Consider the following 55,782-nt stretch of genomic DNA (forward strand, 5'->3'; position numbering starts at 1 on the left):
CTCGTCTTCGGTGAGCGCGCCGGCCTCGACGAGCCGCACGGCCGAGCCGAGCTGAGCCTGCAGTTCGACCGCGGCCAGCAGGTCACCCTGGTCGACCACCCCCGTGTGGTCTCGGCACGCGCCGAACACCATGAGCGGCCGGAGGTCGTGCGGCAGTGGACCCATACCCGGCTCCTTCGGGTCGTTTCTCCGAAGTCGTCGCAGGTCAGCGGGTCGTTACGGCCGGAGCCGCAGGTGGTGGCCGACATCGCCGACGAGGTCGACCGTCACCCGGCGTTCGGTGAATCGCCACCCGTCCGCGGTGCGTGTGAACCGGTCCGCGTACCGGCCCGCCGCGATCGTCTGCAGCGGCAGCCCCGGCGCCGCCTGGAGCACCGTGAAGCAAGCGCGCCCGGACGCCGTGTCGCCGGACACCTCCAGCGCGATGTTCGTCGTCACGTGCTTGGTCCGCGGCGTCCCGTCCTCGTACACGATCACCGTGTCGCGCAGCATCCGCGCGACTTCGGCACCGCGGAAGGTCCCGCCGCCGCCCACGAACGTCCCGGCGGCGAACAGCGCGCCGACGCCGTCGAAGTCACCCGCGTCGACCAGCTCCGCGTACGTCACGACCAGGTTCTCGAGCGCGCGGTAGTCGTCCACGGAAAACGATCGTACAGAGAAAGTATGGAACCCTTCCGTACCGTGGCGGCGACGGCGGCAGGGGGCCGCCGACGGGGGTGAATCCATGACGCTCGATCGCCGGAACCTGCTCAAGCTCGGCGCGGCCGTGGCGGTCGCGAGCACCGCGCTCGTCACCGGCACGGCCGAAGCCGCCACGACGACCCTGCCGCCCGTGCCGGGCATGCTGGGTGATCGGAAAGCCAACGAACTCTGGTACCAGCTCGACGAAATCGCGCTGTACCACCCGGCCCAGGAGGTCCGGGACGCCTACGCGATCCTCTTCCCGTTCATCCAGCAGAACGCCCCGGAGGGCCTGCCCGCGAAGTGGCGGGCGCTGAGCCTCGAACCGGGCTACCCGCACAACTACGCCGAGTTCGTCAAGCCCCTCGAGCAGCCGCTCACCACGCTTTCGCGGCTCCAGCTCGGCAACTTCGACCGCTTCTACCGCGGCGACGAAGAGGGCCTCATAAAAGCCTTCGCGGCCTTCGGGCAGGGAATCCTGTTCGACCCGCGGCGGGCCGATGTCGAGTCCGAAGTGCACACCATGGACGGGGATCCGCCGTCGGGGTACCACTTCTGGCACGCCATCCAGCGCGCGCAGATGGTGCTGAACATCGACCGCCGCCGCTGGGCGCGGATCACGCCGATGCTCGGGTTCGCCTGGGCGCTGCAGTCGATCGCGAAGCCCGACCACCGGCACGTCAACCCGGGCCTGCCGCGGGACCAGGTCCGCGCGCAGGCCCGGTACTGGCTGCCGCGCTCGACCGCGGAACTGGACCGCGACTTCCGTTCGACGCCCTACCCGGACAGCACCCGCTGATACGCCGCCCGCAGCACGGGGCCCGGCGCGATCCCGAGCCGTTCGTCGAGGATCCGCCGGCCCCGGTGGTAGACCGCCACGGCGTCCGCCGACCGCCCGCTCGCGCAGAGCGCGGCCATGAGCAGCGCCCGTGCGCGCTCCCGCAGCGGGTGGTCGAGCACGAGGCCGGTGGCGTCCGGCACCGCCCGCAGGTGGTCGCCGGCCGCCACCTCGGCTTCGATCCGGCTCTCCAGGACGGCCAGCCGGAGCTCCTCGAACCGCGCCGACTCCCCCGCGCGAAGCGGTTCGGCGATGCCGGCCAGCACCGGACCACGCCACAGGTCGAGCGCGGAGCGGAACAACGCCGCCGCACGCGCGGCCTCGCCGGCACGCAGTTCGCCGTGCCCCGCGGCCGCCAGCCGCTCGAACTGCTCCGCGTCGACGGTGCCGCCGTCCGGGGCCAGCAGGTACCCGCCACCCGATCGGACGAGCCGCGCGGGCTGCCCGAGTCCCTTGCGCAGGCGGGAAACGTACGTGCACAGCTGCGCGTCGACCGTCGAAGGCCGCACGCCGTCCCACAGCAGCGAAATGAGCCGCTCATCGGCAACCACCCGGTCGCGCGCCAGCAGCAGCGCCGCCAGCAGCGTCCGCGGTTTCCGGCCGCCGAGCACGGCCGGGCGGCCGTCCGCGCGGATCACCGCCAGCGGACCGAGAATCCGGAACTCCATGCCCCACCCCGTTCCCAAGGTACCCGGACCGACACCGCCGGCACAGGAACGTCTCAGACTGCCCACAGGTTTAGCGCGGACCATGGAGAGCAGAGGGAACGAGGAGGCCGCGATGATCACGACACGACCGGAGTACCCGCGCTGGCACACCGCGAGCGCCCAGGGGCCGCGCTCGCTCAACGCGGATGCCGTTGGCGCCTACGCCGCGGCCGGTGGTCCCGGCATCGTGTTCGCCCTCGCCGACGGCGTCGGGGACGATCCCGCCGCCGCGCGGGCCGCCCGCACCGCCGCCGCGGCCGCCGCCCGCACGCCGGTCCACAAAGGACCGACCGAAGCCGTTCTCGCCGCGCAGCGCGCGGTTCGCGAACAGACCCTCGGGGATGCCGTGCTCGTCGTCGCCATGCCGGCCGAGCACGGCGGGTACCGCATCGCCTGGGTCGGCGACGCCCGCGCGTACGCCTGGGACGGCACCACGCTCGGCCGCCTGACCACCGACCACACCCTCGCCGAGTACTTCCGCGCCCGCCACCAGCCGGTGACCCCGCGGATGGAGCACGTCGTCACCACGAGCGTCCGCACGGCCGAGCCCGAGGAGATCGGCACGGCGGAAACGCCGAGCGCGGGGCTGCTGCTGACCAGCGACGGTGTCCACAAGCCACTGACCGGCAGCGGGATCCGCGCGGTGCTGGCCCGGCCGGGCGCCGGCGCGGCCGAGCTCGTCGAGGCCGCGCTCGCCCGCGGCGGTTCGGACAACGCGACCGCCCTCTACGTCGAACCCCTGGAGGCCGGCAGCACGACGGTGCGATTTCCCGTCGCCGCCTAGCGCTCCCGCCTGAGCTGCCGGTATTCGCGCAGCACCAGGACGATGATCACGACGTCGAGCGCGGCGAAGAACGGCAGCGCGATCGAGTGGGTGTGGATCGCCCGGATGATCTCGTAGACGACGAACGCCGCGAGGACGACCGCCGCGACCGGGTACGCCCGGACGATCTTGCGCGCCAGCGCCCAGACCAGGCCGAGCTTGATCAGGCCGTGGGCGAGCAGGTACGCGACGGCGAACGTCTTCGTGTCGCCGTGGAGGAAGTTCTCCGTCGCCGACTCCAGGTGGCGCGCGAGGGTGCCGGACGGGTCGCCCAGCAGGTCGCGGGTGATGACCGCGTGGGTGAACCCGCTGACGGTCGACGCGGGGATGAACGCGAGGATCAGCGCCCCGACGACCTGCAACGCGCCGTCGAGGCCCTTGATCGCGATCGCGATCCGGAAGAACCTCTCGGTCGCGTTCGTCTTCGCTTCGGCCATGGGTGCCTCCTCTCACCCTCACTCTGCCTCAGCTGCGGTGCGTCCGCACCCGGGAACAACACAGGCGCAAACGGGGCATATACCGGTCAATCCTCGGAAACGGCATGGAATGCATTGCCGGCGCATCAAGATCATCCCTGTGCTGTGATTTCCGTTCGCCGGTGAAGAAGAGGAGCGCGGAGGGCCGCCGGGAGGCGCTCGCGTTGTTCGAGCGCTTTCACGACGCTCGCGCGCGGCGGCACTTCGACCGCCTGGCCACGATGCTCACGAGCTGATCCGGCTCAGGCACCTTGCGCACCGTTCGTGCCGGGCTGTCCGGCCCGACGGGTCGGTGCCGTAGAACGGGAAGCACGCCGCGCCGCAGACGGCCAGGAAGATCGGCCCGCACCGGAGGGGGTGCGGGCCGACCTGGTGGGCGACGGCCAGTGCGCGCCGCCGTGCGCCCGCTTCGGGGAGCCAGCCGTGGTCCGGGAGGGTGGCCCGGACCCGGGCGTCCAGCTCGTCGGCGCGGGCGACGAGGTCCGCGCCCAGCTCGGCGAGCCGTTCGCCGAGGTCGCGGAGGATGTCCGGCCGCGGTGTCTCGTCGTCCAGGGTGCGCGCCAGCCACGAGACGTCGGGGCCGAGCGAACCGTGCAGGTCGCGGACGCGCTCGACCAGCCGCTGGTCCCGGTCGGCGCCGGTCAGCACCGAGCCAGCCACGCTTTCCGGCATTCGGCACAGGTCGGGTCGAACCAGTGCCCGCCGAGCTGCGGAACGTCGCGCACCGCGACGGTCACCTCTTCCCCGCACAAGGCCTCGAACCGTTCTTCCGGACGCGGCGGGAAAGCCCCGTCGAGCGCATGACGCTTTCCTTCCGCCTGTTGCCACCTCAACATGACGTCCATTCAATCTGTCCGATCCGGTTGACACCAAGACATCGAGAGGGTGATGGACGGGGTTCGTATCATCGGCGCATGAAAGCGACTTCTTCCACCCCACGCGCTCGCGCGTTGGCCGCCGGGCTGCGCGAAGTACGCGAAGCGCACGGAGTGGGGTTGCGCCAGCTGGCGCGCATACTCGGCTTCGCGCCGCAAGTGCTGTCGTTGTGGGAGAAGGGGTTGAGGTTGCCCTCGGTGGCGGACGTGGCGCTCATCCTCGGCTTCTTCAAAGTCCGCGGCGAAAAGCAGAAATATCTGCTAGAATTGGCCAGGACGGCGAAAGAGCGGGATTGGGTCACGCCGGGCACGCCCGAAATCAGCCCGGAGCTTTCCGGATTGGTCGAGTGCGAACGGTCCGCCACGAAAATCACCGCGTGGGCCTGCACGCTCATTCCCGGAATTCTGCAGACACCCGACTACGCGCGAGCGATTCTTGACAATTCCGACCTCACGCGAAGCCAGGCCGATGCCCACCTGGTCATGCGACTCGAACGGCAGAAGATGCTCACCCGGGCCGAACCGGTCCAGTACCGGGCGATCATCGGCGAGCGCGCCTTGCGCGAGCCGGTCGCCGGCGAGGACATCCTGTCCGACCAGATGGACCACCTGCTCGCGATTGCCGAGCGACCCCACGTTTCGCTGCGGGTGCTGCCCACCGAGGCCGGCTACCACCCCGGCATGCTCGGCTCCTTCTTCCTCTACGAATACGAGGACTCACCCCCGATCGCGCTGCTCGAACACGCCTACTCGAGTGCTTTCCTGCACGCGGACGAGCACATCCGCTCGTACCTGAGGCTTGCTAAAGTGTTGGCGGAGAGAGCTTTGAGCGAATCTGCCTCGCGTGCGCTGATCGCGGAGGCAGCGAGATAGCCGAGGAGCCGAATGCAAGCCTGGCGCAAGTCCAGCCACAGCGGCGGCAATTCCGAGTGCGTCGAGGTGGCGATCGAACGCACCGTCGGGGTGCGGGACAGCAAGGCGCCGGCCGCCGGTCAGCTCACCGTGTCGCGTCGGGCCTGGTCAGCGGCCCTTCGCCGGCTCCGCTGAGGTCTCCGCCTCCACCACGTCCTGCGCGAACGCGACCGCCGCCTTGGCCGCGTCGTCGCCGAAGATCGGGCCGTTCGCGTACAGGCCGTCGATGATCAGCAGCACCCGGGCGGCCAGCCGCTCGGGGTCGGCCGCCGACGTCTCCGCCGCCAGGTCGCGCAGCTGCGCCCGCGCCCGCACCAGGTACTCCACCGCCACGCGGTGGGCCGGGTGCCGCCGCTCGGGGAACTCCGCCAGGGTGGCGCGCAGCGCGCACCCGCGCGAGCCGGGCTCGGTCGCCCGCACCCCGGCCGCGCGCACCAGCTCGACCAGCTGCCGCTCGGGGATGTCCGCGGCCGCCTTCGCGCCGTCCAGGAGCGCGTCCCAGCGGGTGGCGCAGCGCCTCAGGTACGCCACCACCAGGTCGTCCTTGCTCGCGAAGCACATGTAGAGCAGGTTCTTGCCGCAGCCGCACTCGTCGATGATCCGCTGCAGCCCCACGGCGTGCACCCCGTGCCGGTCGAACAGCCGCGTGGCGGTTCCGAGGATGCGTTCACGGGCGTCCGGCGTCGGCATGCGGGGGATCGTACGGCCTCCCCGGGCGCCGGGGAGGCCGTCACGCGATCACATCGACGGCGGTGCCGACTTCGTCCCCCAGCTCGTGGGGGTGTCACTCAGCCGGAACTGGATCTTGCCCGCGCGGAGCAGGTCCGCGTGGGAGATCCAGCTGCGGTCGTAGCCGCGGTGTCCGACCTGGACGTCCTTTGTGTACTGCAGCTTCGCCGCGCTCGCGCCGGGGGCTTCGATCTCGATCTTGCGCCCGCCTTCCGGGTGGATCTCGACCTTCTCGAACATCGGCGTGCTGAGCAGGTACGTCCCGGAGCCGGGCTGGGCTTCGAAGACGCCGGCCATGCCGAAGACGAGCCACGACGAGATGGTGCCGAGGTCGTCGTTGCCGGGCATGCCGTAGGGCGTGTCGGTGAAGAGCGTCCGCGCCGCGCGCAGCACGGCCGAGGTCTTCCACGGCGCGCCGGTCCAGCTGTACATCCAGGGCGCGTGCAGGTCGGGCTCGTTGTTCGGGTTGAAGGCGAAGTTGTTGTGGTAGTCGTACGCGCCGTGGACCCAGGAGTCCGCGGCGGCCTTCGCCGGGTCGCTCAGCAGCAGCGGCAGGTCGAAGAACGTGTCGAGCCGCTTCTCCGCCTGGCCCGCGCCGCCCATCAGGCCGAACAGCTTCGCGGTGTCCTGCTGGGCGAGCCACTGGTACTGCCACGGCGTGCCCTCGTGGAAGCCGGTGGACTGCGCCGGGTCGGGGTTGCCGACGCCGGTGCCGTCCGCGGCCTTCGTGCGCGGGAAGCCGGTGAAGCCGTGGGATTCGACGCTGCCGTCCCACAGCTTGGTGAAGTTCCCACAGCGGGCCTGGAGCGTCTTGGCCTTGTCCCGGTACCCGAGCCCTTGCGCCATGGTGGACAGCGCGCAGTCGGCGAGGGCGTACTCGAGAGTCGCCGAACCGGCCTGGCGGGTGTCGCCGTAGGTGTAGCCGGGCAGGTCCTGGTAGCCGATCCAGCCGTTCTTCACGTAGGTCGGGTTGCCGTCGCGACCGCGGAAGATCGACTGGTCCGCCGGCACCTCGTTGGCGTTGCGCCACAGCGCGTCGAACAGCTGGCGCGCGGTCTTGTCGTCGAGGAGGCCACGGCGGTAGTTGTCGACGACCCAGGGCGTGACGGGGTCGCCGCTCATCACGTTCGTCTCGCCGCCGGCGAGCGCCCAGCGGGGTACCCAGCCGCCGTCCTGGTAGATCTCGAGGACGGACTTGGTCATGTCCGCGGCCTTGTCCGGGTGCAGGAGCGCGACCAGCTGGTTCTGCGAGCGGTAGGTGTCCCACAGCGAGAACATCTGGTAGTAGGTGTCCCGGCTGCGGTGCACGGCGTCGTCGAAGCCGCGGTAGGAACCGTCCACATCGGACCCGACGGACGGGTGCAGCAGCGACCGGTACAGCGCGCTGTAGTAGGTCCGCTGGTCGGCGGTCGTCCCGCCGGCGACGCGCATGCGGTTCAGCTCGTCCGCCCAGGTGTCGTGGGCCTGCTTCTCGGCCTTGTCGAACGACCGGGGCTGTTCGGTGGTGCGGTTCAGCCTCGCGCCGTCGACGGAGGTGTAAGAGAGGCCGACGGACGCACCGACCTGGCTCTTGTCGGAGCCGAAGGTGAGCCAGGCGCCGGTGCGCTGGGAGCCGAGAGTGGCGTCGCGCTGGTTCGGCGTCAGCTTGTTGTCGGTCCAGGTGCCGAAGCTGGTGAACGCGCGGTCGAACTTGGCGCTGAAGAAGACCTTGTAGCGTTCTTTCTGGGTCTCCCAGCAGAAGTTGCCGCCCTGCAGCCAGCCTTCGACGGTGTCGTCGCCGACGACGTGGACGTCGCCGGCGTAGGTGTAGCCGTTGCTCTCGCCGACCTCGATGAGGACGTTCTCGCTGATGGCGCCGGCGGGGAAGGTGTAGCGGTGCTGGCCGGTGCGCTGGGTGGCGGTCAGCTCGGCTTCGATGCCGTTGCCGAGCTTGACGCCGTAGTACCCGGGCCGGCGGGTCTCGTCGGCGTGGCTGAACTTCGCCCCGTACCGGGCGGGGTCCGAGCTGGTGACGGCGCCCGTGGTGGGCATGAACCGGAAGTTGCCCATGGTCTGGCAGCCGACGCCGGAGAGGTGGGTGTGGCTGAAGCCGAGGGTGGTGTCCTGCGCGTAGTCGTAGGACGCGTACTTCTTGAGCTGGGTGTCCGGGCTGAGCTGCACCATGCCGAAGGGGGTGGTGGCGCCCGGGAAGGTGGTGCCGTCCCCGTTGTTGCCGATCGAGGTGTCGACGAGGGTGGTGGGGTCGTCGGCGAACCTGGTCTTCGCTTCGGCGGGCGTCGCGAGGGCCACGGTGGTGGCTCCCGCGAGCAGGGTGGCAAGGACGCGCGTCCGCGCTCTCATCCGTTTCCTCCTGACAACGTTGTCACTGATCCGGGGTGATCTTTTCCGTTGTCCGGTGGACAAAGCAAGCCCGGAAAGCCTTGAACCTGACGCGACGTCAGGTTTTACGGTCGAGGCGTGAGCGAACGCAGGTGGAGCATCGGGGAGCTGGCCCGGGCCAGTGGCGTCACGGTGCGCACCCTGCACCACTACGACCGGATCGGCCTGGTCTCGCCGGCCGAGCGGACTCCGGCCGGGCACCGGCGGTACGTCGAGGCCGACGTGCGCCGGCTCTACCGGGTGCGGACCTTGTGCGGGATGGGGCTTTCCCTGGACGAGGTGGCCGTCGTGCTGCGGAACGCGGCCGACGACCTCGGCTCGTTGCGGGGCCTGCTGACCGCCCAGCTCGCCGACCTGGAGGCCCGGGCCGCGCGCGTCGAGGAGTCGGCCCAGCGGCTCCGGGGCCTGCTCGCCCGGCTGGCCGAAGCGGCCATGCCGGCACCGGAGCAGTTCCTCGCCGCCCTGGAGCCGATGTCCGTCGAGGCCGGCCGGTACCTGTCCGCCGCCCAGCTCGAGACGATCACCGGACGAGCCGCGCGGCTGGGCGGCGGCGCGATCGAGACCCTGAAGACCGAGTGGCTCGAGCTCTTCACCCGGCTTCGGCGGCACCTGCTCGACGGGACCCCGGTCGACGCTCCGGCCGTGCAGGAGCTGGTCGCGCGCTGGCGCGCGACGGCGGCCGCGTTCCACCCCGGCGACCGCCGGTTCGAGGCGGCGACCACGGCGCTGTGGGAGGACAACCGGGCCGGGCTGGGCCGGGACCTCGACGAGCGGCTCGGCTGGGCCGGTCCGGGCGGCGCCGCCGAGGTCGTCGACTACCTGCGCAAGGCCCGTGCCGCAGGCGAAGACCCTGCCGAAGACGCTCCCGAAGAAAAGGACGAGTGAATGGACGCCGACATCACCGGGTGGCTCCGGGAGAACGTGGTCCGCCTGCGGACGCTCGAGCCGGACTCCGGCTACGACGAGCTCGAGCCGCTGCGCGACATCGTCGGCGACGCTCGCGTCGTGGCCGTCGGCGAGAGCACGCACCGGGTGCACGAGTTCTACCAGCTGCGCCACCTCGTGACCCGGTTCCTCGTCGACGAGCTGGGGTTCACCGGGTTCGCGATGGAGTCCGGCTTCCCGGAGGGCTGGGCGGTCCACGACTGGGTGCTCGGCGGCGACGGCGACCTGGACGAGCTCCTGCGCACCGGGATCACCTACCACATGGGCAAGTGCGCGGAGATGCGTGACCAACTGGTCTGGCTGCGCGAGCACAACCGCACGCACGACCGCAAGATCCGCTTCTACGGCATGGACGTGCCCGACTCCAGCGCGTCCGCTCGGCCCGGGGTCACGGCCGCCTTGGCCTTCCTGGACGAGGCGGACCCGGCCTACGCCGCGGCGGCCCGCAAGACCCTGCTGCCGCTGTTCGGCTACCTGCCATCCGATCGGAGCGGGCTCGCCTGGGCCGCCCCCGCGATCCACGCCTACCTGGCGCTCGACACCGCCCACCGCCACGAGCTGACCGCCCGGATCGGCGAGCTGACCGAACGCCTGCGCGCCCTGCGCGTCCCCTACTCCACTGTGGACGCGACCGGGGCCGACATCGCGCTGCAGTGCGCGGTCAACGCGAGGTACGCCGACGCCTTCCTGGCCAACATGGCCGCCGCGCCGGGACGCACCTACCGGGGCGCCAACGTCCGGGACGCGGCGATGGCCGACAACGTCGAGTGGATCCTCGGCCGGGAGGACCGCATCGTCGTCGGGGCCGCCAACGGGCACGTGCAGCGCTCGCCGTACCGCGTGCCGCCGATCATCAACGAGGAGCAGGTCATGCTCGGCCAGCACCTGGCCCGCTCGCTCGGCGACCGGATGGTGGTCATCGCGACCACGTACGACGGCGGTCGCGTGTTCGGCCACCGAGCGTTGCCCGACGGGCCGGCCGGCCACACCGAAGTGTTTTACGAGGACGTCGCGCCCTTCACCGAACCGGGCAGCCTCGATGTCCTGCTCGCCGGCGCCGGTGCCCCGCTCGGCCTGCTCGACCTGCGCGACGTCCCGAGCGACGGCAAGGTGGCCCGCCGCTTCGCCGAGATCGACGGCCTCCGGCAAGGACCGTACAAGCAGCTGGTGGACCCGCTCGCCGCGTTCGACGCCGTCGTGCACATCGACAAGATCACGCCTTGGCACACCTTCATCGACGCGCCGGACCCTGGCGAGGGCCGGTGATCGCGGGTGCGTGGAACCGGTTCGCCGGGGTCAGCTCTGGTGCGTGACGTGACCGCCGAGGATCGTCGCCGTCACCGGGAGGGCCCGGAGGTCCGCGGCCGACAACGTCGACGGGTCGGCCGCCGTCACCATCAAGTCCGCCACGTCACCCACGGAAACCCCGCGACGGCCGCCCGAAGACGCCGCCAGTGCGTCGGGGAACGGGATGGACTCCTCCGGGTGCCACGCCGGGCGGTCGTCGTCCGTGCGGAACACCGCCGACGCGATGCCGTCCCACGGGTCCAGCGGTGCCACCGGTGCGTCCGACCCGAATTCCAGGCGGGCACCCGATTCCAGCAGCGAGCGGTACGGGAACGCGCGGGACGTCCGGCCGTGCCAATGGCGGTCGGCGACGTCGCGGTCGTCCGGCTGGTGCGCCGGCTGGACCGCCGCGATCACGCCCAGCTCGGCGAACCGCTGGACGTCGGAAGCCGAGAGCAGCTGCGCGTGCTCGATCCGGCCGGGACAGCCGACCTCTTCGAACGCGTCCAGCGCGATCGTGTTCGCGTGGTCGCCGATCGCGTGGACCGCCGGGAGCAGGCCGTGCGAGAAAGCCCGCTCCATCAAGGGAACCAGCTCGGCCGGCGGGAGTTCGAGGAGCCCCGGCGAATCCCCGCCGGGATAGGGGTCGTGGCAATAAGCCGAGCGCGTGTTGAGTGAGCCGTCCACGAAGAGCTTGAACGGGCCCACCGTCAGCAGCCCGTCCGAATCCGGGAGGACATCACCCGTGCGGTGGCCGCGCTCGATCGTCTGGTCCAGCAGGAACCTGGCGATCACGCACGAGATCCGGGCCGCCGGGGCACCTCGGCGCGTCCAGTCCGCGACCGTGTCCGCGTATTCGTAGTCGACGATCTGCGTCACTCCGCGGGCTGCCGCCGCGGCCACCGCCTCCGCCACCCACTGATCCTGGACGTCGATCGCGGCCGTCGGGAGCTGGGCCGTCGCGCTCATGCAGTCGTTCTCCAGCAGCACGCCCGTCGGGTGGTCGCGGCCGATCAGCTTCAGCGCCGCCGGGCTCAGCCACAGCGTGTGCAGGTCCGCGCTGAACAACGCCACCGCCCGCCCCGGCAGCGCCCGCTGCAGCAGGTCCTTGTGCGGCCGGTCCGGCCAGAGCGCGTCGCGGAACCCGGCGCCCACGACCAGTTCCGTCTGCCGCGCCGGTGTCGCCAGCAGGTGCGCCAGCAGCAGCTCGATCGCCTCACCCGCCGACCGCGCCGCGTCGAGGGGGATCCGGCGGCGGGACGTCGCCCACTGCACCAGGTGGACGTGCGCGTCGACCAGTCCCGGCAGCAGCGTGCCACCGTGCCCGTCGACGACCCGCGCCGCGAACCCGGCCGACCCCGGCTCGGTGATCGCCGTGACGCGGCCGTCGTTGACCCGGACGTCCGCGAGCTCCCCGCCGAGCCCCGGCCGCACGCGGCGCAGCAGTAGATCATCCATGCGGACAACCTTGCCAGCCGGACCCGTCCGGGTGAAGCACGGAGTGAGATGGGAATGAGATGGGTACTAGCTACCGTTGTAAGAGATGGCAGCCGTCGCCCGCCGAAGGGTCAGGGCCGGTCCATGGGCGCCGCCCTCATAAGCCGCGCAGGGTTCGACTCCCTCGGTTGCCACGCGATGCTCGGGGCGAGGCCTGTTCGCGGAAAGCGCGAACCGGGCCTCGCCTCGCGGTGTCTCCCGGGGGTCGAACCCCCGGACCCCCGCCAGGGGGCAAGCCCCCTGGACCCCCGGCCGTGGTTGCGTCTCGCTGTCAGCCCACCGGGATGTCGCGCCTTCGCAACGCTGCCAGGCCTCCCGCGCCGGCCGCGAGGGCGATTGCCACCAGCCAGAGCACCGGTGTCACCGAGAACGTGCCGCCCGGCAGCCTCGGCAGGTGCTGGAACGGGGAGATCCCCAGCACCACGTCGTTCCACCGCAACGCCGTTCCCACCAGCGACAGCAGCAGGAACGCGCCCAGCAGCCCCCACGCCGCCGCCGCGAAGCGCGGGACGAAACCGATCAGCAACGCCGCCAGCCCGGCCAGTACCCACACCGCCGGCAGCTGGGTCAGCGCCGCCGGGACCAGCGAAGCGCCGTACGCCGACCCCATCGCCAAACCCGTGACAGCCAGCAGGAACGCCGAGCCCAGCACCGCGAACGTCAGGTGCGCCAGGGCCCAGCCGGTGCGGCCGACCGCTGTCGCCAGCAGTGGTTCCGCCCGGCCCGCCGCCTCTTCCGCGCGCAGCTTCAGCGTCGCCTGCACCGCGTAGCCTGCCGCCGCCAGGCCGAACAGCGTCATCGTCCCCGCCAGGTACGCGTCCGTCACCGCGCCTCCGCCGCCGACGCGCGAGAACACGTCCGCGACGGCCTTGTTGTCGCGCATCATCTCCGCGACGTTCTTCCCGACCCCGCCCATCAGCAGCCCGATCAGTGCCAGGCAGACGGTCCAGACCAGCAGCGTCCCCCGCTGCAGCCGCCAGGCCAGCGCCAGCGGGGACCGCAGAGACGCCTTCGCCGTCGCCCGCCCCAGCCGGGCCGGGAGGAGCGCCGCGCCGAGGTCCCGTCGCGCGGACAGCGCGACCGCCAGGACCACCAGCGCGCCGGTCGCGAGAACGCCCAGGGCGAGCACCCACCACTGCTCCCCCGCGAACGGCCGCAGCCGGTGCGCCCAGCCGATCGGCGACAACCACGCGACCCAGCCCGCCGAGCCGCTGCTGTCGCCCGCCGCCCGCAGCAGGAACGCCAGGACCAGCACGCCGATCCCGATCCCCCGCGCGCCGCTCGCACCCCACGTCAGCTGCGCGGCGACCGCGCCGACGCCGGCGAACACCCAGCCCGCCAAGGAAAACCCGAGACCCAGCGCCAGCGCACCGGCGAAGGGGGCACCCTGCGCGGCGAGGCCGAACCCGACCAGGAGCCCGTACGCCAGGCACGCGCCACAGGCGGCGATCACCGCCGCCGCCAGACCCGCGTGCCGCCCGACGACGGTCGCGCCGGTCAGCTCCCGGCGGCCCGCCTCCTCCTCGGCCCGGGTGTGCCGGACGACCGTCAGCAGCGCGATCAGCCCGACGACGACCGGGACGAACCCGCACTGCCACGCCAGGAGATTCCCCACCGACGAGCCGTACAGCGGCCCGTTGCGGACGACGAAGGTCGCGCTGGAGGCGTTGAGGTCGTAGAAGTGCTGCCGCGACGCCGCATCCGGGTAGGCCGCCTTGATCGACGACAGGTAGCCCATCGGCGCGACCGCCAGGCAGACGATCCACAGCGGCATCAGCCACCGGTCCCGGCGCAGCACCAGCCGCAGCAGCGACCAGGTCCCCGTCATCGCGCTGCTCCGACCGGCTCGTCGTGGCGGTAGTGACGCAGGAACAGCTCCTCGAGCGTCGGCGGACGGCTCACCAGGTTCCGCAGCCCGGCCTCGGCGAGGTGGCGCATCACGTCGTCCAGCGAAGCCTGGTCGACCGACAGGTGGACGTGCGAGCCGTACGTGCTCAGGTCGTGGACGCCCGGCAGTGCGCCCAGGTCCGCGGGGACGTGCGCGAGCGAGGCGTCGATCGTGATCCGGCCCAGGTGCCGCAGCTCGTCCAGGGTGCCCGACTCGACGGTGCGCCCGGCCCGGATGATCGTGACGCGGTCGCACAGCGCCTCGACCTCGGACAGGATGTGCGAGGACAGCAGCACGGTCCGGTCACCGCGCTCCCGCTCCTCCTCGACGACCTGCCGGAACACCTCCTCCATGAGCGGGTCGAGCCCGGACGTCGGCTCGTCGAGCACCAGCAGCTCCACATCGGACGCCAGCGCCGCGACGAGCGCGACCTTCTGCCGGTTGCCCTTCGAGTACGTCCGGCCCTTCTTGCGCGGGTCGAGGTCGAAGCGCTCGATGAGTTCCGCGCGCCGCTCGCCGTCCAGCCCGCCGCGCAGCCGGCCGAGCAGGTCGATGACCTCGCCGCCGGTCAGGTTGGGCCAGAGCGTGACGTCGCCCGGCACGTACGCGAGCCGCCGGTGCAGCTCGGTCGCGTCGGTCCAGGGGTTCCCGCCGAGCAGGGTGGCGCGGCCGCCGTCGGCCCGCATCAGCCCCAGCAGGACGCGGATCGTGGTGGTCTTGCCGGCGCCGTTCGGCCCGAGGAAGCCGTGCACCTCGCCGGTGTGGACGGTCAGGTCGAGCCCGTCGAGGGCTTTCGCCGCGCCGAACGCCTTGGTGAGGCCGTCGGCGGTGATCGCTTCGGCCATCGTCATTCCTTCCGTTGGTAGGCGGCCAGCGCTTCGCGGGCCTTTTCGAGGACTTCGGTGGTGGCGAGCGGGTTCAGGAACAGGTGCCCGGCGGCCGCGGACATGCGCAGCATCGCCTCGTTCGTGCCCGGCTCCTCGCCGAGCGCGCGGGCGACGTGGTCCTGCAGGATCATCAGCCCGCCGGTCATCGCGGCGAGGGCGGCGGCGACGCCCCGCGGGTCGGGCATGTCCATGCCCTGCTCGCGGAAGTAGCGCTCGGTTTCGTCGACGATCCCGGTGAACTGCGCGTCGGCGGCGGCGGAGCCGTCGACCATGGCGCGGCCCAGGTACCGGCGGTAGAGCAGCTGGCGGGCGTCGAACGTCGGGAGGAACCCCGGGTTCGCGGCACCCTTCGCCAGCACCTCCTCCTTGAACTTCAGCAGCTCGTCGAAGACGTGGGTGTCGCACGCCTCGCGCAGGCCGTCCTTGGAGCCGAAGTGGTGGCGGATCAGGCCGCCGGACACCCCGGCGGCCTCGGCGATGTCGAGGATCGAGGTCTTCTCCATGCCGCGCTCGGTGAACAGCTTGATCGCCGCGTCGCGGATCCGGGCCCTCGCCGTGAAGTCTTCCGTGCTCATCAGCAGTCCTATACGTACGTGTAGTCGACTACACGTGAATATAGCCCGCTGCACACAGGTATAGCAAGGCATCCCTTTCACCGGAAACTGGCGCTTCGGGTTGACTCCCAACCGGGCAGTCGATTAGGCCATTCGGCTCGCAACCAATTGCGGTCAATGGGCTAAGTGTCTGATTGCTGACGAAGATCTCACGTTGTGTACTTCACGGACGCATCTCTTCATGAAGGGTCGTTCTCAGTGACAACGCACAGATCGCGCTGGAGACGGCGGGCCGGGATCACCGTCCTCGCCACCGCACTCGGCGCCTCCGTCCTCGGCATCGCCGTCCCCGTGGCGTCCGCCCAGCAGGCCCCGCCGACCTCGGGCGCGGCCGACGGCAAGACCCTCGACGAGCACGACCGCGCGCTCGTCGCCGAAGCCGAGAAGGCCGGAAAGCCCGACGTCACGCTGCTGATCGCGGCGGAGAAGGGCCAGACCGGCGCCGCCGTGAACGAGCTCAAGGCGCTCGGCGGTGTCGTCCAGTCCACCGACACCAAGCTCGACTACGTCAAGGTCAGCGTCCCGACGGACAAGGCCGAGAAGGCCGCGAAGCTCAAGTCGGTCAACGCCGTCGACGTCGACGGCCTCGTCTACCGCGACGACCCGAAGCCCGACGGCGCGCAGGTCCCCTCGCCGCAGCCGGCACCGGGCAAGAACACCCCGCGCGTGAACCCGTACCTGCCGACCGGCGACACCTACGCGGCGCAGTTCGGCCAGGTCCTGCCCAACTGGGACGGCAAGGACACCACGGTCGCGGTGCTCGACTCCGGCGTCGACCTCGACTCCCCCGCGCTGGCGACCACCAGCCACGGCGAACGCAAGATCGTCGACTGGTACAACGCCAACGCCACCAACTCCGGTGACGGCACCTGGGTCAAGCAGTCCACGCAGACCTACACCGGCGCCTTCACCGCGAACGGCAAGAACTGGACGGCCCCGGCCACCGGCGGCCCGTACACCTTCGGCGTCTTCAGCGAGACCGCCGGCGACCTGGGCGGCGCGGACAGCGAGACCGGCGGTGACGTCAACCGCGACGGCGACCGCGCCGACTCGTGGGGCGTGCTCCTCGACCCGGCGACCAAGGAGGTCCGGGTCGACCTCAACGGCAACGGCGACTTCACCGACGAGAAGCCGATGACCGACTACGCCAAGAAGTACGACTACGGCTTCTTCGGCACGGACAACCCGGCGACCGACGTCGCCGAGCGGATGGCCTTCGTGGTCCAGACCGACAAGCCGGGCTTCGTCGGCATCGGCATCTCCGGCGCCGAGCACGGCTCGCACGTCGCGGGCATCGCCGCCGGCAACGACCTCTTCGGCGGCAAGATGGACGGCGCGGCCCCGGGCGCGAAGCTCCTGGCGGTCAAGGTCTGCCTCACCGGCACCGCCTGCACGTCGTCGGGCCTGATCGACGGTGTCGTCTACGCGGCCAGCCACGGCGCCGACGTCATCAACATCTCGATCGGTGGCCTGCCCGCCCTCAACGACGGCAACAACGCCCGTGCGGAGCTCTACAACCGCACGATCGCCGAGTACAACGTCCAGATCTTCATCTCGGCCGGCAACAGCGGCGCCGGGGCGAACACCGTCGGCGACCCGTCGGTGGCCACGGACGCGATCTCGGTCGGCTCGTACATCACCAAGGAGACCTGGCTGTCGAACTACGGCTCGGTCACCAAGAACGCCGAGTCGCTGCACCCGTTCTCCTCGCGCGGCCCGCGTGAGGACGGCGGCTTCAAGCCGGACATCATCGCGCCCGGCGCGGCGATCGCGACCATCCCGCGCTGGGAAGCAGGGGGCCCGGTGGCCGGCACGTACGGCCTGCCCGCGGGCTACGCGATGCTGCAGGGCACGTCGATGGCGTCGCCGCAGGCGACCGGCGCGGCGGCTCTGCTGGTGAGCGCGTACAAGGCGACGCACAAGGGCCAGCGGCCGCCGGTGGCGCAGCTGCGCTCGGCCATCAAGTCGACCGCGCGGTTCGTGCCGGGCATCGACGCCTACGCCCAGGGCGCGGGCCTGTTCAACGTGCCGGCCGCGTTCGTCGCGCTGTCGCTGAACCCGAAGCCGGACGCCGTTTCGACGTCGGTCGAGGTGCACACCGCGCTCTCGGGCCTCCTGGCCACCCCGAACACGGGCGTGGGCATCCACGACCGCGAAGGCGTGACCACGGGCAAGGCGTACACCCGCACGTACACGATCACCCGCACCACGGGGTCGGCGCAGCCGGTACCGTACTTCGCGCGGTGGACGGGCAACGACGGGACGTTCTCGTCGAAGTCCACAGTGGTCCTGCCGCTGAACACGCCGGTGAAGTTCGACGTCAAGGTCGAGCCGAAGAAGGCGGGCGCCCACTCGGCGGTGCTGAACCTGGACAACCCGCTGACCATCGGCGTCGACGTGCAGACCCTCAACACGGTCTTCGCGCCGCAGGAGTTCACCGCCGACAAGGGCTACCAGGTCGACGTCTCCGGCAAGATCGCCCGCAACCAGGCGACCAGCTACTTCGTGCGGGTGCCCCAGGGCGCCAGCGCGCTGAAGGTGGACCTGGACGCGGGGGCCGGCGCCCCGGGCAAGGGCCAGGTGCGGTTCCTGCGCTACGACCCGACCGGTGTCCCGGCCGAGGCGAGCACGTCGACGACGTTCTGCTACCTGCCCGACGCCGGCGCCGGCTGCCCCGGTGGCACGCCGACCAGCCGGACGATCGCCAACCCCCAGCCGGGTGTGTGGGAGATCGTCGTGGAAGCGCGCCGGACGTCCGATGTGGACAATGCGGCGTACAAGCTGTCGGCTTCGGTGCTGGGCACGGCCATCGCGCCGAACCCGGACACGATCGCCTCGGCCACGCTGGGCACGCCGATCGCGCGTTCGTACACCGTGACGAACACGCTGGGCGCCTTCACCGGCAAGCTGAACGGCGCCACGCTGGGCAGCGCCAAGGTCGCGCGGCAGTCGATCGCCGACGGGGCGCAGCAGCAGTACCAGATCCAGGTGACGCCGGGCTCGACGTCGCTGACGGCCACGATCGGCCGGACGTCCGACGTCGGCGCCGACCTGGACCTGGTGCTGTACAACTGCTCGACCGGGTCCTGCGTGCAGGCGGCGGTCAGCGCGGACGGTGACTCCGAGGAGTCGGTCACCGTGGCCAACCCGGCCGCGGGTGTCTGGGTCGCGCTGGTCGACGGGTTCGCGGTGCCCTCGGGTACCACGGACTACGACTACCTGGACGTGTTCACCAACCCGGCGTTCGGTTCGGTCGCGGTGACCGACGCGAACGCGCTGCGGGCGTCCGGCAGCTCGTGGACGGTGCCGGCGACGGTCACCGCCACGGCGGCCCCGGCGTCGGGCCGGATCCTGCGCGGTCAGCTGACCGTGCAGACCGACACGGGCGTCACGGTCGGCTCCTCGCTGGTGCTGGTCAACTCCGTCAGCTAGTCCCGCTCAACGGAAACCGCCCCGGGTGCGCCCGGGGCGGTTTTCGCTGTATTGGTGGGTTTCCGACGCAAGTTTGCGTATGTGCGGTGAACTCTTGCCCTGGCGCGGAAGCCGTCCGTATGGTCTGGAACACTCCGCACCCACCGAGGGGTTCCCGCATGCGACGGATTTCGACGTTCTTCGCCGCTCTTCTCCTGCTGGCCGCGACCGTGCCGGGCGTCTCGCACGCCGCGGCGGCACTGTCGGGCCGCACTCATCTGTTCTACTATCCTTGGTACGGCGGCAGTTCCACCGGTTACCGGCACTGGCAGCAGGGCGGGCACACCCCGCCGGACGACGTCGGCGCGAACTTCTACCCGGTGCTGGGCCCGTACGACTCCGGGGACTTCACCGGTGCCGTCGAGCAGCACATGCGGTGGATCGAGCAGTCCGGCGCCGGGGTGATCGTCTACAGCTGGTGGGGCCAGGGGTCCTATGAGGACGGTCTGGCGGCCGGCGTGCTGGAAGCCGCGGCGCGGCACGGGATCCGCGTCGCGTGGCACCTGGAGCCCTACAGCGGGCGGACGGCGGCTTCGACGGTCTCGGACATCGGCTACATCCAGAGTCGCTACGGCTCCAGCCCGGCGTACTACCGTGAAGGCGGCCGCGGCGCGTTCTACGTCTTCGAAAGCCTGCGCATCACCGACTGGACGCCGCTGGACCAGGTGCGCTCGTCGGCGATCGTGCTGGCGCAGACGACCGACACGAGCAAGGTCGCGCACTTCGGCGGGATGTACACCTACGACGCGATCGCCGGGGCCACGGCACCGGGCTGGCGCGAAGCGGGGGCCTACTGCGAAGCGAACGGCCTGGTCTGGGCGCCTTCGGTGGGCCCGGGGTACGTCGACGACCGCGCGGTGCCGGGCAACACGACCCCGACCCTGGGCCGTGACAACGGGGCGACCTACGACCGCGAGTGGCAGAACGCGATCTCGTCGAGCGCCGACTGGGTTTCGGTGACGTCGTTCAACGAATGGCACGAGGGATCGATCATCGAACCGGCTCGTTCGTCGCCGCCTTCGGGAGCGTACGAAACCTTCGCCGGAGCGTATGGGACTTCGGGAGCGGCGTCGGAAACCGCCTACCTCGACCGGACGCGCTACTGGGCCGCGCAGCTGGGTGGACCGCCGCCCGCGTCGGTGAACCTCGCGCAAGGACGTCCGGTCACGGCGAGCGGGTCGCAGGGCGGCTACCCGGCGGGCAACGCGGTCGACGGCAATGCGTCGAGCTACTGGGAAAGCACGAACAACGCGTTCCCGCAGACGTTCACGGTGGACCTCGGCGCCGCGGCGAGCAGGCTGGTGCTGAAGCTGCCGCCGTCGTGGGGCGCCCGGACGCAGACGATCGCGGTGAACGGCGGCAGCCCGGCGGGGTACGTGTTCGACCCGGCGAACGGGAACACCGTGACCATCCCGGTGTCCGGCACGGATCACTCCGTGCGCCTGACCTTCAGCGGCAACACCGGCTGGCCCGCCGGTCAGCTGTCCGAAGTGGAGGCCTACGCCTCCTGAACCCGGGTCAGGAACGGCGCCGGCTCGGCGAGCACCCGGTGCACGATCCGCCCGGCCGCGCCCAGCGTGGCGGCGTCACCGCCGAGGCGTGACGCCGACAGCACCGGCGGCGCGCCCCGGAGTCCGCCGAGGCGGGCCGAGAGCACCTCCGACACCGGGCCGGACAGCCACGGGTACAGCTGGGTGAAGACCCCGCCGAGCACAATGCGGTCGAGGTCCAGGAGGTTGACCGCCGACGTCAGCGCGATGCCGAGGGCCCGCCCCGCCGCCGCGCACGCTTCGCTCGCCGCGGGGTCGCCGTCTTCGAGCGCGGCCAGCAGCGCGGGGACCGACGCCGTGTGCCCCGCCGTCAGCAGTGCCTCCTGGCCCGCGAACATCTCCAGGCACCCGCTGCCGCCGCACCGGCAGGGCGGCCCGTCCGGTGCCACGACGACGTGGCCCAGCTCGCCGGCCAGGCCCCGCGCGCCGGAGAACAGCGCGCCGTTCACGACCAGGCCCGCGCCGATGCCGACTTCACCCGACACGTAGAGGAAGTCACGTTCGCCGTCGCCGAACCAGAGCTCGCCCAGCGCCGCGAGGTTCGCTTCGTTGTCCAGCTCGACCGGGACGGGCAGGCGCAGCAGGTCCGCCGGGCGGACGTCCTGCCAGCCGAGGTTGGGGGCGCTGAACAGCACGCCGTCGCCGACCGGGCCGGACACCGCGAGCACCGCGCCGGCGACCTCCAGCCCGAGCCGGTGCGTCTCGGTCAGCGCCTCCGACGCCAGCGCCTGCAGCTCCGCCAAGACCTTCTTCGGCCGCGACCCGCGGTTGTCGCGCTCGCGGCGGGCGGCGAACCGGACCTCGCCGGTGAGGTCGAGCACGCGGGCCGCGAGGTAGTCGACGTTGATCTCCAGTCCCAGCGACGCCACGCGCGCGCCGCTGAGCACGACCTCCACGCCCGGCCGGCCGCGTTCGCCCGCCCGCGCGGGCCCGGTCTCGGCCAGCAGGCCGGCTTCGACGAGGTCGCCGACGAGCTTGGAGACCGTGGACTTGGTCAGGCCGGTGAGCTCGGCGAGGGAAGCCCTGGTCAGCGGGCCACCGCGGCTGACCGCGCCCAGCACGACCTCGAGGTTGCGGGCGCGCATCGAGTCGTGCCGCACGGCCTGGGTCATCGCGTCCCCTCCTGCGAAGCACTCTAACCGGCCCTCTTGACGCCCGGGACCACCGCGGCGCATATTTAGTCTACAACGTGAACTAAATGAAGGGACAGTCATGAGCGACTACGCTCCCCAGCCGGCCGACAAGTTCACCTTCGGCCTCTGGACCGTGGGCTGGCCCGCGAACGACCCGTTCGGGGTCGGGACGCGGCCGCCGCTGGACCCGGTGGAGAGCGTGCACCGGCTCGCGGAGCTGGGCGCCTACGGCGTGACGTTCCACGACGACGACCTCCTCGCCACCGAGCCCGACCGCGACAAGGCGATCGAGCGGTTCCGCAAGGCGCTCGCCGAGACCGGGCTCAAGGTCCCGATGGCGACGACGAACCTGTTCACCCACCCGGTGTTCAAGGACGGCGGCCTGACCAGCAACGACCGCGACGTCCGGCGCTACGCGCTGCGGAAGGTGCGCCGCAACCTCGACCTCGCGGCCGAGCTGGGCGCGGAGACCTACGTCGTCTGGGGCGGCCGCGAAGGCGCCGAGTCGGACGCCGCGAAGGACGTCCGGGCGGCGCTGGACCGGTACAAGGAGGGCCTGGACCTGCTCGCGGACTACGTCGTCGAGCAGGGCTACTCGCTGCGGTTCGCCCTCGAGCCCAAGCCGAACGAGCCGCGCGGCGACATCCTGCTGCCGACCATCGGGCACGCGCTGGGCTTCATCTCGCAGCTCGCGCGGTCCGAGATGTTCGGGCTCAACCCGGAGGTCGGGCACGAGCAGATGGCCGGGCTCAACTTCGTGCACGGTATTTCGCAGGCGCTGTGGCAGGGCAAGCTGTTCCACATCGACCTCAACGGCCAGCACGGCCCGAAGTACGACCAGGACCTGATCTTCGGCCACGGCGACGTGAAGAGCGCGTTCTTCCTGGTCGACCTGCTGGAGAACGGCGGGTACGAGGGTCCGCGGCACTTCGACTACAAGCCGCTGCGCACCGAGGACCCGTCGGACGTGTGGGTGTCCGCCGCGGCGAACATGCGGACGTACCTGATCCTCAAGGAGAAGTCGGCGGCGTTCCGCGCCGACCCGGAGGTCGCGGAGGCGCTGGCGGCGTCCCGCGTCCCGGAGCTGTCGACGCCGACGCTGGCGCCGGGCGAGTCGTTCGACGACCTGCTGAAGGACGACTTCGACCTCGACGCGGCAGGCGCCCGCGGCTACCACTTCACGCGCCTGAACCAGCTGGCCCTGGAGCACCTCCTCGGCGTCCGCTGACGACGAAGGGGCCGCCGTGCGCGCACGGCGGCCCCTTCACCGGGCTTACGAGACGGTCAGCGTGTCGATGTCGAACAGGGAACCCGCGCCGCCTCGGAAGACCAGGTGGAGCGGGCCCGAGCCGGGTGACAGCGTCGTCGAGACCGTCTGGAACGTCTCCCAGCTGCCCGTGTTCGGCACCGCCACCGTGCCCAGCAGGGCGCCGGTCGGCGAGCCGTCGCGGATCTCGATCGTGCCGCCCGCGCCCGCCGACGACACGACCGCGCTGAACCGCGTGACGCCCGCCGTGCTCACCGGCGCGTAGCCGGCCCAGTCACCGTTCTCGATGTAGCCCAGCGTCTGGCCGCCGCTGGCCGGAGCGTGCGAAGCGATCTGCACGCCCGAGCCGGACGTGAACGACTCACCCTCCACTGTGGACGACGACGAGCCGCACGAAGCCGGGACGACCCCGGCGGCGTAGCGGATCCCGCCCAGCAGCTCGGTCCGGAACGCCGGGTCCGAGTACGACTCGATCGTGTGGCCGAGCCCGGTGTAGAACGAGCGGCCGGCACCCTGCGGGTGACACCACGTGATCGGGTGGTCGGCACCCATCTCGCCGCCGGTGTAGCTGGACTCGTCCAGCGTCTGCAGCACGTGGACACTGCCGCGCGGGTTCGTGCGGTAGTTGTACAGCTCGTCGGTCCGGGTCCAGACCGCCGGCAGGTGCGCCGTCGCCGGGTGGGTGCCGTCTTCGGTCACGAACCGGGCCTGCTGGATCGCCGGGTGGCTCTTGAAGTAAGCGCCGACCAGCGTGCCGTACCACGGCCAGTCGTACTCGGTGTCCGCCGCCGCGTGGACGCCGAGGTAGCCGCCCCCACCCTCCACATAGGACTCGAACGCCGCCTGCTGGGTCGTGTCCAGGACGTCACCGGTGGTCGAGAGGAACACCACCGCCTGGTACTTCGCCAGTTCGGTGGCTGTGAACACGGACGCGTCCTCGGTCGCCGTCACCCCGAATCCCTCGGCGGCGCCCAGCTCCCGGATCGCCTGGATCCCGGCCGGGATCGCGTCGTGCCGGAAGCCGGCCGTCTTGGAGAACACCAGCACGTCGTACGCGGGATCGACCTGGGTCGGCATGCTGCTCAGGCTAAACGTGTCGATGTCGAAGAGGGAACCGGAGCCGCCGCGGAAAACCAGGAACAGCGGCCCGGACCCGCTCGACACCGACGTGGTGACGGTCTGGAAGACCTCCCAGTCACCGGTCGGCGGCACCGCGACCGTGCCCAGCAGCGTCCCGGTCGCCGAGCCGGACCGGATCTCGATCGTGCCGCCCGCGCCGGCCGACGACACCCGCGCGGTGAACGTCCGGGCGCCCGCCGTGCTCACCGGCGCGTACCCGGCCCAGTCGCCGTTCTCGATGTAGCCCAAGGTGTTCCCGCCGCTCGCCGCGGCGTGCGGCGCGATCTGGACGCCCGAGCCGGAGGTGAACGACTCGCCTTCGACCGGGCCCGCCTGGGTGGCGGTGGTGAAGGTGAACGCGTCGAGGTCGAACAGGTTGCCCTGCCCGGTGACGCCCTTGAACACGAGGTACAGCGTCGTCGTGCCCGACGGCCGGTTCGCCAGGTTCGCCGTGACGTTCTGGAACGTGTCCCAGTCACCGGTGTTGGCGACGGCCACCGACCCGAGCAGGGTGCCGGTCGGCGAGCCCGCGCGGACCTCCAGGGTCCCGCCGGGACCACCCGAGGACACCCGCGCGCTGATCGACGTCGCGTTGGCCAGCGCGTACGGCGTGAAGGAGATCCAGTCGCCGTCGTCGGTGTACCCGACCGTCCGGCCGCCCTCGGCCGAGCCGTGGTCCGCGAGCTGGATCCCGGACTGCGCCGAGAAGTGCTCGCCTTGACGGTGCCGCGGCTGCAGCTTGCGGACGCTGTGGGACGTCAGCCCGCCGTTGTCGGTGTACTGCGCGTCGAAGACGCCGAAGATGTTCGCCGCGGCGTCGTGCTCACCGTCGACCGGGACGGCGATCGAGCCATTGCACCCGGTCGCCTGCGTGATCTGGTGCTGGTGGCTGTCGTGGCCCAGCAGGTAGGTGACCTTGACCTTCGAGCAGTCCAGCGGCCCGTCCTCCGGGTCGCTGCCGGTCACCTGGAAGGGCACGGTGTCGCCGAAGGAGAACAGCTGGCCGTCGGCCGGGGTGCCGAGCGCGATCGTCGGCGCGGTGTTCCCGACCGTGACGACCAGGCTCGCTGTGCCGGTCAGGCCCTCCGGATCCGAGACCGTGAGCGTCGGCGAATAGGTCCCGTTGGTGGTGTAGGTGTGCGCCGGGTTCGCCGACGTCGACGTCTGACCGTCGCCGAAGTCCCAGCGGTAGCTCAACGCCCCGCCTTCGGGGTCGCTGCTGCCCGCCGAGGAGAAGTTCACGGTCAGCGGGTTCGGCCCGGACGTCTTGTCGGACGCGGCTTTCGCGACCGGGTTGCGGTTGGTGCCCGCCAGGTACTCGATCCGGTAGAGCGCCTGGTTGTCGTCGCCGGTGCCGTAGTCGAGGACGTACAGGGCGCCGTCGGGGCCGAACGCCATGTCCATGACCTGCGTGCCGGACCACGGGAAGTTCTCGATGCCGCCGCGCGTGCCGTCGGCGTTGACGGTCACCGCCTTGATCCACTTGCGCCCGTACTCCCCGGCGAAGAACTTGCCGTCGAGGGACTGCGGGAACTTGACCGTGGACGTCGAAGCGGCGTCGTACCGGTAGACCGGCCCGCCCATCGGCGACTCCGAACCGCTGCCGAACTCCGGCGGCGAACCCTCGTCACCCGCGTACTTGATCCACGCGGGTTTCGGCACCGGCAGCTGGGCGAGCCCGGTGTTGCGGAACGAGGAGTTCGTCGGCCCGCCCGCGCAGTCGTACTTCGCACCCGACGGCCCGCTCGGGAACGTGTAGTGATTGTACGTCTCGGTCGTCGTGTTCGAGCCGGTGCAGTACGGCCAGCCGAAGTTGCCCGGCCCGGTGATCCGGTCGAACTCGACCTGGCCCTGCGGCCCGCGGTTCGGGTCCGTGGTGCCGGCGTCCGGGCCGTAGTCGCCGAGGTAGACGACGCCGGTCGGTTTGTCGACACTCATCCGGAACGGGTTGCGGAAGCCCATCGCGTAGATCTCCGCCCGGGTGTTCGCGGTGCCCGGCGCGAAGAGGTTGCCGGACGGGACGGTGTAGGTCCCGTCCGCCTGCGGGTGGATCCGCAGCAGCTTGCCGCGCAGGTCGTTCGTGTTGCCCGACGACCGCTGCGCGTCGAACTGCGGGTTGCGGTTGGTCCGCTCGTCGATCGGCGAGTAGCTGTCGGAGGAGAACGGGTTGGTGTCGTCGCCGGTGGTGAGGTAGAGGTTGCCGGCGGCGTCGAAGTCGATGTCGCCGCCGACGTGGCAGCACTGGCCGCGGTCGTTGGCCACCTTCAGCACGACCTTCTCGCTGGCCAGGTCGAGCGTGTTGTCGGTCTTGAGAACGAACCTCGACAGGTGCAGCTCGCCCTTGAACGGCGCGAAGTCCGCCTCGGTGCCCTCGGTCGGCGCGTCACCGTCCGGTGTGGACAGACGCGGCGAGTAGTACAGCCAGACGTAGCGGTTGGTCGCGAAGCCGGGGTCGGCGGCGACGCCCTGGAGGCCTTCCTCGTCGTGGGTGTAGACGTTCAGCTTGGCCGCGACGGAGGTCGCGCCGGCCGCGGTGGTGACGCGGACGGTGCCGTCGCGGGAGGTGTGCACGACCGAGCGGTCGGGCAGCACGGCGAGCGACATCGCCTCGCCGAGCTCGGCCGCGCCGGTGGCGAGCGCGACCTGCTGGTAGTCCGCGGGCGGGATGTCCGCGCGGGCCGGGGTGTCGAGGGTGAGCAGGAGGCCGGCGCCGAGGAGCGCGGTGCCGAACAGCCTCGCCCACTTCGGTGGGGACGGAGACATGCGGGATCCTTCCTGATTTTGAGCGTGCTTCGCCCCGGAGTGGGCCGAAGCCGGTTTCGATCACCTTCCGACGGGGCTGGCGGTCACCCGTTGAACAGAAGCGTTACTTCTTCGAGGAGAAAGCGGCGTCGAACGCCGCCGAGGGTGGGGTGAAGTTGAGCTTGCGGACGAACTCCAGCGCTTCCGGAGCGCCGACGAGCCGGTCCATGCCCGCGTCTTCCCACTCGATGGAGATCGGGCCGTCGTAGCCGATGGCGTTGAGCATCCGGAAGACGTCCTCCCACGGGACGTCGCCGTGGCCGGTGGACACGAAGTCCCAGCCGCGGCGGGGATCCGCCCAGGGCAGGTGGGAGCCGAGCCGGCCGTTGCGGCCGTTGAGCTGCTTGCGGGCCTCCTTGCAGTCGACGTGGTAGATGCGGTCCTTGAAGTCCCACAGGAACCCGACCGGGTCGAGGTCCTGCCAGACGAAGTGCGACGGGTCGAAGTTCAGCCCGAACGCCTCGCGGTGGCCGATCGCCTCCAGCGTCCGGACGGTGCTCCAGTAGTCGTAGGCGATCTCGCTCGGGTGCACCTCGTGGGCGAAGCGCACGCCGACCTCGTCGAACACGTCGAGGATCGGGTTCCAGCGGTCGGCGAAGTCGGCGTACCCGCGCTCGATCATCGACGGCGGCACCGGCGGGAACATCGCCACCGTGTGCCAGATCGACGAGCCGGTGAACCCGACCACAGTGGACACTCCGAGCTTGGCCGCGGCACGGGCGGTGGTCTTCATCTCCTCCGCCGCCCGCTGCCGGACGCCCTCGGCCTCGCCGTCGCCCCAGATCCGGGCGGGCAGGATGGCCTCGTGCCGCTCGTCGATCGGGTGGTCGCAGACGGCCTGGCCGAGCAGGTGGTTCGAGATCGCCCACACCTTGAGGTCGTACTTGGCCAGCGTCTCCAGCTTGGCCTGGACGTAGCCGTCTTCCGCCAGCGCGCGGTCCACTTCGAAGTGGTCGCCCCAGCAGGCGATCTCGAGGCCTTCGTAGCCCCAGCCGCTCGCCAGCTCGCACACCTCCTCGAACGGCAGATCGGCCCACTGCCCGGTGAACAGGGTCAACGGTCGTGCCATGTCCTGACCTCCTGGATGCGTTACTCCGTGCGAACGGCGGCTAGCAGCAGTTCCTTGACCTCGGTGGCGTGGATCTTTTCGCGCGCGAGCGAAGGATCCGAGCACAGCAGCACCGGTCCGTCCTCGGGCGAGTCGGGCAGCCGCCCGTGACTCCCGCGGACCGGCGCCGGGTCGAGCGGCACGACCTGCATCGAGTACCGCAGGCCGAGCTTCTTGCGGGCCAGCGCGGACGCGGCCTTCAGCTTCACCCTCGGGTCGTTCGGGTCGAAGAACAGCTCGGCCGGGTCGTAGCCGGGCTTGCGGTGGATCTCGACGGTCTTGGCGAAGTCGGGCGCGCGGTCGTCGCTCAGCCAGTAGTAGTACGTGAACCAGGCGTCCGGCTCGGCGATCGCGACCAGCTCACCGGCCCGTTCGTGGTTGATGCCGATCCCCGCCTGACCCTCGCGGTCCAGCACGACGTCCACTCCGGACAGTCCGGCGACGATGTCCCGCACGCGCGGGATGTCGGCGGGGTCGGCGACGTAGACGTGCGCGACCTGGTGGTCGGCCACCGCGAACGCCCGCGACGTCCACGGGTCGAGGTACTCCATGCCCGCCTGGACGTACACGTTGAGCAAGCCCTCGCGACGCAGCGCCCGGTTGATGTCGACGGGACGGCTCGCGTTCGCGATGCCGTACTCCGAGAGCGCGACGACGGTGTGCCCGCCCGCGGCCGCTTGGTCCAGCAGCGGCTTCATGGCGGCGTCGATCTCCCGCGCGGCGGCCGCGGCCTGGGGCGCGTCGGGGCCGAAGCGCTGCAGGTCGTAGTCCAGGTGCGGGAGGTAGACGAGGGTGGTGTCGGGCTTGTCCTCGGCCATGATCTTCTGCGCGGCGGCGATGATCCACTTCGACGACGTGATCGCCGCCGTCGGCCCCCAGTAGGTGAAGAGCGGGAACTCGCCGAGGGCGCCGACCAGGCGGTCGTGCAGCTGCGGCGGGTGGGTGTAGGCGTCCGGGGACTTCTTGCCGTCGGCGTGGTAGATCGGCCGCGGGGTCACCGTCAGGTCGACGTCCATGCCCATCGCGTACCACCAGCAGACGTTGGCGACCTTGTGCCCGGCCTGCGCGCGGCGGGCGGCGTCCCAGAACTTGTCGCCCTGCACCAGCTTGTTGTGCTGGCGCCACAGGAAGATCTCGCCGAGGTCGCGGAAGTACCAGCCGTTGCCGACGATGCCGTGCTCGGCCGGCTGCAGCCCGGTGAGGAACGTCGACTGCACCGAGCACGTGACGGCCGGGAACACGGTGTCCAGCTGCGCGGTGAAGCCGGGTTCGGCCATCTTGCGCAGGTTGGGCATGTGCGGGAGCAGCCGCGGCGTCAGCCCCACGACGTCGAGAACCAGCAAGCTCATTCGGAAACCTCTTCCAAGCCTAGTGCGATCAGGGAACGCCGGGTCCAGTCCAGCTCGGCCGCGATGCCCGCGACGAGCCCGGCGTCGTCGGCGGGTGCGTCCGGGAGCACCTGCCAGGTGTAGGTCTCGACCTCGACGTGGTCGGTGCGCGCGCTCGCGCCGCCGAACAGCTCGGCCAGGGTGCCGGCCAGCACCGGCCGGGTCGACGTCAGCGGCGGCGCCGGGTCGGCGTGCAGCGGCACGTGGAAGTGCACGCGCCACGGCGCCTCGCCCGGGAGGCCTCCGGCCAGCGCTTCATCGAGGTCGTCGGCACCCGGCGGCGCGCCTTCGTTGCTCTGGTGCAGGAACCTCGGCTCCACAAAGGACTCCAACGCCTTGCGCGTCACCGGGTCCCTCGGCGAAGCGGCCTCCAGCGCGGCCGACGCCTGGAGCTTGACGACGTCAAGCCCGGCGGCTTCGAGCCGACCGAGCGCGGCCGCCGGGTCCTCGAACCCGACCGCGAGGTGGCACGTGTCGAGGCAGACGCCGAGCCAGTTCTTGTCCACTTCGGACAGCAGCGACGCTGCCTGCGCGGTCGTCTCGATGACGCACCCGGGTTCGGGTTCGAACGCCACCCGCACCGGACGGCCGACCTTCGCCAGCCCCTCGGCGAGCAGGTCGAGCTGGCCACGATCGTCGCGCCATTCGGTGCGCCAGCCGAGCGGCAACGTCGAGACGCTGCCGCGCACGGCGTCCTCCGGCATCAGCTCCGCGAGCAGCCGCGCCAGGTCGAGGGTGTACCGCGTCCGCTCGGGCGTCGACCAGTCCGGCCGGTAGACCTTGTGCTTGACGACCGGATCGTGGAAGCCCTGGTACGGGAACCCGTTGAGGGTGACGACCTCCAGGCCGCGCGCGGCGAGTTCGCGCCGGAGCCGGGAAACCGCGGCCGGGTCGGCGGTCAGCTCGGTTGCCACCGGCCGGGCCAGCCACAGGCCGAGCCCGAGCCGGCCGACACCCAGGCGTTCCCGCACCGGCTCGCCGAAGCGGGCCAGCTGGGTGAGCACGCCGTCGAGGTCCTCGGCCTGGTGCACGTTGGTGCAGTAGGCGAGGTGGACGAGCGTGCCGTCGCGGTGCCGGAACCTCACTTGCGGGCCCCCCGCAGGATCGAGTTGCCCGCGAACTCGGCGTCCGGCGCTTCGCCGTCCAGCGAAAGACGCCCGCTCTGGCCGTAGAACTCCACCGGGTTGCGCCACAGCACCCGGTCGACGTCGTCGTCGGTGAACCCGGCGGCCAGCATCGCGTCGCCGGTCTTGCGGGTCTTGAGCGGGTCGCTCTTGCCCCAGTCCGCGGCGGAGTTCACCAGCACCCGCTCGGTCCCGTACTCGCGCAGGATCGCGACCATCCGCTCCTCGTCCATCTTGGTGTCCGGGTAGATCGAGAACCCCATCCAGGAGCCGGACTCCTTGACCATCGCGACGGTCATCTCGTTGAGGTGGTCGAGCACCACCCGCTCGGGCGCGATGCCCGACTCGCGGACGACGGCGATGCTGCGCTCGGTGCCGGCCGCCTTGTCGCGGTGCGGGGTGTGCACCATCGCGGGCAGCTCGTGGTCGATCGCCAGGGCCAGCTGCGCGGCGAACGCCTTGTCCTCCTCCGCGGTCATCGAGTCGTAGCCGATCTCGCCGACCGCGACCACGCCGTCCTTCTCCAGGTACCGCGGCAGCAGGTCGAGCACCGGCGCGCACCGCGGGTCGTTGGCTTCCTTGGGGTTCAGCGCGATCGTGCAGTGGTGGGCGATGCCGAACTGGCTCGCGCGGAACGGTTCCCAGCCGACGAGCGCGTCGAAGTAGTCGGTGAAGCTGCCGACGTTCGTGCGCGGCTGGCCCAGCCAGAACGCCGGCTCGACGAGCGCGCGGACCCCGGCGGCGTGCATGGCCGCGTAGTCGTCGGTGGTGCGGGAGCTCATGTGGATGTGCGGGTCGAAGATGCGCATCAGGCGTCCTGTTCGTTCAGCAGCGGGAGGAGGTCGGCGGGCACGGCGCGGCCCGCGGCGGTGCGCTCGGCGGCGAACGACCGCATCATGCGCAGCAGCTCCTCGTCGGTCCGGCGGTCCAGCCCGGCGACCTCGGCCAAGGGGATGCCCATGAAGACGCACTTGAGGACGCCGTGGCGGTACGCGGAGTCGTCCAGGTGGGTGGCCGCGTACACCCCCATAGCCGCGGTGACGAGCCGGGTGTCGTTGGTCCGCAGGGCGTCGGCGACCAGGTCGAGCCCGGCGGCCCCGACGTCCACAACGGACAGTCCACGCAGGACGGCCCGCTTCTCGGCGGCGTCTCCGTAGCGGTAGAGGTCGGGCATCTCCGCCGCGGCCCCGGGAGCCGCCCGGAGCAGCTCCACGCGGGCCACGTCGTCCACCGTCCAGCCCGGGACGTCCGACGGGCCCCGGCCGACCCGGCGGCCGACACCGGGGAACAGCGTCCGCAACGCGGTCGCGTCTTCGGCGACCTTGGTCAGGGCTTCGTCCAGCCAGGCGTTCACGCGGCCACCGCCTTGCGCAGGAATTCCAGGGACTCGCGGGCGATCCGCGGGGCCGCGTGGCTGTCGCGCGGCAGTTCCACCGCGACCAGCCCGGGGTACGGCGACAGCGCTTCCAGCACGGGCGGGAAGTCGATCTCGCCCCGGCCGAACTCCAGGTGCTCGTGCGTGCCGCGGCGCATGTCGTCGATCTGGACATTCACCAGCCGCGGCAGCGCGCGCCGGACGCAGTCGGGCACGGACGCCGTCTCGTTGCACCGGCAGTGCCCGATGTCCAGCGTCAGCCCGAACCGCTCCGGGTCGCCGAGCCGTCGCGCCAGCTCGAAGTAGCCGTCGAGGTCCTCGACGAGCATCCCCGGCTCGGGCTCGAACCCGAGCGCGACGTCGTGCTCGTCGGCGGCTTTCAGCACGTCGGCGCACCCGTCGACCAGCTGGGTCCAAGCGTCCTCAGTGGACAGATCGGCGGGCTTGTTGCCGCTCCAGAACGACACCGCCTCGGCGCCGAGGTCCGCGGCGATCTCGACGGCCCGGGTCAGGAACCCGATCCGCCCGGCCCGGTCCGGGTCGAGGAACGTCGGCGAGTGCTTGCGCCACGGGTCCAGCAGGAACCGCGCGCCCGTCTCGATCACGACGGCCAGCCCGAGCCGGTCCAGTTCCGCGGCGACGTCGGCGACGCGGCGGGCGAGGTCCGGCCCGAACGGGTCGAGGTGCTGGTGGTCCAGCGTCAGCGCGACGCCGTCGTAGCCGAGGTCGGCCAGGACGCGCAGGGCGTCGCCGAGGCGGTGGTTGGCGAAGCCGTTGGTGCCGTACCCGAACCTCATGTCGGCGACACCTTCCGGCTCAGCGCCCGCGCGATCGGGAACGCGGCGGCGACGGCCAGCGCCGAGCGCCACGCGCCGGTGCGGGCGATCAGCCCGGCCTGCAGCGGGATCATCCCGTGGATGCCCGCGCCGACCGCGCGCCGGATCTTCGGCGCGGCCGGGTCGCGGATGGCGTCGTACTGCGCCCGCCCGGTGGTCAGCGCGTACGTCCCGAGCAGCGCCGAAGCCAGCGGCCCGACGCGACCGGCGGCGACGCGCACCCCGGCCGTGGCGGCGAGGGTGGCCGCCGGCAGGGCGGGCCTGGCACCGTCCACTTCGGACCTTGACAACGCTGTCACCGCGTAGGTGTGCGCCCCGACCGTCAACGCGGCCGGGACCGCCGCCCGGGCACCGCCCCCGCCGAGCAGCACGTCCAGGGCCCGGGCGGCGGCCATCGCGGCCGGCCCGAACACGGTCTCCTTGAGCACGAAGTCGTACGCCCAGACCGTCGCGGCCAGCGGCAGCGCGACGCGCAGGGCCTGCTTCCCGCCGGCGGCCGCGGCGATGCCCAGCCCGCCCGCGGTCAGGCCGGTCGCCACGCCGAGCGCCGTGCCGGCCTTGATCCGGCCGGACGGGATCGGTCGCTCGGGCCGTTCCATCGCGTCGAGGTGGCGGTCGGCGTAGTCGTTGAGCGCCATGCCCGCCCAGTAGATGCAGACGGACGCGCCGGTCAGGGCGAGGGTCCGGCGGCCGAAGGGCCAGCCCGACGCGGCGGCCCCGGCGACGGCGTCCCCGGGCACGGTCAGCGCGGCGGGCGCGCGGACGAGCTCGACGAGCGCCTTCACCGGTTCGCCCACTCGCGCAGGGCCGCGTACTGCGACGCGAGGTCGTGCGGGCCCTCGCCGACGGGATCCTTGAAGAAGAACCCGAACTCGGCGACCGGCCCGGCGACGCCGTCACCGCACGCCTTGGCGGTGAGGCGGGCGAGGTCGAGCACCAGCGGCGCCGCGAGCGCGGAGTCGCAGCCCTGCCACGTCAGCTGCAGGGTCATGCGCGCGCCGAGGAACCCCTCGAACAGCACGTGGTCCCAGGCGGTCTTCCAGTCGCCGAGCGCCGGGACGTAGTCGATGTGCACCTCGCCGTCGACGTCGCGGCCGAGGTTCTGTGAGAGCACCTGCTGCTTCGACGCGTTCTTGCTCGACGCCGCACCCGGGTCGGCGAGCGTGGCGCCGTCCCCGCCGCCGAGCAGGTTCGTGCCCGACCAGGACAGGACGTTCAGCGCGCGCTGGGCGAACATCGGCGCGAGCACCGACCGCAGCAGCGTCTCGCCGGTCTTACCGTCGCGGCCCGCGTACGGAAGTCCCGTGGTGCGGGCGAGTTCGTCCAGCGCCGGCAGCCGCGCGCCGGTGGACGGGGTGAAGTCGACAAAGCCACAGCCCGCGCGGAAGGCGGCGTAGGCGTAGACGGCGCTCGCCGGGAGGACCTCCTCGCCCGCGTCCAGCGCGGCTTCGAGGGCGGCCAAGGAAGCGTGCGCCGGGTGCGGGACGCACGGCGGCTCGGTGGAGGAGACGTTGAGGACGACGACGTGGTCCAAGCCCGCGCCGAACGCCGTCAGGTCGGCGGCGATCCGGTCGATCGCCGCACGGCCGCCGCCGTCCGGCGCCGGGCGCAGCCGGGTTTCGGCGGCTTCCAGGTCGGCGCTGATCGGGCCGGGCAGGGTCGCGGGCAGCACGCCCGCCGCGACCAGCTGCTCCGCCCGCTTGACCAGCGGCGTGTCGACGACGTCGTGACCCCCGAAGACCAGGTCTCCCAGTCCGGGCAGCCGCGTCCCGGCGAAGTCCGGCAGCTCGGTCACGCACCCCGTGCGCGCGGCCAGTCCCGCGCGCATCGCGGCGGCACCGGCGATGGCCGTTGTGGCCACCGAGCCCCGGGCACCGATCAGCCAGACACCGATCTTCCCCATGTTCTTCCTCCAGTTCGGCAAATTCAGCCCGCGCCGGTCGCCCCCGACGGGACGCGGGTCAAGACACTGCTCGCCGCGGTGCGCCCGCCGGCCGCGGCGAGCGCGGTCCCCCCGGGCGGGCAGAGGTCCACCCGGACTACATCGCCGCAGTCGATCAAGTGTTTCCGCACTCCTTCGCGACGAGGGCGCGGCGCCGGGCCACCGTGGCCGGCGCCGCCCGGCCCGCCGGGTCTTCGAGCCCCCTCACCTGCGGCGGCGCGGCCGTCCGGGCCTGCCCAATCTGCCCCGTGGGCCCGGCCACAGCACGTCCCATCTTGCGGATTCCGGCAGGCTCCGATAAGCCTCTGGCCTTTACCGGCCACCTCTGCGAACGTCATCCGCTGTCCCTTTCCGGCCGCACCGGCACGAGCGCCGGATCGTCGAACACCGCTTGCAGCGCGACGTGCGCGCCGCCGCGCGAAGCCGCGGAGAACCCGAGCCAGGACAGCTCGACGCGGCAGCCCCCGGTACCCGGGGCGATCACCCTGGCCTCCAGCTCGGCCAGCATCGGGCCGAGCAGGTACGGGCCCAGCTGGGCGAAGTACCCGCCGAGCAGCACCACGCGCGGGTTGAAGACGTTGACCAGCACGGCCGCGCCGACGCCCAGGCCGGTGCCGACCTGCGCGAGCGCGTCGAGCGTGCGCTTGTCCTTGAGCTCGGCGCGGCGGCGGATCATGTCGAGCCGCTGTTCGAGGTCGAGCGAGGGGTCGTGCACCGGGTCGCTCGGCGACGCGGCGAGCCGCAGCATCCCGGCCAGCCCGACGAGGGTCTCCCAGCAGCCGCGGCGCCCGCACCCGCAGACGCGGCCCGCCGGGTCGACCTGGATGTGCCCGACCTCGCCGGCGAACCCCTCCGCGCCGCCGAGCAGCCGGCCGCCGGAGATCACGCCGCCGCCGACGCCGATCTCGCCGGTCAGGTACACCAGGTCGGCGGTCCCGGCCATGCTGCCCATGGCGTACTCGCCGAGCGCACCGAGGTTCGCGTCGTTGGCCGTGCGGATCGGGAACGAGGGCGGCCCGAGCCGCCGCGTCAGCCGCTCGGTGATCCCGCGGACCACCGGAACGTCGGTCCAGTGCAGGTTCGGCGCGAAGGCGACGGTGCCGTTCGTGACGTCGACGAGCGCCGGGATGCCGACGGTGACCCCGGCCGGCGTGACCCCGAGCCGCCGGCATTCCCGCAGCGCCCGCGCGGTGAGCTCGGCGCCCGCGTCGAGCACCTTCGTCACGGGGAGGGCTTGCACGTCGAGCGCCACGCGTTGTTCGAAGAGCACGGTGCCGGTGAGGTCGAGGGCGAGCGCGGTCAGGTAGTCGACGTTGATCTCGACGCCGATGCCGCCGACGCCACGGCCGTCCAGCTCGACGATCGTGCCCGGCCGCCCGACCGCGCCGGCGCGTTCCCGCTCGCCTTCGCGAGCCAGCCCGCGCTCGACGAGCTCGGCGACGAGACTCGAGACGGTTCCCTTGTTCAGCCCGGTGTCCGCGGCGATCGCCGCTCGCGAGCGGGGTCCCGCGTCCCGCAGGTGCCGCAGCACCAGCGCGAGGTTGCTCCGGCGGACGGCGGCCTGGTCGGCCGGGCGCACCGGCTTGAGCGAGAAGGAGGAGTCCACGCCGACACCACCCCGGTTCGTCTGGTGGTTCAACAAATTAGGTGCGGCGAAACGATCGGGTCAACGACGGCACCCGGGGTCTTTCGTGGACAAAAGCCACAGAAATCGGTCTGACCAGCGAAACTATCGAACGTAGGCAGCAAAAGGGTCCCACGGATGGAGCACGGGTTAGGGTGCGCGGCCGCCCCAATCCCCCGGCCGAACGGGACCGCCTTCCGTCGGGTACCGCTGACCGGGACGGACCGGGTTTCGCTTCGGGCGACGCGAAAGTGCCGACGGCGCACCGAAACTTTCCGCAAGCGGGGTCAGCGGGTGAAGGTGAGCGTGCCGAGCGCGGCGACCAGCGGTGCGAGTTCCGGCAGGGTCTCGGCTTCGGCGAGAGCTTCCGCCAGCGCCGTGTCGTGGGTCGGGCGTGCCGCCGTCAGCAGGGCCCGGCCCGCCGGCGTCACCTCCGTGTAGATGCCCCGGCGGTCGTCGGCGCAGAGGTAGCGGGCCAGCAGCCCGCGGCCCTCCAGCCGCGTGACCAGCCGGGTCGTCGCCGACTGGCTGAGCACCACCGCGTTGGCCAGCTGGTTCATCCGCAGGTGGAAGCCGTCCTGGCGGCCCAGCGCGTCGAGCACGCTGTACTCGCTCACCGACAGCTCGTGGTCGCGCTCGAGCGCGCGCTGCAGCCGGTCTTCGATCCGCGCGTGCAGCGCGGCCAGCGTGCGCCAGCCCTGCGCGCGGGTTTCGACGGCATCGTCGTCCAGTGACACGGTTCACCTCTCCCGGACTTGCCGCATACGTTTGCGCGCGGCACTATCAAGCCTGTGCAATATACGGCGTGTGCAACTATCTCGGACGCTCGTAGTTGCTCACGCCCATAACTCTACTCCGGAAGAAGGAAGTCCATGCCCGCCGCTCTGCTCGCCCTCGCGATCAGCGCTTTCGGGATCGGCACCACCGAGTTCGTGATCATGGGCCTGCTGCCCGAGGTCGCGACCGACTTCGGCGTCTCGATCCCGTCCGCAGGCCTGCTCATCTCCGGCTACGCGCTCGGCGTCGTCGTCGGTGCCCCCGTCCTCACCGCCCTCGCCTCGCGGGTGCCGCGCAAGACCGTGCTGGTCGCCCTGATGGGCCTGTTCATCGCGGGCAACGTGCTCTCGGCCCTGGCGCCGAGCTACGGCCTGCTGATGACCGGCCGGGTCGTCGCGGCCCTCTCGCACGGCGCGTTCTTCGGCGTGGGCTCGGTCGTCGCCGCGTCGCTGGTCGCCCCGGCCAAGCAGGCCAGCGCGATCGCGCTGATGTTCACCGGGCTGACCGTGGCGAACGTCCTCGGCGTGCCCGCCGGCACCGCGCTCGGCCAGGCCTTCGGCTGGCGCTCGACGTTCTGGGTGGTCAGCGTCCTCGGTGTCGTCGGCGCGATCGGCATCCTCGCGCTCGTGCCGCACCAGCCGAAGAGCGGCAACGTGGGCCTGCGCGGCGAACTGGCCGTGTTCCGCCGCCCGCAGGTCTGGCTGGCGCTGGCCATGACGGCGCTCGGCTTCGCCGGGGTGTTCGCGTCCTTCACCTACATCGCGCCGATGATGACCGAGGTCGCCGGCTTCTCCAGCGGCGCCGTCACCTGGCTGCTCGTGCTCTTCGGCGCCGGGCTGTTCGCCGGCAACCTGCTCGGCGGCCGGGCCGCGGACCGCAAGCTGATGCCCAGCCTGTACGTCATCCTCGCCGCGCTGGCGATCGTGCTCGTCGCCTTCGTCTTTACCGCGCACGCCCAGGTGCCGGCCGCGATCACGATCGCGCTGTTCGGCGCGGCCGGCTTCGCGACGGTCCCACCGCTGCAGGCCCGCGTCATGGCCAAGGCCGAGGGCGCCCCGGCGCTGGCGTCGGCGGCGAACATCGCCGCGTTCAACCTCGGCAACGCCGGCGGCGCGTGGCTCGGCGGCCAGGCCATCGAAGCCGGCCTCGGCTACACCGCCCCGAACTGGATCGGCGCTGTGCTCGCCGCGGCGGGCCTCGCCGTGGCGCTCGTCTCCGGCCTGCTCGACCGCAAGGCCCCGGCCAGTTTCGCAGCCGGGGAACGGGTACCCACCCGATGAACCACCCACCGAAAGGAACCCTCGTGACCAGCGTGCCCGTGATCGAACTCAACAACGGCGTACGGATGCCCCAACTGGGCTACGGCGTGTTCCAGGTCCCGGACGACGAGACCGCCACCGCCGTGAAGGCCGCGCTCGAAGCGGGCTACCGCAGCATCGACACCGCCACCGTCTACGGCAACGAAAAGGGCGTCGGCCAGGCCATCGCCGAGTCCGGCATCACCCGTGACGAGCTCTTCGTCACCACCAAGCTGTGGAACTCCGCCCAGGGCTACGACTCGACGCTCAAGGCGTTCGACGAAAGCATGAAGCGGCTGGGCCTGGAGCAGCTGGACCTGTACCTGATCCACTGGCCGACGCCCGCGCGCGACAAGTACCTCGACACCTGGCGGGCGTTCGAAAAGCTGCACGCCGACGGCCGCGTCCGCGCGATCGGCGTCTCCAACTTCCAGCCCGCGCACCTCACCCGGCTGCTCGACGCGGCCGACGTCGCCCCGGCGGTCAACCAGATCGAGCTCCACCCCTACCTGCAGCAGCGAGAGGTCCGCGAGTTCGACGCGAAGCACGGGATCGCGACCGAGGCGTGGAGCCCGCTGGCCAAGGGCGGCTCGCTGCTGGGCGACCCGATCATCGCGGAGCTGGCGGTGAAGCACGGCCGCACGCCGGCGCAGATCGTGCTCCGCTGGCACCTGCAGCTGGGCAACGTGGTGATCCCGAAGTCCGTCACGCCGTCGCGGATCGAAGAGAACTTCGACCTGTTCGGGTTCACCCTCGCGGAGGAGGAGCTGGAGTCGCTGACGCCGCTGGACCGCGGCGAGCGCACCGGTCCGGACCCGGACACCTTCAACGCCGCCTGACCCCGTCGTGAGCGGGAAACAGTGTTCTAACCCTGTTTCCCACTCACGACCCGGGCGTCACTGCTTGCGGGCCACGCCGCCCAGCGTGAGGAAGTTCAGCTCGCTCAACGGGTGGATCCGGGGGCCGTCCGGCCACCACTCGTGCAGGTAGACCAGCCCCGGCCGGAGCAGTTCCGTGCCGTCGAAGAACTCCGTGATCTGCTCCCGGGTGCGGAACACGCTCCCCAGCCCGGTGCCCTGGAAGCTCGTCTCCAGCAGCCGCGCCAGCTCCTGGCGGGGCGAGTCCTCTTCCGGGTCGAAGTTGTGCGTGAGCAGGAGGAACGAGCCGGGCGCGAGCGCCGCCACGTACTCCGCGACGATCGACTTCGCCCGCTCGAAGTCGTCGATGTGGTGGATGATCGACGTCAGGATCAGCGCGACCGGCCGCGTGAAGTCGAGGTACTCCTTGACGACCTCGTCGGCCAGCGTCTCCGCCGGCCGGGTCAGGTCGGCGCCCGTGACGTGGGTCAGGTAGTTCTCTTCGAGCAGCGCCCGGCCGTGCACCTGCACGACCGGGTCGTTGTCGACGTACACGACCTGCGCGTCCGGGTTGTACCGCTGGGCCACCTGGTGGGTGTTCTCCGCCGTCGGCATGCCGGAGCCCAGGTCCAGGAACTGGTCGATGCCGCGCTTCCCGGCGAGGAACCGGACCGCGCGCACCAGCCAGTCGCGGTGCTCCTTCGCCATCGTGCGCGCGCCGGGCGCGATCGCCAGCAGCCGCCGCATCGCTTCGCGGTCGACCTCGTAGTGGTCGTGCCCGCCCAGCAGCGCGTCGGACAGCCGGGCCAGGCTCGCCTTGGAGAAATCGAGGGACGCCGAACCGCCCTCGGTTCCGGACCGCAGGTCGCCAGGCGTCATCGACTGTTCTCCCTCGTCTGTGGAGCCGGCCCCTGCCCGGGTCCGGCCACCTGTGTCCGGCAACGGACAGTGCTCAGACTACGACATGCCGTTCACCAAGTGAACCGGGCCGAAGGGCCTTGCCTGCCAGGGACAACTACCCGATCGGCTGTTCGCGCCAGTTGTGTCCGCCATCCGTGGTCCGGTACAGCGCGGATCCGCCGTCGGCGTCCGGCTGGCCGTCGACGACCACGCCGGTACCGCCACCGGGGAAGTCCAAATCGGTCAGGCTGAGCCCGCGGTCGGCGAGCACCGTCGTCGTCCAGGTGCGGCCGCCGTCGGCGGTGCTGTGCAGGAACCCGGTCCCGCCGCCCTCGGCCGCGACCGTCGCGGACGACGGCGACGCCGCGCCGAAGCCCTGCGTGATCCCGGCGAACGGCGCCGCGTCACCCCCGCTGAACGTCCCGCCGAGCTTCGCCGCGTGCCGCAGCCGCCGCTCGGTCGACCCGGGCTGCGGCGAGCCGGGGCTGCTGCTGCACAACGCCACGACCTGCCGGTCCCGCACCCCGGCGAGCGAGGCGACCGACCCGGCCGGGCACGGCGGCTCGGCCGGGGTGAAGCGGACGCCGTCGCGCGAGGTCCAGTACTTCTCGGTGCCGTAGTCCGCGCCGAGCGCGACCTGCAGGCCACCGCCGACGGCCAGGTCGCCGTAGGTGATCCCACCGGCGGCCGCGAAACCGGGCACCGGGACCAGCACCGGCGAGCCGGCGGCGCCGGAGTACAGGCGCGTCGAGCCGTGGCCGTCGCCGAAGGTGGTGAGGACGGCGAAGACCCGGCCGGCGGTTTCGGTGATCTTCGAGAGGTAGTAGGGCTCCCGCGCGCCGGCCAGGCCGACCGGGTGCCAGCTCTTGCCGCCGTCGCGCGTCGTGCGCACGTGGACGCCGTCGCTGACGTACGCGACGCGGTCGCCGGTGAACGTCAGCGCGACGTGGTTGTGGTTGTCCGGCAAGGCCATCGGCGGCGCGCCGAGCCGGCGCCAGTGCGCTCCGCCGTCCGTGGTGCCCAGCAGGGCCGGGCACCACGACTTCCCGCACGGCGAATATCCCAGGACATAGCCGGTGTCCGGGCCGGTCCAGCTCGTCGAAGCGGGCCGGAACCCCCTCGGGACAACGGTTTCCGCGGTCGCGGGCGAAGCGGACACGGCCAGGAGGGTGAGGACGGACGCGAGCAGCGCCGGGATTCTCATGATCACCTGGACGTGCCGCGCGGGACGGGGTTGCCCGTCCCGCGCGAGGTTTTCACCGCGCGGCGGCCAGCCGGGCGTCGAGCTCCGCCAGGTCGGCCACGAACCAGACGCTCCGGCCGCGGTTCGACTCCCGCACGACGTCCCGGAAGGCGGTGCTCGCCTCGACGTGCGCGCGGACGTCGCCGAGCAGCACCAGCCGGAAGCCGTACTGGACGATCTTCGAGAAGAAGTGCCCGATGAGCTTGGCGTGCATGTCGAAGAACCGCGCCGGGAACCGCTCGACCGGCACGACGAGGACGTCGGCCGCGTGGCCGTAGGTGGCGCCGACGAGGTCGACGGCGTCCTGCTCGGTGGACAGCTCCGGCCCCTCGGACGGTACGAACCACACCCCGGTGCCGTGGCGCTGGTCGATCACGATCCTTCTCCCTTCAGGAACTCCGCGGTGGACTCCGCCCAGCCGGGCAGGAAGTGCCCGGCGCCTTCGGCCAGCCGGACGTCGGCGTCCGGGCGGGCCCGTCGCAGCTTCGCGGCGGCGTCGCGCTGGTCGAGCAGGACGTCGTGCGCACCGAAGTGGGCCTGCACCGGCATCGCCAGCGCGCGCAGCCGCTCGACCGCGACGACCGGGATCGGCTCCAGCCGCGGCTTGAAGTGCTCGAACGTCGCCAGGGTGAACTCGCCGACCGCGTGCCGCCCCGGATCGGCGGGGCTGCCCTTCGCCACCATGGCCAGCGACCGCCGGCGGCCCCACGCGCCGAACCGGCTGTACGCGGCGAACTTCAGCAGGGGCGCGACCCGGCGGCGGCCGATCCCGGACGGGTTGACCAGCACCAGCGCCGTGACCCGCTCCGGCCGGCGAAGCGCGTGGTCGAGCGCCCACCAGCCGCCCAGCGACGTGCCGAGGAAGGCCGCCCGCGGCAGTTCGAGCGCGTCGAGGACGTCGTCGAGCCACTCGGCGTAGGCCGGCGACCCGAGCGGCGGCCGCGCTTCGACCGTCCGGCCCGGCTCCCCGGGAGCGTCGACGGCGTGCACGCGCAGGTGCTCCGCGAGCGTCGCGATGTCGGGCAGCCAGTGCGCGGCCGTGCCACCGGAACCCTGCAGCGCGACGACCGGCGGCGCGCCCACCGGGCCGGAGACCACGGCGAAGGTGTCCCCGAGGCGGGTCTTCAGGGTGTGCGTCTCGTGCGGCACCGGCCACTGGCCGAGCAGGGCGTCGTAGCGCCGCCGGACCGCCTCGGCGCCTTCGGCCGAGCGGTAGACGGTGGTCATGTCAGGCCCTCGGTGAACGACGCGACGAAGCGCAGCAGGTCCGCACCGGCGGCGAGGTCGCCGAGCACGATGATCTTCATGGTCGCGCGCTCCTTGTCGTAGATGGTCTCGACGCGCAGGGGTCGTTCACCCCCGTCCCGCGGCCCGTTCACCGACGCGACGACGACGGTGGCGATCCGGTCGGCCGTCGCCCGGTCGACGCCGCTGACCTCGGCGACGCTCGAAAGTTCGGCCACGGGCCGGTCCGGCCGCGGTTCGGCCACCGGCAGCCCGGTGAACGCCTCGAGGTCGTCGGCGGCGATCCGGTACTGCTTGCCGATCCGGACCGCCTTGAGCCGCCCGTCCCGCACGTAGTTGCGGACCGTCCGGACGTGCAGCCCGAGCTTCGCGGCGACCTGCTCGACGGAGAAGACCTCCTGCGCCATGACCCTCCCTATGTTCCTCAAACTACCCTACCATCTCCACATTCAGGGAAGTTTTGGGAACCTGCGGTTCGCCCACCCGGGGTGCGGGTATTCCCCGGTGTTGGTCCCGCTCGCCCAGATACGTCCACATCGGACAGTCGAAAGGACGGCGACGTCGATGCCGTATCCCCCGCCCCCCGAGCCGAACGAATCGCCGTACGAGCCGGCTCCGGCCGAAGAAATCGTGGAGCGCACTCACCCACGCATCCGGATCGTGCGCACGGTCAACGCCCTCATCCACCTCGTGTGCGCGGTGTTCGCACTGGTGCTCGCCATCCACATCGTGCTGGTCCTGGGCGAAGCGAACATGGCGAACGGCTTCGCGCACATGATCAACGAGTGGTCGTCGGGTGTCTCCCTAGGCTTGCGCAACCTGTTCACGCCGGATTCGGCCAAGTTCGCGACGTTCCTGAACGACGGTCTCGCGGCGGTGATCTGGCTGGTCATCGGCGCGATCCTGACCGACGTCATCACGCGCATCGGCGTGCCGGGCCCGAGGCGGGTCTGGTACCGCCGCCGCAGCTACTACGGCTGACGTGCGAGAAGCCGCCCCGGTCGTGACCGGGGCGGCTTCTTCGTGCGCTGGGTCAGCTCTGCGGCTGTTCGGCGACCGGTTTGACGGGCTCCGGTTCCGGCGGCGCCGGGACCTCGGCGGTGTCGGCCGGCCGGGGAGCGGGGACGCCCTGGGCGGCGACCACATCGAAGTGCTCCCGGCACCAGCGGCCGTAACGGCGGGCCTGCACTGTCATGGTGTCCACCTCCTCTCCACGGGCGATCCTGGTCACACTCCCAGCGTCCTCCGCCGGGGCGCCGAAAGCCAACAGATTTAAGCCGGACTTAAGGACACGACCGAGTGAACGTCCACAAAGGACGTCAGACGGCGAACTCGCGCACGACCGCGCGGCAGAACGCCGGCAGGTCGTCGGGGTTGCGGCTCGACACCAGGCCGTTGTCCACCACTACCTCTTCGTCGACGACGGTGGCACCGGCGTTACGCAGGTCGGTCCGGATGCTGGGGTACGACGTCAGCGTGCGGCCACGCACGACGTCCGCTTCGACCAGCGTCCACGGACCGTGGCAGATCACCCCGACCGGCTTGCCCGCGCGCACGAAGTCGCCGACGAACCCGACCGCTTCGCCGTTCGTCCGCAGGTTGTCGGGGTTCATCGTGCCGCCCGGCAGCAGCAGCGCGTCGAAGTCGCCGACGCCGACGTCGGCCACCTTCCGGTCGACCGTGAACCGGTCGCCCTTGTCGATGTCGCCGTTCATCGCCTGGATCTCGCCGGTGTCCAGGGACACCAGCTCCACCGTGGCGCCCTCGTCGAGGACGGCCTGGCGCGGCTTCTCCAGCTCGACCTGTTCGACGCCGTCCGCGGCCAGGATCGCGACGCGGCGGCCTTGCAGTGCGTTCGCCATGAGACTCCTTCGTCGAGATCAATGCACGAAGGAATTACCCCCTCCGGAGGCGGTCAAACGCGGTCCACAAAGGACTGTGTCAGGCCGGGGCTTCGCCACCCGGAACCCCCGCGAGGACGGTCGATCAGTCCGAGCATTCGATGGCCAGCACGGCGATGTCGTCGTGGCCCGAGCTGCCGAGCCAGTCGCGCACGGCCTGGCGCAGCCGCCGCACGACCTCGCGGGCCGGCTGGCCGGCCGCGGTCGCCAGCACCGCGCGCAGCCGGTCGTCGCCGAACAGCTCCGTCTGGTCGTGCCGGTTGCGGGCCTCGGTGATGCCGTCGGTGTAGAGCAGGCAGACGTCGCCGCGCTCCAGCCGCACCTCCGCCTCGGCGAACCGGGCCTGCGGCGAGATCCCGACCAGCGTCCCGGGGACGGTGACCTCCTCGACCACGCCGCCGCGGCGGACGATCAGCGGCGCCGGGTGCCCGCCGGAGGCCAGCGTCAGGCCGACGCCGCCGTCCGACGGCCGGGCCGTGCCGAGCACCAGCGTGGCGAACCGGCTGCTGCCGCCGGCGATGAGCAGCTCGTTGAGCAGCCGCAGCAGCGTCCGGCCGTCGCGCTCGACCATGGCGAGCGCGGTCAGCGCGTGGCGGACCCGGCCGGTCAGCGCCGCGGCCTCCGCGCCCTTGCCGCAGATGTCCCCGAGCACCAGGAACGCGCTGCCGTCGTCGTGCGGGAGGACGTCGTAGAAGTCGCCGCCGACCGCGAGCACCCCGGCGGCCGGCTCGTACCAGGTCTCGAACCGGGCGCCGTCGAGCTCGGGCGGGTCGACCGGGCGCAGCGTCGTCTCCAGGCCGCGCGTGGCCTCCTCCTGGCGGGCGTAGCGCTGCGCGTTGGCCAGCGCCGTCCCGGCCGCCTTGGCGAACTCGGCGACCGCGCGGCCCTGCTCGGCGCCGAACTCCGGGTCCGCCTTGCGGCCCAGCAGCAGCGCGCCGGTGACGCCGGAGCCGCTGTTCGGGCCCAGCGACACCACCGCCACCTCGGCGTGGCCGGCGAACCGGTCGGCGACGACCGGGGGCAGGGTGGCCACCTCGGGCGCGGGCACCGGGGCCGACCGGGGCTTGCCGGTGGCCGCGAACGTCGCCGCCAGCACCGGCGCGACCTGCGCCGGGACCCGGCGGATCCGGCCGTGGCCGTGCGCCGACGGGCGCTCGCAGCTCCACCACTCCCACCGGCCGCGGGTGGTCGGCAGCAGCACGAAGACGGTCTCGGCCAGCGCCGAGGAAGCCAGTTCGGCGATCACCCGCGCGGTGCCGTGCCGCCCGCGCGCGGCGGCCAGCCGGGGGCCGGCCTCGGCGAGGAAGTCGCCCACGTGCCGCTGCGGGACGTCCTCCGCGGGCACGGTCCAGGCGTGCCAGCCGCCGGGGAGGGCCCGGATCCGGGCGGGACGGCGGTTGCCCGCGACCTCGACGTGTCCGGAGGTCTCGGCGATCGGGTGCAGCCGCGGCTCGCCACCGCCGGTCAGCGTCCGCGCGGCCGGGTTCGCCCAGCGCAGCACCCCGTCGGTGTCCTGGAGGAACACCGCGTCGCGGACGTCTTCGAGGACGGCCCGCCCGAAGGCGTCGAAGCCCGGCGGTGCGTCCTCACCGGTCAACGGCGGCAGGGCCGCCGAGGCCGGAGCCGGACGTGACACCATGCACGGACCTCCTGCCTCCGGACTGCTATCGCACGGCTACCGCGTGAGCGGGCGGACTGGCTCGAAGTGTAGGGCGAATCATGACACGCTGGGTCGAGGACCATGGCTGGCGCATGCGTGGTGGAGAGGGTCGGCACACATGACAACGGAATCCCAGAGCGAGGCGGCGGCGCTGGAGCGGCTGCTCGTGGCGGTGCGGGATCTCGGGGACGGCAACTTCCGCCGGCGGCTCGTCCCGCACGGCGACGGCATCTCGGCCCAGCTCGCGGTCGCGTTCAACGACATCGCCGAGCGCAACCAGCGGCTGGTCAGCGAGCTGCTGCGGGTGCGCGCGGCCGTCGGCCAGGACGGCAGGCTCAGCGAGCGGGTGGAGGCCGAGGTCGGCCCGGGCGGCTGGACCACCGCCGTGGAGAGCGTCAACGGCCTGGTCGAGGACCTCACGCGGCCGACGATCGAGCTGGACCGGGTGCTCGGCGCGGTCGCCGAGGGCGACCTCTCCCAGCCGATGACCATGACGCTCGACGGCCGCCCGCTGCAGGGCGCGTACGCGACGCTGGCGAAGACGGTCAACGGCCTCATCGCGCAGCTGTCCCGCTTCGCCGCCGAAGTGACGAGGCTCTCCGGCGAGATCGCCGGTGAGGGACGCCTCGGCGGCCAGGCGGTCGTCCCGGGCGTGTCCGGCACCTGGCGCGACCTGACCGACTCGGTCAACGGGATGGCCGACAACCTCACCGACCAGGTCCGCAACATCGCCCAGGTCACCACCGCCGTCGCGCGCGGCGACCTGACCCAGAAGATCACCGTCGACGCCCGCGGCGAGATCCTCGAGCTCAAGAACACCATCAACACCATGGTCGACCAGCTCTCGTCGTTCGCCGACGAGGTCACCCGCGTCTCCCGCGAGGTCGGCTCCGACGGCAAGCTCGGCGGCCAGGCCCAGGTCGCCGGCGTCGCCGGGACGTGGCGCGACCTCACCGACTCGGTCAACCAGATGGCCGACAACCTCACCGACCAGGTCCGCGCGATCTCGCTGGTGGCGACCGCGGTGGCCAACGGCGACCTGACCAAGAAGATCGACGTCGACGCCCGCGGCGAGATCCTCCAGCTGAAGAACACGCTCAACACGATGGTCGACCAGCTCTCGGCGTTCGCCGGCGAGGTCACGCGCGTGGCGCGCGAGGTCGGCAGCGAGGGCAAGCTGGGCGGGCAGGCCGAGGTGGCCGGCGCGGCCGGGACGTGGCGCAGCCTCACGGACTCGGTCAACGGAATGGCCGACAACCTCACCGACCAGGTCCGCAACATCTCGCACGTGACCACGGCCGTGGCGAAGGGCGACCTGACCCAGAAGATCACCGTCGACGCCCGCGGCGAGATCCTCGAGCTCAAGACCACGATGAACACGATGGTCGACCAGCTGTCCGCGTTCGCCGACGAGGTCACCCGCGTCGCCCGCGAGGTCGGCACCGAGGGTCAGCTGGGCGGGCAGGCGCAGGTCCCGGGCGTCGCCGGCACCTGGCGCGACCTCACCGGGTCCGTGAACTTCATGGCGAACAACCTGACCACCCAGGTCCGCAACATCGCCCAGGTCGCCACGGCGGTCGCGCGCGGCGACCTGACGCAGAAGATCGCGGTCGACGCGCGGGGCGAGATCCTCGAACTGAAGACGACGCTCAACACGATGGTCGACCAGCTGTCCGCGTTCGCGGACGAAGTCACCCGAGTGGCGCGCGAGGTGGGCACCGAAGGCAAGCTCGGCGGCCAGGCCACCGTGCCCGGCGTGGCCGGGACCTGGAAGGACCTCACCGACAATGTCAACTTCATGGCGAACAACCTGACGGACCAGGTCCGGAACATCGCCACGGTGACGTCGGCGGTCGCGAAGGGCGACCTGACCCAGAAGATCTCGGTCGACGCCCGCGGCGAGATCCTCGAACTCAAGACCACGCTCAACACGATGGTCGACCAGCTCTCCGCCTTCGCCGACGAAGTCACCCGCGTCGCCCGCGAAGTCGGCACCGAAGGCAAGCTCGGCGGCCAAGCCACCGTCCGCGGCGTCGCGGGCACGTGGAAGGACCTCACCGACAACGTCAACGTCATGGCCACCAACCTGACCGACCAGGTGCGCAGCATCGCCACCGTCGCGGCCGGCGTGGCCAACGGCGACCTGTCGAAGAAGATTTCGATCGTCGCGCAGGGCGAGGTCGCGGCGCTGGCCGAGACGCTCAACGGCATGGTCGAGACGCTGCGCGCGTTCGCCGACGAGGTCACGCGCGTCTCGCGCGAGGTCGGCACCGAAGGCATCCTCGGCGGCCAGGCCCGCGTGCCCGGCGTCGCCGGGACGTGGAAGGACCTGACCGAGAACGTCAACTTCATGGCGCACAACCTGACCAGCCAGGTGCGCAACATCTCGCAGGTGACCACCGCGGTCGCCAAGGGCGACCTGACGAAGAAGATCGACGTCGACGCCCGCGGCGAGATCCTCGAGCTCAAGACCACGATGAACACGATGGTCGACCAGCTGTCGGCGTTCGCCTCGGAGGTCACGCGCGTGGCGCGCGAGGTCGGCACCGAGGGCAAGCTGGGCGGCCAGGCCGAGGTCGACGGCGTGTCCGGCACCTGGCAGCGGCTCACCGAGAGCGTGAACCAGCTGGCCGGGAACCTGACCACGCAGGTCCGCGCGATCGCGCAGGTCGCGACGGCGGTGACGGCGGGCGACCTGACCCGGCACATCGCGGTCGACGCGTCCGGCGAGGTCGCCGACCTCAAGGACAACATCAACCAGATGATCGCGAACCTCAAGGAGACGACGAGGACCAACCGCGAGCAGGACTGGCTGAAGACGAACCTCGCGCAGCTGTCGGGCCGCATGCAGGGGCACCGCGACCTGGCCTCGGTCGCGGCGCTGATCCTGTCCGAGCTGGCCCCGCTGGTCCGGGCGCAGCAGGGCGCGTTCTTCCTGGCCCGCGACGACGACCGCGACGGGACGGTGCTCGAGTGCATCGCCGCGTACGGCCTCGCCCAGTCCCGCGCCGGCCTGCGGTTCGCGATCGGCGAGTCGCTGATCGGGCAGGCCGCCGTCGACCACCGCACGATCCTGGTCCAGGACGCGCCGCCGGAGTACGCGCTGGTGTCGTCCGGGCTCGGCTCGGCGTCACCGGTCAACCTGATCGTGCTGCCGGTGCTGTTCCAGGGCGAGGTGCTCGGGGTGCTGGAGCTGGCCTCGGTCAACGAGTTCAGCACGGTCCACCAGGACCTGCTGGAGCAGCTGCGGCACACGATCGGCGTCAACGTCAACACGATCCTGTCCAACTCGCGGACCGAAGCGCTGCTGACGGAGTCGCAGCGGCTGGCCCAGGAGCTGCGGGCGCGGTCGGAGCAGCTGCAGGCCCAGCAGGGCGAGCTGCGGCGGTCCAACACCGAGCTGGCCGAGAAGGCGGCGCTGCTGGCCCAGCAGAACCGCGACATCGAGGTCAAGAACAGCGAGATCGAGCAGGCGCGCCAGGAGCTGGAGGAGCGCGCCGGGCAGCTGACGGTGGCGTCCCAGTACAAGACCGAGTTCATGGCGAACATGTCGCACGAGCTGCGCACGCCGCTGAACAGCGCGTTGATCCTGGCGAAGCTGCTGTCGGAGAACCCCGAGGGCAACCTCACCGAGAAGCAGATCCAGTTCGCCAGGACGATCTACGCGGCGGGCTCCGACCTGCAGCAGCTGATCAACGACATCCTCGACCTGGCCAAGGTCGAAGCGGGCCGGCTCGACATGCAGATGACCGACATCACGCTGCCGGAGCTGGTGGACTACGTCGAGTCGCTGTGCCGGCCGCTGACGGCGGACAAGGGCCTGGAGTTCGCGGTCCACATCGACCCGCCGGTGCCGGGCAGCGTCCACACCGACGAGCACCGCCTCCAGCAGATCCTCCGGAACCTGCTGTCGAACGCGGCGAAGTTCACCGACGAGGGCCGCGTCCGCCTCCACATCCGCGCAGCGGACCCGGCGGAGGTGGAGCAGGAGGCCCTGCGGAACGCGCCGGGCATCATCGCGTTCGCCGTCGAGGACACCGGGATAGGGATCCCGGAGGAGAAGCTCGCGGTGATCTTCGAGGCGTTCCGCCAGGCGGACGGCACGACGAGCCGCAAGTACGGCGGCACGGGCCTGGGCCTGAACATCAGCCAGCAGCTGACCGAGCTGCTGGGCGGCGAGCTGCGCGTGGTGAGCGAACCGGGCGTCGGCTCGACGTTCACCCTGTACCTCCCGGTGGCGGCGGCCAACCTGGTGGACCCGGCGGTGACGGCGCTGTCATCGCCGAGGCTGCCCCCGGTCCCGAGCACGGTCCTGGTGGCCGCACCCGACGTCACCCCGAAGCGCTTCCACGGCGAAAAGGTCCTCATCGTCGACGACGACCTCCGGAACGTGTTCGCCCTGGCAGCGGTCCTGGAGCAGGCGGGTCTGGAGGTCGTCTACGCGGAGACGGGCGTGGACGGAATCCGGGCATTGGAGCGCAACGAGGACACGGCACTGGTGCTGATGGACGTGATGATGCCCGAGCTCGACGGCAACGCGACGATCGCGGCCATCCGAGCCGAGGCGGCCAACGCCGACCTGCCGGTGATCGCGGTAACGGCCAAGGCCACCCAGGAGGACCGAGCCCGCACCCTGGCCAGCGGCGCGGACGACTACATCACCAAGCCGGTGGACACGGACAAGCTGCTCGACGTGATCGCAGCGTCGCTGGAGGCGGACGCTGCGCCCTTTGGAGCGGGTGACGGGAATCGAACCCGCGTAGCTAGTTTGGAAGACTAGGGCTCTACCATTGAGCTACACCCGCGTGCCCCCAGAGGTACCCGGGTGCACGGCCAGCTTAGCGTGACCCGCTAGGCTGACCACACACCCCCCTGGGGGTGTCACGGGATGTGGCGCAGCTTGGTAGCGCATTCGCTTTGGGAGCGAAGGGTCGCAGGTTCAAATCCTGTCATCCCGACCCGGGTTCGAGGCTTGGCTCCGCCTTCGCCTCTTACCCTCCTTCTCCTCTCCCGGGGGGCGACCCCCCGGACCCCCCACGGTGCCTCTGCCTCCGGTCCGTGGTCTGCCGTGGCCAGCCATGACCGAGTACCGCGTTCTGCTGCCCGAGCAGGTACTGTCAGCCGAGGAAGACCGAGGCGAGGTCGTTGTCGAAGCCGACGCCCGCCAATTCGGCGACGTCACCGTTGATCACCAGCGACTTGCCCTTGCAGTCCTTCTCCGACCACGGCTTCAGCGCGCCGGACGCCGAAAACGATGACGTCACGTTCGCCCGAGCTACGTTCCTGCAGCCACTTCCGCTGACGCCCTGCGACGCGCCGTTGTCACTGAAATTCGCGAACCATCGTCACGCTTGACCACGCCCACAGCCGACCTCTTCACGCCGGCGAGGAAGACCTTGGTGCCGCGTTCGACCGTGACCGGCGGCCAGGTGACCGCACAGTCGCCGTTGCACACCGACTTCGATGGCTCAGCGTCGTCCTTGTCGAACCGGTACAACGTCAACCCAGCACCGTTGACTACCACAAGGTTTAGCGCGCCGGCTTTGCTCGCCCGCAGTTCCACCCACTTCCGTGCGTCATTCTTGGACGCTGTGTTCGGAGTGCCGTCCGAGCCCGTGGCCCAGTCGCCGGTGCGCTCCTGTGCGTTGTTCGACTTGGCCGTGCCGGACAGCATCGCGAGCCCTTCGGGGCCGGCGTCCGCGGAATGAGCGACCGGAGCGTCACCAGTGGCTGGAGGGTTGCCGGCACATGCTGTCAGGGCCAGGAGTCCAGCCGACATGAGAGCAGCCAAGGACAGAACAGGTTTGCGAATCACCGTTCGGGCCGCTCTCGCCGCGACCGGTCGGCGCGCCGACACTGCAGAACAGAGCGTCGGGATCCGCGAACAGCTCGTCGAGGGTTCGCTCGGGGAAGTCACGATCTCCACCGAAGCGCGATCGGTGGCACGCTGCCATAAGCGCACGGTCCGGATTCATAAGAATTCGGACGACAGTCATCGACGATCTCGATCAAGGGGCCGGCCGAGGGCTGGCCACTTGCGGGCGAGCAGGCCGGCGACGATCGCCGCGGTGTCGGCCCGTTCAGGTCGCGGACCCGGCGCACCGTCGCCATGTCCACTCCGGACCTGCGCAGGAGGCCGGCCGTGTGGACGTACGGGGCGGTCCACCCGTGTTTTCCGGCAGCGACCACGTGAAGCCCTCGACGGGCTCCCGCATATCGGTGAAGTCGAGGCCCGGGCGGTTGTCCGCCCGGGCCTCGTGGACTTGCCGCGGACCGGTCAGGAGACCGGGTAGAACTTGTCGATTTCGGAAACGACCAGCTCGGGGCGCTCCTCGGTGAGCCAGTGGCCGGCCCCCGGCACCGCGGTACCGGTCGCGGCGGGAGCGGCGTCCTTCATCGACTGCTGCGACATGGTGACCCACTTCGGAATCAGATCCATGCTCAGCAGACGCACCGGGATGGTCAGCGGCTTCTGCATCAGCACCGCGTTGTCCTCGTCGACCGCCGGCCAGTCGCGGTAGAAGTCCATGCCGTTGTGCAGGACCTGCGGTCGTGAGTAGACCCGCGTGTACTCGACGAGGCTACGAGCGGGAATCGGCTGCGGCAACCTCGAGACCAGCGGGTAGAAGTTCCTCAGGAAGTAATCGACCCGCCCGGTCAGCAATCCCTCGGAGAACGTCTGCTGGTTGAAGGAGAAGTGGAACGCCAGCGGCACCAGATCGTCGAACGTCAAACTCTTGCCCACCAGGGCGAAGTCCAGGTTGAACAGGCCGGCGACCTGCTGACGGTACCGGGCAGCCACGGCGTAGGCGACACCCACACCGATGTCATGACTGACCAGCTGCACGTCGCGCTTCAGGCCCAGGCGGTCGAGCAGCAGGTGGATGTACTCGGCCATGACGTTCGTCGTCATCGAGCGCGGCGTACCGGTCGAGTCGCCCAGCCCCGGCTGGTCGATCGCGATGACGGTACGGCCAGGGAGCAGTTGCGGCATGATGCCGTGGTAGGCGTACCAGCTCTCCGGCCAGCCGTGCAGCAGCACCATCGGGTTCGGTCCGTGACCGCCGATGACGTAGTGCATCTGAACGCCGTTGATCGTGGTGAAACAATGCCGGAACGTCCGGTTGAACTCGGCGTCCTGCCGAGTCGCCGCATCGTAGTCACGGCTGAGCGGACGCTCCGCGGCCACACAGGCCGGCGCGCTGGAAACCGTGGCCGACGCCGATACCGGCGCCGGCGTATTCGCGGAGACGCTGATCGTGCTGCCGACCAGGGTGACGGCAGTCAGTACCGCGACGCCGACGATGACGGCGAGCCGTCGGAGCCGAGAAGATTTCCGGGGCACAGCAGGCTCATCCACAAGCCGAGTCCTTTCTGTTCATGGTGATCGCGACGTCGCGGCTCATCGGAGAACGCGTTGTGCGCATTGCAGGTTTTCGAGGAGCTCTGCTCGGCTTTGCCCGTCGACGTGGTGACGCCACATCGGCGTGCCGGGGGCGCTGCGCCACGACTCGCTCAGCGGGCTGTTGTCGACCGCGTCGAACCCGAGGTCGTTGTAGAACCTTCGAGGCAGGCAGCTGCTCCTGACGCAACTCGTGAATCGTCTTGAGACCGGAGTCGACGTCGGGATGGTTCCCGTCGCGCCGGCTCAGGTAGTTGTTGGTGTCGAGCACGACCTTCCCCGCGAGTTCCTCGACCGGCAGCCGGTCCGCGGGTCCGTACGGGAATGCCGTGACCGCGATATCGGCTGCCGCGGCGGCCTGCGCCGCGTGTGCGGCGCGCGCCCGCGGGCCCAGCCGGGCGACCAGCTCCCGCAGTGTTTCGGGGGCTCGCGAATTGGCTATGACGACGTCGTAGCCGGCCGCGATCGAGGCGCGGGCGAGCGTGCTTCCCGCCTGGCCGGCACCGAGAATGCCAACGGTAGTCATGAAAACTCCCCACTTCGAGACCGATCCGGCCTCGGCCGTCCAGGCCGGGCGACGTGTGAACGTCAGCGCCGCCGCCGCAGGGACACCAGCACGGCGGCACCCACGACGGCTGCGACACCACCGGCCGCCAGCGGTGCCCCGGCCGACACTCCGTCGACCAGAAGGCCGCCACCGACCGCACCGAGCGCTATCCCGATGTTGCACACCATCACGATGAGCCCGCCCATCTGCTCCAACCGGGCCGGCTCGCTCCTGGCGCCCCAACTCAAGACCGTGGTCGGCACACCGCCGAATCCGAAGCCCCACACCGCGGCGGCGGCGAACAGGCCGACGAACGAGCCTCCGGTCAGGTACATCATGAGCATCCCGGCGCCCAGCGCGGCCGGGAACAACACCATGCCCACCCGCGGGGCCCGGTCGGCGACAGGGCCGCTGAGCACCGTGCCCACCAGGCCGGCGACACCGAAGACGACCAGCAGCACGGCGAAGCCGGCGCCGTCGATGCCGGACAGGCTCTGCGCGGCGATCCGGACATAGGTGAATCCGGTGAAGTGGCCGCCGAAGGCCAGCAGGAGCGCGAACAGACCGGCCAGGACGACACCGGAGCGCAGGACCGCCCCGAACGCACCCAGCGCGCTGGCCGTTTCGGGCGCGACGCTCCGCAGCGTCGCCGCCTGCGCGACCACGGCGAGTACGGCAACGCCGGCAGCGAGGAGAAAAACACCACCCCAGCCCCACTCGCCGCCGAGCCAGGCGCCGAGCGGCACGGCGGCGACGGTGGCGGCCGCGACGCCGGAGTTGATGACGGTCAGGGCTCGGCCGACGTGGTCCGCGGGCACCAGTTTCGCGGCCATCGCGGTGGCCATGGCCCAGAAACCCCCGATGGCCGCGCCCAGCAGCAGACGGGCGCCCAGCAACACGGAGAAGTTCGGGGCCAGGGCCACGATCAGGTCGGAGGCGGCGGCCAGCAGGGTGAGGCCGATCATGACGCGGCGCCGGTCCGCCGTCGGCAGGACCACCGAGACGAGCAGCGCCGACAACACCGCGGCGAAGGCAGTGCTGCTGACGGCCTGACCCGCCGTACCCTCGGAAATCCGCAGATCGCCGGCGATGACCGGCAGCAGGCTCGCCGGCAGGAACTCCGACATGACGATCGCGAAGATCCCCAGACTCAGTGAGACGACGCCGGCCCAGGACGGGCGTACCCCCGCCTCGCCGCTCCGGGTGGTTGCCGCGCGCGGCGCTTCGGTGCGCGCGCTCACCACGGCAGGTGTCCGGCCTCGTCCTGGAGGGTGCCGGTCGGGCCGGACGCGTCGAGGGTGGCCAGGCGTACGACGACTCGGGCGCTCTGCTCGACCGGTCGCCCGATGCCGTACGCGGCGGTCATGTCGGTGGCGGTGGTGCCCGGCTCGACGGCGTTGAACTTGATGCCCGGCTGGAGCTTGGCGTACTGCACCGTCAGCATGGTCGCTGCCGACTTCGACGCCGCGTACAGCGCGAGCGGCATGGCGGATTCCGGTCGCTCGGGGTTGTTCACCGCCCAGAACGATCCGAGGCTGCTGGAGACGGTGACGACGTTCGGGTTGGCGGACTTGCGGAGCAGGGGCAGCGCGGCCTCGGTGACGCGGACGATTCCGACCGCGTTCGTGTCGAAGGAACGCAGCGCCGCCGGGCTGTCGAGCGTGGTCTCCAGGAC

At 71.3% G+C, this 55,782-nt stretch carries 51 protein-coding genes and 2 tRNA genes (2 of these 53 only partly in view); 14 read left to right on the forward strand and 39 right to left on the reverse strand.

Annotated features, from left to right (window positions below):
• Nucleotides 1-165 carry the 5' portion of a hypothetical protein gene (locus tag ABZ342_RS08140; protein WP_360470105.1) on the reverse strand. The gene continues 396 nt to the left of window position 1, outside the view, so the window shows 165 of its 561 coding nt (coding positions 1-165); the start codon lies at nucleotides 163-165; the stop codon falls past the left edge of the window.
• 51 nt (nucleotides 166-216) lie between these two features.
• Nucleotides 217-639: a nuclear transport factor 2 family protein gene (locus ABZ342_RS08145; RefSeq protein WP_360470107.1), complete on the reverse strand. Its 423-nt coding sequence runs from the start codon at nucleotides 637-639 to the stop codon at nucleotides 217-219.
• A gap of 85 nt (nucleotides 640-724) precedes the next feature.
• On the opposite strand from ABZ342_RS08145, the gene ABZ342_RS08150 reads away from it, so the two are divergent.
• Nucleotides 725-1,480, forward strand: coding sequence for a hypothetical protein (locus ABZ342_RS08150; protein WP_360470110.1), 756 nt, complete (start codon nucleotides 725-727; stop codon nucleotides 1,478-1,480).
• Here ABZ342_RS08150 and ABZ342_RS08155 read toward each other — a convergent pair.
• Nucleotides 1,459-2,187, reverse strand: a complete 729-nt coding sequence (locus tag ABZ342_RS08155) for an AfsR/SARP family transcriptional regulator (RefSeq protein ID WP_360470113.1) — start codon at nucleotides 2,185-2,187, stop codon at nucleotides 1,459-1,461. The two genes, ABZ342_RS08150 and ABZ342_RS08155, sit on opposite strands and share 22 nt — an antisense overlap.
• Nucleotides 2,188-2,299: 112 nt before the next feature.
• On the opposite strand from ABZ342_RS08155, the gene ABZ342_RS08160 reads away from it, so the two are divergent.
• Complete coding sequence (locus ABZ342_RS08160; RefSeq protein WP_360470116.1) at nucleotides 2,300-3,010, forward strand: serine/threonine protein phosphatase; 711 nt, start codon at nucleotides 2,300-2,302, stop codon at nucleotides 3,008-3,010.
• Here ABZ342_RS08160 and ABZ342_RS08165 read toward each other — a convergent pair.
• From ABZ342_RS08165 to ABZ342_RS08175, 3 genes are all read right to left on the reverse strand, one after another.
• Nucleotides 3,007-3,486 (reverse strand): DUF2127 domain-containing protein, encoded by a 480-nt coding sequence (locus tag ABZ342_RS08165; protein ID WP_155545611.1) that lies wholly within the window; start codon nucleotides 3,484-3,486, stop codon nucleotides 3,007-3,009. The genes ABZ342_RS08160 and ABZ342_RS08165 overlap by 4 nt on opposite strands.
• A 264-nt stretch (nucleotides 3,487-3,750) precedes the next feature.
• Nucleotides 3,751-4,197 (reverse strand): hypothetical protein, encoded by a 447-nt coding sequence (locus ABZ342_RS08170; protein WP_360470120.1) that lies wholly within the window; start codon nucleotides 4,195-4,197, stop codon nucleotides 3,751-3,753.
• Complete coding sequence (locus ABZ342_RS08175; protein WP_360470123.1) at nucleotides 4,167-4,370, reverse strand: zinc finger protein; 204 nt, start codon at nucleotides 4,368-4,370, stop codon at nucleotides 4,167-4,169. The genes ABZ342_RS08170 and ABZ342_RS08175 overlap by 31 nt, the downstream gene beginning before the upstream one ends.
• Before the next feature lie 69 nt (nucleotides 4,371-4,439).
• Here ABZ342_RS08175 and ABZ342_RS08180 point away from each other — a divergent pair, with 69 nt between their 5' ends.
• Nucleotides 4,440-5,273 carry a helix-turn-helix transcriptional regulator gene (locus tag ABZ342_RS08180; protein WP_360470126.1) on the forward strand — a complete coding sequence of 278 codons (834 nt, stop codon included), beginning with the start codon at nucleotides 4,440-4,442 and terminating at the stop codon, nucleotides 5,271-5,273.
• Between the two features lie 12 nt (nucleotides 5,274-5,285).
• Nucleotides 5,286-5,447, forward strand: coding sequence for a DUF397 domain-containing protein (locus ABZ342_RS08185; RefSeq protein WP_360470128.1), 162 nt, complete (start codon nucleotides 5,286-5,288; stop codon nucleotides 5,445-5,447).
• Here ABZ342_RS08185 and ABZ342_RS08190 read toward each other — a convergent pair.
• Together ABZ342_RS08190 and ABZ342_RS08195 are read right to left on the reverse strand one after the other, a co-directional pair.
• Nucleotides 5,421-6,002: a TetR/AcrR family transcriptional regulator gene (locus ABZ342_RS08190; RefSeq protein WP_360470131.1), complete on the reverse strand. Its 582-nt coding sequence runs from the start codon at nucleotides 6,000-6,002 to the stop codon at nucleotides 5,421-5,423. The genes ABZ342_RS08185 and ABZ342_RS08190 overlap by 27 nt on opposite strands.
• Nucleotides 6,003-6,050: 48 nt before the next feature.
• Nucleotides 6,051-8,381, reverse strand: a complete 2,331-nt coding sequence (locus tag ABZ342_RS08195) for a GH92 family glycosyl hydrolase (RefSeq protein WP_360470134.1) — start codon at nucleotides 8,379-8,381, stop codon at nucleotides 6,051-6,053.
• Nucleotides 8,382-8,498: 117 nt separating this feature from the next.
• Here ABZ342_RS08195 and ABZ342_RS08200 point away from each other — a divergent pair, with 117 nt between their 5' ends.
• Nucleotides 8,499-9,305 carry a MerR family transcriptional regulator gene (locus ABZ342_RS08200; protein WP_360470137.1) on the forward strand — a complete coding sequence of 269 codons (807 nt, stop codon included), beginning with the start codon at nucleotides 8,499-8,501 and terminating at the stop codon, nucleotides 9,303-9,305.
• Entirely contained in the window at nucleotides 9,306-10,631 is a 1,326-nt protein-coding gene (locus ABZ342_RS08205; protein WP_360470140.1) for an erythromycin esterase family protein, read from the forward strand.
• A gap of 30 nt (nucleotides 10,632-10,661) precedes the next feature.
• On the opposite strand, the gene ABZ342_RS08210 is transcribed toward ABZ342_RS08205, so the two are convergent.
• The 4 genes from ABZ342_RS08210 to ABZ342_RS08225 all read right to left on the reverse strand — a co-directional run bounded on the left by ABZ342_RS08210 (nucleotide 10,662) and on the right by ABZ342_RS08225 (nucleotide 15,499).
• Nucleotides 10,662-12,110 carry an amidohydrolase family protein gene (locus ABZ342_RS08210; RefSeq protein WP_360470143.1) on the reverse strand — a complete coding sequence of 483 codons (1,449 nt, stop codon included), beginning with the start codon at nucleotides 12,108-12,110 and terminating at the stop codon, nucleotides 10,662-10,664.
• A 310-nt stretch (nucleotides 12,111-12,420) separates the two neighbouring features.
• Nucleotides 12,421-13,977, reverse strand: a complete 1,557-nt coding sequence (locus ABZ342_RS08215) for an ABC transporter permease (protein WP_360470146.1) — start codon at nucleotides 13,975-13,977, stop codon at nucleotides 12,421-12,423.
• Entirely contained in the window at nucleotides 13,974-14,882 is a 909-nt protein-coding gene (locus tag ABZ342_RS08220) for an ABC transporter ATP-binding protein (protein WP_360470148.1), read from the reverse strand. Before ABZ342_RS08220 ends, ABZ342_RS08215 begins: the two co-directional genes overlap by 4 nt.
• A gap of 2 nt (nucleotides 14,883-14,884) precedes the next feature.
• Nucleotides 14,885-15,499 carry a TetR family transcriptional regulator gene (locus ABZ342_RS08225; protein ID WP_155545598.1) on the reverse strand — a complete coding sequence of 205 codons (615 nt, stop codon included), beginning with the start codon at nucleotides 15,497-15,499 and terminating at the stop codon, nucleotides 14,885-14,887.
• Between the two features lie 237 nt (nucleotides 15,500-15,736).
• On the opposite strand from ABZ342_RS08225, the gene ABZ342_RS08230 reads away from it, so the two are divergent.
• Both ABZ342_RS08230 and ABZ342_RS08235 read left to right on the forward strand, forming a co-directional pair.
• Entirely contained in the window at nucleotides 15,737-18,970 is a 3,234-nt protein-coding gene (locus ABZ342_RS08230) for a S8 family serine peptidase (RefSeq protein ID WP_360470151.1), read from the forward strand.
• Nucleotides 18,971-19,128: 158 nt separating this feature from the next.
• Nucleotides 19,129-20,520, forward strand: coding sequence for a discoidin domain-containing protein (locus ABZ342_RS08235; protein WP_360470153.1), 1,392 nt, complete (start codon nucleotides 19,129-19,131; stop codon nucleotides 20,518-20,520).
• On the opposite strand, the gene ABZ342_RS08240 is transcribed toward ABZ342_RS08235, so the two are convergent.
• Nucleotides 20,508-21,671: an ROK family transcriptional regulator gene (locus tag ABZ342_RS08240; RefSeq protein ID WP_360470155.1), complete on the reverse strand. Its 1,164-nt coding sequence runs from the start codon at nucleotides 21,669-21,671 to the stop codon at nucleotides 20,508-20,510. The two genes, ABZ342_RS08235 and ABZ342_RS08240, sit on opposite strands and share 13 nt — an antisense overlap.
• A gap of 100 nt (nucleotides 21,672-21,771) precedes the next feature.
• Here ABZ342_RS08240 and xylA point away from each other — a divergent pair, with 100 nt between their 5' ends.
• Nucleotides 21,772-22,920, forward strand: a complete 1,149-nt coding sequence (gene xylA / locus ABZ342_RS08245) for a xylose isomerase (protein WP_155545595.1) — start codon at nucleotides 21,772-21,774, stop codon at nucleotides 22,918-22,920.
• Between the two features lie 45 nt (nucleotides 22,921-22,965).
• On the opposite strand, the gene ABZ342_RS08250 is transcribed toward xylA, so the two are convergent.
• The 11 genes from ABZ342_RS08250 to ABZ342_RS08300 form a co-directional block, all read right to left on the reverse strand.
• Nucleotides 22,966-26,841, reverse strand: coding sequence for a carbohydrate-binding protein (locus tag ABZ342_RS08250; protein WP_360470158.1), 3,876 nt, complete (start codon nucleotides 26,839-26,841; stop codon nucleotides 22,966-22,968).
• A 103-nt stretch (nucleotides 26,842-26,944) separates the two neighbouring features.
• Nucleotides 26,945-27,949, reverse strand: a complete 1,005-nt coding sequence (locus tag ABZ342_RS08255; RefSeq protein WP_360470161.1) for a sugar phosphate isomerase/epimerase family protein — start codon at nucleotides 27,947-27,949, stop codon at nucleotides 26,945-26,947.
• 20 nt (nucleotides 27,950-27,969) lie between these two features.
• A complete protein-coding gene (locus ABZ342_RS08260; protein WP_360470165.1) occupies nucleotides 27,970-29,337 on the reverse strand; it encodes a nucleotide pyrophosphatase/phosphodiesterase family protein in 1,368 nt (455 codons plus the stop codon).
• Nucleotides 29,334-30,461, reverse strand: coding sequence for a metabolite traffic protein EboE (eboE, locus tag ABZ342_RS08265; RefSeq protein ID WP_360470168.1), 1,128 nt, complete (start codon nucleotides 30,459-30,461; stop codon nucleotides 29,334-29,336). Before eboE ends, ABZ342_RS08260 begins: the two co-directional genes overlap by 4 nt.
• Nucleotides 30,458-31,309, reverse strand: a complete 852-nt coding sequence (locus tag ABZ342_RS08270; RefSeq protein WP_360470171.1) for a TatD family hydrolase — start codon at nucleotides 31,307-31,309, stop codon at nucleotides 30,458-30,460. Before ABZ342_RS08270 ends, eboE begins: the two co-directional genes overlap by 4 nt.
• Nucleotides 31,309-31,854 (reverse strand): EboA domain-containing protein, encoded by a 546-nt coding sequence (locus ABZ342_RS08275; protein WP_360470173.1) that lies wholly within the window; start codon nucleotides 31,852-31,854, stop codon nucleotides 31,309-31,311. The genes ABZ342_RS08270 and ABZ342_RS08275 overlap by 1 nt, the downstream gene beginning before the upstream one ends.
• Nucleotides 31,851-32,672: a sugar phosphate isomerase/epimerase family protein gene (locus ABZ342_RS08280; RefSeq protein ID WP_360470176.1), complete on the reverse strand. Its 822-nt coding sequence runs from the start codon at nucleotides 32,670-32,672 to the stop codon at nucleotides 31,851-31,853. The genes ABZ342_RS08275 and ABZ342_RS08280 overlap by 4 nt, the downstream gene beginning before the upstream one ends.
• Nucleotides 32,669-33,496, reverse strand: a complete 828-nt coding sequence (locus ABZ342_RS08285) for an SCO3242 family prenyltransferase (RefSeq protein ID WP_155547327.1) — start codon at nucleotides 33,494-33,496, stop codon at nucleotides 32,669-32,671. Before ABZ342_RS08285 ends, ABZ342_RS08280 begins: the two co-directional genes overlap by 4 nt.
• Nucleotides 33,493-34,614 carry an inositol-3-phosphate synthase gene (locus tag ABZ342_RS08290; RefSeq protein WP_360470179.1) on the reverse strand — a complete coding sequence of 374 codons (1,122 nt, stop codon included), beginning with the start codon at nucleotides 34,612-34,614 and terminating at the stop codon, nucleotides 33,493-33,495. The genes ABZ342_RS08285 and ABZ342_RS08290 overlap by 4 nt, the downstream gene beginning before the upstream one ends.
• Nucleotides 34,615-34,987: 373 nt before the next feature.
• The gene (locus ABZ342_RS08295) at nucleotides 34,988-36,259 is read right to left on the reverse strand and encodes an ROK family transcriptional regulator (protein ID WP_360470181.1); all 1,272 of its coding nucleotides are present in this window, start codon (nucleotides 36,257-36,259) and stop codon (nucleotides 34,988-34,990) included.
• 305 nt (nucleotides 36,260-36,564) lie between these two features.
• The gene (locus ABZ342_RS08300) at nucleotides 36,565-37,014 is read right to left on the reverse strand and encodes a MarR family transcriptional regulator (protein ID WP_360470184.1); all 450 of its coding nucleotides are present in this window, start codon (nucleotides 37,012-37,014) and stop codon (nucleotides 36,565-36,567) included.
• A gap of 135 nt (nucleotides 37,015-37,149) precedes the next feature.
• On the opposite strand from ABZ342_RS08300, the gene ABZ342_RS08305 reads away from it, so the two are divergent.
• Both ABZ342_RS08305 and ABZ342_RS08310 read left to right on the forward strand, forming a co-directional pair.
• A complete protein-coding gene (locus tag ABZ342_RS08305; protein ID WP_360470187.1) occupies nucleotides 37,150-38,334 on the forward strand; it encodes an MFS transporter in 1,185 nt (394 codons plus the stop codon).
• Between the two features lie 23 nt (nucleotides 38,335-38,357).
• A complete protein-coding gene (locus tag ABZ342_RS08310) occupies nucleotides 38,358-39,191 on the forward strand; it encodes an aldo/keto reductase (protein ID WP_360470189.1) in 834 nt (277 codons plus the stop codon).
• A 57-nt stretch (nucleotides 39,192-39,248) separates the two neighbouring features.
• Here ABZ342_RS08310 and ABZ342_RS08315 read toward each other — a convergent pair whose 3' ends face one another.
• The 5 genes from ABZ342_RS08315 to ABZ342_RS08335 form a co-directional block, all read right to left on the reverse strand.
• On the reverse strand, nucleotides 39,249-40,088 hold the full coding sequence (locus ABZ342_RS08315; protein WP_360470192.1) for an SAM-dependent methyltransferase: 840 nt from the start codon (nucleotides 40,086-40,088) through the stop codon (nucleotides 39,249-39,251).
• 136 nt (nucleotides 40,089-40,224) lie between these two features.
• On the reverse strand, nucleotides 40,225-41,319 hold the full coding sequence (locus tag ABZ342_RS08320) for a hypothetical protein (protein ID WP_360470194.1): 1,095 nt from the start codon (nucleotides 41,317-41,319) through the stop codon (nucleotides 40,225-40,227).
• Nucleotides 41,320-41,365: 46 nt separating this feature from the next.
• Nucleotides 41,366-41,728 carry a DUF4180 domain-containing protein gene (locus ABZ342_RS08325; RefSeq protein ID WP_155545581.1) on the reverse strand — a complete coding sequence of 121 codons (363 nt, stop codon included), beginning with the start codon at nucleotides 41,726-41,728 and terminating at the stop codon, nucleotides 41,366-41,368.
• Nucleotides 41,725-42,579 (reverse strand): alpha/beta fold hydrolase, encoded by an 855-nt coding sequence (locus ABZ342_RS08330; protein ID WP_360470197.1) that lies wholly within the window; start codon nucleotides 42,577-42,579, stop codon nucleotides 41,725-41,727. The genes ABZ342_RS08325 and ABZ342_RS08330 overlap by 4 nt, the downstream gene beginning before the upstream one ends.
• The gene (locus ABZ342_RS08335; RefSeq protein WP_360470201.1) at nucleotides 42,576-43,004 is read right to left on the reverse strand and encodes a helix-turn-helix domain-containing protein; all 429 of its coding nucleotides are present in this window, start codon (nucleotides 43,002-43,004) and stop codon (nucleotides 42,576-42,578) included. The genes ABZ342_RS08330 and ABZ342_RS08335 overlap by 4 nt, the downstream gene beginning before the upstream one ends.
• Nucleotides 43,005-43,161: 157 nt before the next feature.
• Here ABZ342_RS08335 and ABZ342_RS08340 point away from each other — a divergent pair, with 157 nt between their 5' ends.
• Nucleotides 43,162-43,578: a hypothetical protein gene (locus ABZ342_RS08340; RefSeq protein WP_360470204.1), complete on the forward strand. Its 417-nt coding sequence runs from the start codon at nucleotides 43,162-43,164 to the stop codon at nucleotides 43,576-43,578.
• Between the two features lie 52 nt (nucleotides 43,579-43,630).
• Here the strand turns inward: ABZ342_RS08340 and ABZ342_RS08345 are convergent, their stop codons facing one another.
• The 3 genes from ABZ342_RS08345 to ABZ342_RS08355 all read right to left on the reverse strand — a co-directional run bounded on the left by ABZ342_RS08345 (nucleotide 43,631) and on the right by ABZ342_RS08355 (nucleotide 46,137).
• Nucleotides 43,631-43,792, reverse strand: coding sequence for a hypothetical protein (locus ABZ342_RS08345; RefSeq protein WP_155545577.1), 162 nt, complete (start codon nucleotides 43,790-43,792; stop codon nucleotides 43,631-43,633).
• A gap of 124 nt (nucleotides 43,793-43,916) precedes the next feature.
• The gene (locus ABZ342_RS08350) at nucleotides 43,917-44,459 is read right to left on the reverse strand and encodes a type 1 glutamine amidotransferase domain-containing protein (RefSeq protein ID WP_155545576.1); all 543 of its coding nucleotides are present in this window, start codon (nucleotides 44,457-44,459) and stop codon (nucleotides 43,917-43,919) included.
• A 124-nt stretch (nucleotides 44,460-44,583) separates the two neighbouring features.
• Entirely contained in the window at nucleotides 44,584-46,137 is a 1,554-nt protein-coding gene (locus tag ABZ342_RS08355) for a SpoIIE family protein phosphatase (protein WP_360470208.1), read from the reverse strand.
• Nucleotides 46,138-46,276: 139 nt separating this feature from the next.
• Between ABZ342_RS08355 and ABZ342_RS08360 the strand changes: the two genes are divergently transcribed.
• Nucleotides 46,277-50,938, forward strand: coding sequence for a HAMP domain-containing protein (locus ABZ342_RS08360; RefSeq protein ID WP_360470260.1), 4,662 nt, complete (start codon nucleotides 46,277-46,279; stop codon nucleotides 50,936-50,938).
• Here the strand turns inward: ABZ342_RS08360 and ABZ342_RS08365 are convergent.
• Nucleotides 50,890-50,963: transfer RNA gene (locus ABZ342_RS08365), tRNA-Gly, on the reverse strand. The two genes, ABZ342_RS08360 and ABZ342_RS08365, sit on opposite strands and share 49 nt — an antisense overlap.
• A gap of 79 nt (nucleotides 50,964-51,042) precedes the next feature.
• Between ABZ342_RS08365 and ABZ342_RS08370 the strand changes: the two genes are divergently transcribed.
• Nucleotides 51,043-51,116: transfer RNA gene (locus ABZ342_RS08370), tRNA-Pro, on the forward strand.
• A 159-nt stretch (nucleotides 51,117-51,275) separates the two neighbouring features.
• Here the strand turns inward: ABZ342_RS08370 and ABZ342_RS08375 are convergent.
• From ABZ342_RS08375 to ABZ342_RS08400, 6 genes are all read right to left on the reverse strand, one after another.
• A complete protein-coding gene (locus ABZ342_RS08375; protein ID WP_360470211.1) occupies nucleotides 51,276-51,422 on the reverse strand; it encodes a hypothetical protein in 147 nt (48 codons plus the stop codon).
• 11 nt (nucleotides 51,423-51,433) lie between these two features.
• Nucleotides 51,434-51,832: a hypothetical protein gene (locus ABZ342_RS08380; RefSeq protein ID WP_360470214.1), complete on the reverse strand. Its 399-nt coding sequence runs from the start codon at nucleotides 51,830-51,832 to the stop codon at nucleotides 51,434-51,436.
• A 603-nt stretch (nucleotides 51,833-52,435) separates the two neighbouring features.
• Entirely contained in the window at nucleotides 52,436-53,518 is a 1,083-nt protein-coding gene (locus ABZ342_RS08385; RefSeq protein WP_360470216.1) for an alpha/beta hydrolase, read from the reverse strand.
• Entirely contained in the window at nucleotides 53,511-54,086 is a 576-nt protein-coding gene (locus ABZ342_RS08390) for an NAD(P)-binding domain-containing protein (protein ID WP_360470219.1), read from the reverse strand. Before ABZ342_RS08390 ends, ABZ342_RS08385 begins: the two co-directional genes overlap by 8 nt.
• A 62-nt stretch (nucleotides 54,087-54,148) precedes the next feature.
• Nucleotides 54,149-55,348 carry an MFS transporter gene (locus ABZ342_RS08395; protein ID WP_360470221.1) on the reverse strand — a complete coding sequence of 400 codons (1,200 nt, stop codon included), beginning with the start codon at nucleotides 55,346-55,348 and terminating at the stop codon, nucleotides 54,149-54,151.
• Nucleotides 55,345-55,782, reverse strand: the 3' portion of a protein-coding gene (locus ABZ342_RS08400; protein WP_360470224.1) for an SDR family NAD(P)-dependent oxidoreductase. Its footprint extends 246 nt past the window's final position; only the last 438 of its 684 coding nucleotides appear in the window; the start codon falls outside the window, past its right edge; its stop codon occupies nucleotides 55,345-55,347. Before ABZ342_RS08400 ends, ABZ342_RS08395 begins: the two co-directional genes overlap by 4 nt.

Origin of the sequence: Amycolatopsis sp. NPDC005961 (genome assembly GCF_040629235.1) — a bacterium.
Lineage (GTDB): Bacteria > Actinomycetota > Actinomycetes > Mycobacteriales > Pseudonocardiaceae > Amycolatopsis > Amycolatopsis camponoti.

Excerpts from the sequence above, each read along its gene's own strand:
- ABZ342_RS08150 (WP_360470110.1), top strand. The coding sequence starts at position 725 with ATGACGCTCGATCGCCGGAACCTGCTCAAGCTCGGCGCGGCCGTGGCG.
- ABZ342_RS08155 (WP_360470113.1), bottom strand. The coding sequence starts at position 2,187 with ATGGAGTTCCGGATTCTCGGTCCGCTGGCGGTGATCCGCGCGGACGGC.
- ABZ342_RS08160 (WP_360470116.1), top strand. The coding sequence starts at position 2,300 with ATGATCACGACACGACCGGAGTACCCGCGCTGGCACACCGCGAGCGCC.
- ABZ342_RS08165 (WP_155545611.1), bottom strand. The coding sequence starts at position 3,486 with ATGGCCGAAGCGAAGACGAACGCGACCGAGAGGTTCTTCCGGATCGCG.
- ABZ342_RS08170 (WP_360470120.1), bottom strand. The coding sequence starts at position 4,197 with ATGCCGGAAAGCGTGGCTGGCTCGGTGCTGACCGGCGCCGACCGGGAC.
- ABZ342_RS08175 (WP_360470123.1), bottom strand. The coding sequence starts at position 4,370 with ATGGACGTCATGTTGAGGTGGCAACAGGCGGAAGGAAAGCGTCATGCG.
- ABZ342_RS08180 (WP_360470126.1), top strand. The coding sequence starts at position 4,440 with ATGAAAGCGACTTCTTCCACCCCACGCGCTCGCGCGTTGGCCGCCGGG.
- ABZ342_RS08185 (WP_360470128.1), top strand. The coding sequence starts at position 5,286 with ATGCAAGCCTGGCGCAAGTCCAGCCACAGCGGCGGCAATTCCGAGTGC.
- ABZ342_RS08190 (WP_360470131.1), bottom strand. The coding sequence starts at position 6,002 with ATGCCGACGCCGGACGCCCGTGAACGCATCCTCGGAACCGCCACGCGG.
- ABZ342_RS08195 (WP_360470134.1), bottom strand. The coding sequence starts at position 8,381 with ATGAGAGCGCGGACGCGCGTCCTTGCCACCCTGCTCGCGGGAGCCACC.
- ABZ342_RS08205 (WP_360470140.1), top strand. The coding sequence starts at position 9,306 with ATGGACGCCGACATCACCGGGTGGCTCCGGGAGAACGTGGTCCGCCTG.
- ABZ342_RS08210 (WP_360470143.1), bottom strand. The coding sequence starts at position 12,110 with ATGGATGATCTACTGCTGCGCCGCGTGCGGCCGGGGCTCGGCGGGGAG.
- ABZ342_RS08215 (WP_360470146.1), bottom strand. The coding sequence starts at position 13,977 with ATGACGGGGACCTGGTCGCTGCTGCGGCTGGTGCTGCGCCGGGACCGG.
- ABZ342_RS08220 (WP_360470148.1), bottom strand. The coding sequence starts at position 14,882 with ATGGCCGAAGCGATCACCGCCGACGGCCTCACCAAGGCGTTCGGCGCG.
- ABZ342_RS08225 (WP_155545598.1), bottom strand. The coding sequence starts at position 15,499 with ATGAGCACGGAAGACTTCACGGCGAGGGCCCGGATCCGCGACGCGGCG.
- ABZ342_RS08235 (WP_360470153.1), top strand. The coding sequence starts at position 19,129 with ATGCGACGGATTTCGACGTTCTTCGCCGCTCTTCTCCTGCTGGCCGCG.
- ABZ342_RS08240 (WP_360470155.1), bottom strand. The coding sequence starts at position 21,671 with ATGACCCAGGCCGTGCGGCACGACTCGATGCGCGCCCGCAACCTCGAG.
- xylA (WP_155545595.1), top strand. The coding sequence starts at position 21,772 with ATGAGCGACTACGCTCCCCAGCCGGCCGACAAGTTCACCTTCGGCCTC.
- ABZ342_RS08250 (WP_360470158.1), bottom strand. The coding sequence starts at position 26,841 with ATGTCTCCGTCCCCACCGAAGTGGGCGAGGCTGTTCGGCACCGCGCTC.
- ABZ342_RS08255 (WP_360470161.1), bottom strand. The coding sequence starts at position 27,949 with ATGGCACGACCGTTGACCCTGTTCACCGGGCAGTGGGCCGATCTGCCG.
- ABZ342_RS08260 (WP_360470165.1), bottom strand. The coding sequence starts at position 29,337 with ATGAGCTTGCTGGTTCTCGACGTCGTGGGGCTGACGCCGCGGCTGCTC.
- ABZ342_RS08270 (WP_360470171.1), bottom strand. The coding sequence starts at position 31,309 with ATGCGCATCTTCGACCCGCACATCCACATGAGCTCCCGCACCACCGAC.
- ABZ342_RS08280 (WP_360470176.1), bottom strand. The coding sequence starts at position 32,672 with ATGAGGTTCGGGTACGGCACCAACGGCTTCGCCAACCACCGCCTCGGC.
- ABZ342_RS08290 (WP_360470179.1), bottom strand. The coding sequence starts at position 34,614 with ATGGGGAAGATCGGTGTCTGGCTGATCGGTGCCCGGGGCTCGGTGGCC.
- ABZ342_RS08305 (WP_360470187.1), top strand. The coding sequence starts at position 37,150 with ATGCCCGCCGCTCTGCTCGCCCTCGCGATCAGCGCTTTCGGGATCGGC.
- ABZ342_RS08315 (WP_360470192.1), bottom strand. The coding sequence starts at position 40,088 with ATGACGCCTGGCGACCTGCGGTCCGGAACCGAGGGCGGTTCGGCGTCC.
- ABZ342_RS08330 (WP_360470197.1), bottom strand. The coding sequence starts at position 42,579 with ATGACCACCGTCTACCGCTCGGCCGAAGGCGCCGAGGCGGTCCGGCGG.
- ABZ342_RS08335 (WP_360470201.1), bottom strand. The coding sequence starts at position 43,004 with ATGGCGCAGGAGGTCTTCTCCGTCGAGCAGGTCGCCGCGAAGCTCGGG.
- ABZ342_RS08340 (WP_360470204.1), top strand. The coding sequence starts at position 43,162 with ATGCCGTATCCCCCGCCCCCCGAGCCGAACGAATCGCCGTACGAGCCG.
- ABZ342_RS08345 (WP_155545577.1), bottom strand. The coding sequence starts at position 43,792 with ATGACAGTGCAGGCCCGCCGTTACGGCCGCTGGTGCCGGGAGCACTTC.
- ABZ342_RS08350 (WP_155545576.1), bottom strand. The coding sequence starts at position 44,459 with ATGGCGAACGCACTGCAAGGCCGCCGCGTCGCGATCCTGGCCGCGGAC.
- ABZ342_RS08355 (WP_360470208.1), bottom strand. The coding sequence starts at position 46,137 with ATGGTGTCACGTCCGGCTCCGGCCTCGGCGGCCCTGCCGCCGTTGACC.
- ABZ342_RS08360 (WP_360470260.1), top strand. The coding sequence starts at position 46,277 with ATGACAACGGAATCCCAGAGCGAGGCGGCGGCGCTGGAGCGGCTGCTC.
- ABZ342_RS08380 (WP_360470214.1), bottom strand. The coding sequence starts at position 51,832 with ATGCTGTCCGGCACGGCCAAGTCGAACAACGCACAGGAGCGCACCGGC.
- ABZ342_RS08390 (WP_360470219.1), bottom strand. The coding sequence starts at position 54,086 with ATGACTACCGTTGGCATTCTCGGTGCCGGCCAGGCGGGAAGCACGCTC.